The sequence below is a fragment of the Bacillus chungangensis genome (genome assembly GCF_030812995.1).
Taxonomy (GTDB): Bacteria; Bacillota; Bacilli; order Bacillales; family Bacillaceae_C; genus Bacillus_CF; species Bacillus_CF chungangensis.
In genome coordinates, this window is sequence record NZ_JAUSTT010000011.1 from 1 (window position 1) to 57,671 (window position 57,671).

Sequence of the window (57,671 nt, forward strand, 5' to 3'; positions counted from 1 at the left end):
GGCTTACGCCAACCGAAAATTCATCTCCCACTTTCATTGGGCTATGCCCTTCACATTTAGAAGTGGGAGAATTCTTTTCGGAAATCCAGTTAAAATCAGCCTACCCAACAAAACTGGGTAGGCTTGTATTACATCATATAAGCGTAAGGATAAGCAGTAACGACCAATATATGTCCCTCAAGGTCACTTACTCGCTTTATGCACACATCAACAGGTAAATCATACCTGTCGCTTCGTCTGACAGAAAGATAAGAACGTAGGTTACTTTTCTCTTTCTGTCGTAAAATGATCGTCGAAGGTTGATTGTGTTGACTCCATTTCTGGATAGCAATCGTGCTTGGAAGGTCAGATGTTCCTACCTGTCTAACTGTAAGCTGTGTCGTTATACTATCGTGTTCATATATGGCTATTCTACCGACAATTATTGATTCATGATACTGTCTTACAGTGATGTTGGCATCTATTTGGCCACCATCCGTGCTAGAGTCGCCCCATTTCCTGACGGTAATATCCCCAAACAATTCGTTCAACTCGTAAACAGCGATGACACTAGGAAGATCGTCGAAACCGGTCTGTCTAATGTTCAACCTGGCTGGAAGGTTATTCGCATACCATATATCCATACGACCATCTAAATCGTCCTCATCGGTTCTACGAATCGTGATTGTAGAAGATTGGTAGGCTTCGCTCCACACACGTACTGTGAGATTACTTTCTAGCTGACCTCCGTCAGTGAATGGCTCATTCCAACGCCTAACTGACATGTGAGACTCATGGTCATCCAATCCGTTAACGCGAACGCTTAATTCCCCACCTACGTTAGAGAACCAAGAACGCCTTACAGTAATGAAGCTACTGATGCTGTAGTATGACCTTACAAACACATCTGAAGATAAATCATCATCTCCACCTCTTCGTACTATGAGGGAAGAAACTTTATTATCTCCACCAATTCTACGGACAGTGATATGACACGCTAAGTTTTTAGAAACTATGTTGATAGAAGATTCTAGGTCGGATGAGCGCCTAACACTTACTGCAACGTTTGATAAGACATCTCTTTTTCCATCTCTCGGAACTGAGATGCTACTTGCCAAGTTACCTGACAAGACAGTAACAATACCTGGAACATCTTTGTATAGCCGCAGGTTCATGCGCGAAGGTAATAGTGATACATCACCAACAGGGATTTTGATGGTAGAGACTAATGAATCTGTATCACTCTTGCGTACTGTCATCTCACCATCTAGTAAAGACTTTTCCCATACTTCAATAGCAGCCTTTAAGTTAGGGTTCCCGATATTACCAGATGATGATAAGTCATCCCTATAAAGTACGTATACATCTGATGGTTGATCCACATTCCCCCAAACGTTAACCGCAATCGTTCCATCCAACTGCACTTTCTCCATTACCTCTAAACGACAAGGCAATTCAAATCGTCGGGTAATTTCCATTTCAGAGGTTAAATTCAAACGAGGGTCATTACTATCTGACCAACGTCTGACGTCAAGAGAGGATGCTATATCTATTCGATGCTTGACGTAGAGACTACCATTTTTATTGGCTTCAGAAATCGCGAGCGTTGCCGCGATCTGTCCGCCCTCAGTGGCAGGATTCCCCCATCTCCTTATTGAAATATCTGTAGGTAAATTCGAACGATAGAGTACATAAATATCTGAAGGTTTATTTCGCTCATGGATTTTGATGTCAATATCTAAATCATTGGAACCTTTTTGTCTAACAGACACCACACTTGATAGGCTATAAAAGTCTTTCGTCGATACGGTTAATGATGACGCTAATTGCGGCTTATTAATCCAAATCGTTGTATAAAGTTCTTTATGGTTATGCACAAATAGGTTTGCAGGAATGTCGAACGTCCCCTTATTATCCCTAACATACAGCTTCCCTTTTAGGTCACTTTGCCCTCCTGCCTGTACTACTGTTCGACCAAGTAGAGAGGAAGTATCCATTGAATAGATGTGCATGTCATAATAAGTAACTTCTAACTCAGGTCGCCTCTCAATACTTTCCTTCGTCGCGAACCCTTTCGTGATTTCCACACGCTCGTCTACAGCCTGTAGGACAAAACCGAAGTTCGGTTTGCCTTCATGCCAATTCTTAACGAAATGGGAAACATCTATCTCGACAATTCCCGCCTTACCGCCCACCAACTTCGTTGCAATATTGCCATCATAAGATTCGTTAAAGTTAGGTGCAGGTTGTCCAGCCCACGTAATACTCGTCTCTTCCCAATTAGCTGTCGGCTCTAAAATAAAGATATTTAAGTAATCGTTCCCTCTACCATCATAGTAAATTTTAAGGACAGCTTTCCCTATCTCTGTGTTGTCTATCGGTATCCTGCTTAAATCAAAACCTAAGTATGCCCGAAATCTCTCAGGAAATGGTAAATCCGTTCGTCCTACGTACATTTGAGAATCCGTCCCGTAGTTGAGCCTTGGGAAGAACTCTCGAACATAGGCGTCCTTGTTTACAGTAAGTGTCATCGTCGCTTTTTGCCGTTGCATGACACCGTAACTACCGACCATTCGCGTTTCAGGGGTAATACCAATACTAGAAGGTAAATTACTCGTCTCATTGATCGTAAGGGTAGAAGGTAAAAGGTCAAAGTAGAGTGGCTCTACCACATACCGCCCTGACATGTTTGTCTTTAAGTTAATAAAGAAGCTAGAAGGAAGGTCGTAAAACTCTTTGATACCTAGTACGGAACGCATATCAAAGCCAAATATAGGAGACACATCATACTTAGCTGTCATAATCGACCTGATCTCTATGTGTAACATCGATGATAAATCCGCTGTATGAGGAACGATGATGTTTGCAGGGAAGTCATCAATCATAATACCATTCGTCCCGTACTTTGCTGTCATGTTGGATGTAGACGGCACTTTTATGATCGCAAGTAAGTTATTAGTCGATTTTACAGTCACATGTGAAAATAAATCTTCGACTTGTCGTTCATCTATATCATACTTTCCGATCATATAGCTTTTCAAAGCCACCTTGATCCCTGATTGCAAGTCACTAGGTTTCTTTACATGTATACTTCCGTCTAAATCCACTAGCTTCTTGTTATGTGTTTGGTAGGAAGCCCTGAAAAACACTACATCCGGGTAATCAATCACCACTTCTTCGGGAACATAATCTGAAAGAATATGAACCGCTGCTGGTAAGTCCTCTAAATGGAAGTGTTCTATATCATAAGACGCTCTCATCATTATAGAAGGATTTACTTGAGCGCTGCTCCTTAAATCATGTGCATGTTTTACCGCAATAGTAGCTTCCAGATTACTACTTCCTGTGGCTAAAGTGTCATACCTACCTTTTATAAAAGCAATCGAATTGACATCCATACTACTTTCTAAGTCATTGGATGTCGTAATATTAATTTCACTGGATAGGTCGTTACGAGACGTATGCATGATGTCGTACTTAGCGGACATCGTGCCTGAAATACTAATATGAAGACTTGACGCTAAGTCATTCCGCCAAGGCACGATCCCTTTAATAGGCAAGTCGGTAAAATCGTCTTCGATATAAAGGGAAGAATGCTCTACGTTGAAAGCGACTCCATCAAAATCAAGGTGATAGTCGTACAGTCGGACAGTATTGATAAAGCCCCTGAAGCCTTCACCAATTACGAGCTTACTCGTCGGTCTAGAGAAGTTACCTTCCTGTGCTAAAGAAAAGCCTTGCGGTGCTCCGTTTAGAAATCCCCATAACCTGCCACTAGCATGATCATAGGTAACCGTTACATACTGCCACGCATTGGCCGATATCATCCCAAAATGAAAGTCTGCACGTTTGTCACTTGTTCTAATGGAAGCGATCAGTTCAAAATCTTTATTCAAAGAAAGGGAGAAACCTTGTTCGTTCTCCCTTCCGAGCGTTAATATACTTGTTCCACCTATTGGTCTAAACTGCACCTCATACGAGAAGTCAGAATGAGGCCACAAAGAATCCGTATCATCTACCTCTAACCGATTGTTTAATCCGTTAAAATGTAAAGAGTAGGGATCACCCTGAATGTTACTCCCTCTCCAACCTAAATCGGCTTTAAAATCATAGCCGACTAATTTAGCACATCTTCCGTTGTGGGATAGATCGTACCATTTTTCTACGGTAGGGTCGTTGTTCGTGCCATTTGTCTGTCCTTCGTTGGCTAAAGCAGCGTGGAGATGGAAAAGTAAACCTTGTTTCGTATATGCCATCTAATCACGTCCTATCCCATTGTATTGAGATGTAAGCTGCCTTATAACGGGCTAGCTTTTGCTCTCAGGTCAAATGTGCCACCCTCTGTTACATCTACATTTGAACTGAATCTCACGAAGAACTTTCGGGCATCTTTAGCAGGGACAGTGCCAGGGAAGACGATTTCATCCATAGGTACAAATGGGTTATTCGTCAGGCTCAACTCTACCGTAATACCTGGTTTGACACTGGCAAGATCAACCCAAGTCCTCATATTAGTCACTGGGAAATCGGCATTATTCTGTAACCACACAGGGCGAGGGTCTGCTACGCTACCTGCGACCAATGTTCCGTACTCTAAATGCCGCAGCACATTCCCTTGCGCATCCGTGTAGTAGTCTCCAAATTGATTGCGAAATCCTAGTATTGGAGCTGATGTCGGGATACTAAAACGTAACTCGGGATAGCCGTCATTCACTTCCTCGTCCAAAATCCAAACGTTCTCAAAATCCCAAGCGTTATTAACATAAGTACTTTCGTGCTTTAACTCAGCCGTGTATTTAGCGGATCCTCGCCCTCCGCTGGTGGTAGAATTGTGTGACTGCCTATCGAAGTATACTTCTTTCCCTACAACTGCAGAACTGTTGGAAATAGTAAAAATCCCGAAAATACCATTCAAAGATGACATTCCAGTAGTATAGCAAAGCGATATGACATTCTCCATGTCGAGACATAATGAATTAGTTGTGTAGTAAACATAACCAAACACCCCGGCACAGTTGTTTCTTCCTGTCACATCTACCCTTACAAGAACGTCATACAATTTTATGTCACTATTATTCGAAGCTACTTCTCCAACTGCCCCCCCTACATAATCACCTAATCCTTCAGCTTTCCCTTTTACCCTGACACGCCTTAACCAAGTCCCAGTTAAAATCCTTCCAGCAAAACCACCTATATAGTTCGATGAACTAATTACCTCTGCGTCAACAGAACAATCAGTAATCATCACTTGGTACGAGTATCCAATAAATCCGCCTACGTAATTATTACTACCTCTTATCTTCGTCCCATTAAACGATTTAACATGGACATTCGTTATTTCTGATTTACTTCCGTCTATCTTGGAATCACTCCACCCAATAACGGCACCTGAATATGAATTACCCGTTACATCAGCGTCAACGAGATTTAGGTTCTTCAATACACCGCGGAAAATTCGAAACAACCCCTGATAAGAACTTCTAGGTCTATTTTGAAATAACCCCCCTATCGTCATTCCATTACCATCGAATACCCCATAAAATGCTTCTGAGTTAGCCGCCCACCCTACGGCACTACCGAAACCTATACCGACAAACCCTTCACCCGTCCGAGGATAGTCTACCGTAATATCGTTTTCCATTCTAAAGGATGCCCAAGGGAAGTGGCGTACTTGGTTTAGGTCCTCGAAATCGTAGATTAAGAACGGGTCTGCTTCTGTCCCTTTCCCTTTTGCATAACGAATAAATTTCCTATTTTCTGGATACCCTCTATTCAACTTTTTTATCTTCATATAAAAAAAGAGGTCAAAATCCCACCCTGTGTCGGCATAAGTACCTTCTTTCTTGAGGTCATGTGTAGGGAGCCCTTGGGCACTCCCTGCCGATACTTGCATCCCTGTCGTATCAGTATCAAAGAAGTTATCGTTACTACACACACCATAACCTAGGAATCCTCCGAAGCCAGTCCCAGTTTGGGCAATCGAAATGTCTTTAACTTTACCTGTCGCAAGGCACTGGCTAATCTCCCCTTCATTCGATCCGGCATTGCGTCCAACTAACCCACCGACATTGGAACCATTACTGCTTACATCCGCGTGTGAGCAACTTCTATGCAAGTTTTTATTTGCATCCTTGTATCCGACTAAGCCCCCTACATAATATATACGCCCTGTCTCATTTACAGTTCCTGAGGAAACTTGACAATCGTATACATGCCCACTTTGTCTCCCTACTAAAGACCCAACATACCCTCCACCACTACTAGTAATGTTAACGTTCACAAGTCTCACTCGTTGAATGATGCCACCTGTTTGGTATCCAAATAACCCTGTATAAGAGCCACTCTTGTTGATATATAAATTCTTTATCTCAAATCCACGCCCATCGTAGTAGCCTTTAAAGTCGGTAATAGGCGTGAATCCTGCCCCTGTTTGCCACTTTGTCAAGACGATGTCCGCATCTTGGATGTAGTACGCACCTAGGTTATTCCTGACTTTGTTCAGGTCATCTTCATTAGAGACGATGTACGGATCTCTTTGTGTTCCACCACCACCAGAAAAGTGGTTCACATAGATCAAAGTTTTGCCGTCTTCCTTCACATAGTAAGGTCTTTCACCGCCACTATCTGCTTTCGTTGGGATGAATAATAATTGAGGGATTCCCTCGTCGTCAGGATCAGTTACAATATATACTTGAGAGTAGTCGTCATAAGGTAGTTCAATAACGCCGCTAATGTCAGAAGCGCCATCTACCCAAGTAAATTCCCTCGGATAGTTGACACTGTTTTCCGCAAACCGTTCAGACAGTTGTCTGACGCGGTCACGCCCTCTAATTGACAGCCCATCCATGTTGTCCGTATCTAATACGATACGCCCTTCTAGGTGCACTTCTGAGAACATCTCTCTAATAAATAGTAGGTCCTCTTCTGCTAAAGCGTCTTCAATATCGACCCAATTTCCGTTCCACTTGATTTCGACAGGTACATTGAAAACATTGATTTCTACCTTACCTTCGTCATTTAGTTTCATTCGATAGTTACGGACAACTTCTGTCCCTTTGACTACACTACCATCAACGTTGTACGAAACACCATTTAGTAAATGAAGTAATGCTTCTCTCGTTATTTTTACCGAATGATCCAATTCAACTCACCTCCGATATTCGGTTCTAGTGGAGCTTGAGCTTTAAATACTGTCTGTCCGTTACTCCTAATCATTAACTGACCGTCCAACTTTTCGTCAGCCACTAGCCTCATTGATAGCATCATAGGTTGATTCAATGGAATCTTTATGATCGGCTTAAAATGAAAGTGAATGCCGTCGTGTTGGAGATTTACTTTATAGCCAATGTTATATTGAACGATGGTACTAGACATTCCACCTCTAGTCTCGTATCCTGATACCAACCCAGCAGCGTGAGCATCTTTATACGTAATCAGGTCATTATCTTTCACGTTGAATTTGAAACTACCATTCAAAGGAAGCTCTTTCCCATCGTGAAGATAAGAAATGAATAATCGGCGACCTGCAACGTTCAGCACACCATCTCTTTCGAAGTAGATGTTAACCCCATGTCCGATCAAGCCAAATCGGAATACTTGGTTTCTCTTAATTTCGTAAAAACTATTTTCCTGCTTCGTCTCAAAATCAAACTCTGAGAGGTAAGTACCGTCAGGGTACTCAGCAACCCAGATGAAATCTTGTGCGACAGGAGAGTGAACTTTTCCACGAATGAATTCGCCCATGTTACTTCCCCCTCATTGTATGGAGTTGTGAATATCTAGAATCATCAAACATATTGGTAAGCTACCCGAGTGAGAAAGGCTACGTTACCTGCTGTCGCATTACCAGGAACATCCGCCCGTAACATTAACTCTGCAAAGTTGCCTTGTGATTTTGATTTACTACCGTCATTTTTAACCCCTAAGATCTCTTGTGCAGACGGTGAGAATGAACCTGCTCCATTTACTGTCGTTCCGTTCGCTTCGATTGGGTGTGTAGTGTTCCCACCAATATTAGTGCGTCCTGTTTCAGAACCACCTTGTTTACTTACTACCAATACTTGAATCCAAGTATTCGTAACAAGTTCTCCTGTATTCTGTCCAGCGCTATCCTTTGTCGTAATCGTACAGTTTGTCATTGTAGATAAATCGGTAGTACCGGCAAAGTTATTCCAGATCAATACGCCAAAATCTTCGGATGGCGTACCTGCATCAATCGTTCCAATATTCCAAGAAGGAACTGCTCCTGAGTTATCGTTTTTTCTCCAGTTGACTTGTGGTGCTGCCATAGTCAATCTACCTCCTGTATAAAGTGTTTGGTTGCACACTCTAGTAATCGTTTTAGTCTGCGATAAAGTTGCGTGGACTTCTATGTTTCTTCAATTTCCAGCTTAACTACTAACTCAACAGTTATGTCTTTCACATTTGCGCCAACCTCTTTAATATTGAGCCGAAAATGGTCATCTTCATGAACCTTTACGTACTTTGCCTTAATGGCGTAAGGATGTAAAGAAGTTCTATTAGATTTATGGTTACCGTCCACAATTAACTTATTGGTAAAAATACTCTCCCATACAGGGTTTGAGTCGTAATCGGTTTGACTACATTTTTCAATATCTACAACCGTTCTTGTCGCTCCTGTCGTACCACATGTAACATAAGCATCGAAAATTGTGCCTCTATATGGGAAACGTAATTCTGTTCGTACGACTCCGACTTGGACAATAGAAGGGACAATAAAAATCATTATTTTATCGTCCACATGATGGATTCTTCTATTGTTGAGGTGTGCTCTATTATACGATAGATAATCCATTTACTATTCCCCCTCATTCAACTACACCTATTATAAGAATGAACCTAACGAAATTAACGTTGACATAAAAAGCCCTCCTAATCGGAGGGGCATTTTTATTGTACTTTTCGGTATTGGACGAACAGCACATCAGGAACATCATCAATCACTTCTAAAACGTCAGGGGCAAAATTAAATCCAATGATGTTACCGTCATTATCTTTAATGTACTCATAGTTAATTCCAGGTGCTTGTATTTGACCATTTAGCGCTAACATGACAGACTTAGGTTTTGCTTTTCCGTTCTGCAATAGGTATTGACTTTCACCACCTACAGATTCGAATACTTCCTCTTCGTATTCATTATCTAACTCAGTAAGTTTACTGTCAAAATGTCTATAAAATTCAGTTAATTTATTAGCCAACTCAGTGAGAACTTCTTGTACTGTTGTGCCAACATAGTTCCCGTTAGAGTCGACCTCAACCCCAACCAAATTAGCGCCTTTCTGTTCAGTTTGCGAAGCAAAGTTATCTAAAAGGTCCTGGTCAGCTTGAGTACGGGCGTTTATTTCGTCAGCAATTTGTTCAACTAAACTAGTAGCAAGATTAGCGTTACCATCATTATCAAGCGTACCTGTATTACCGTAGATGTCCTTCATTAGCTGGATGAGGTTCATATATGCATTCGCATCCGTAGCTCCCTCTACAAAACCTGCGCCACCTTTAATAATAGAGTCGACAGGAATTACCGACATGTTCGTACGTAAAATATAGCGGAAATCCATATTTGGCGCGTCATCTGCAAATGTATAGCGTGTCTCTACACCATCTTCAATAGAAAAGAAGTGCAGTTTGAAGGCATCAGGAGTCACTCCACCGTCAGGAGACGCTTCGAACTCAATACGTCCATACACTCTGTCTCCATCTGAATCAATGAATGGGAAGTCCTCTGTCCCACTTACACGTATGTCAACCCGTTCCCCTGTTACAACTCCCTCCGTTTCCGCAGTGGCAACCTTTTTCCCTACTAACACTTCAGTAATATCTAATTGATTTAGTCCTGCGATGACTTTATTATTCACTTGGGAAAATACATCTATCTTTGTATTTTCAAGAATTTCCCTATGTGCACTAAAATCAATGTCAATAAACTTCTCATTGATCTTGTGCTCAGCGTCAAAGTGCCTATCTCGCATGATCTGATTATTTAACTGCCTTCCTCGTAACATCGCAATTCCTCTTGTACCTGCCATTTTTTACTACCTCCTTGATGAAATAAGTGCAATGGACTTATTGGCCCATTGCACTATTCATTATAGGTTTTTACATATCTCCACGAACCGCAGTCTGTAAGAGTCTTCTCGTTACAGGATCATAAGAATACTCTTTCGTTACTTGATGAGAGAGGTTACCTTCTTCTCCCGTATAATAAACCGTTTCCGTTTTCATTTCCCCACGTAAGGTAGGTTTCTCATCCTCATAGTAAGTAAACTCTCTGACGATGATGTAATCACCTGTGATCACCTCACGGATGATCTGCCCTCTCACGTTATATTCATATTTAATATCTACGTTCGCATTCCCACCATGCACCACTTCTAGCTGCCGTTGAATTTCATCCAATCTCGCATCAAGCGACTTGTATGGTTTATCTGTCTCTCTAAACTTCCGAGCGTCAACAATCTCTTTCTGTAACTCATAGAACTGAGTCCCACTGATTGTCGATTGCCCTCTACTACAGTATTGATTCTTCCAGACCTTAATGAAGATTTCCTCCCCTTCTTGGAGTTCATAGGGGTTTCCTTCTTCATCCTTACCTAAGTCTAGTTGAATATGATAGTCATCAATCTCTGCATATCCACCACCTGCACTTAACCTCTGACCATTAAGATAAACGTCTAGTGAACCTTTATCAGGTTCATACACATAGCCTACAGGAACAATGGTGTCTATGCTCCCGTATTTATCCAGAAACTCTTGATCGATGACGTATTCAGTCTCGTCCCAATCCATCGTAACAGGACTATACCGATGCAACATCATTTTAGTGCCCATTCGTACACCTCCCTAGTCATTGGTTAGATCTAAGTAAAAATGGGTAGGACGCATAAACAATTTCCTGTTATCTAGATCATTAGCAACCATCTTGACAACACGTACCCAAAAATCCTTTGACTCTCCTGGATGGAGCGTACCTATTTTGATAGACTTGTCAGTAAAAGTAGCGGGAACACCTTCATGATCATTTGCAAGACTACACCACTCCCAGCCAAATTCTTCATTGTACATTGCGATTTTAATTCCAATGTTCTCGGCAACATTTCCTGTCGTCGCATTAACGGCAGTCATTTTTTGGGATATACCATCTTGCTTTAATGCCCCTAAATGTGTCGGTGTCACTTCACTTAGTTCTTTCCCATTCCAAACCACTGTCAGGTCAGTTCCCCGCATAAACAGGTCTCCACCATACATATCGGTCATCTCTTTTTGCTCATCTATGAGTACGTATGATCCATCGTCATGACGGTCATATAACTCTAGCTTTCCTTTAAACGGAATACTTGGCAACTCTACATCTATTCCCGAATAACCAGCGGGAACAATCTGTTCACTAACTACCTTTCCGTCTTCACTAAGTAACCTTATCTTGTAGTGGCTGTTAACATTCCCAACACTAATGGATGACCCTCTACAGAGGATCACTCTTTCTACATCAATGGGTACATACCCATCTCTATTTACACCCTTTAGAACGATCCCTGCCATAACAGGGTCTATACAAATAGTGGAATCAAATAACTCCCAGGCAAAGTTACGTTTAGCAAAGAATGTCCACAGGTTCTGTTTCTTTACCGCTCTCCATAAACTGTAATCACTATTGTTAGTACTGTCCTCACTCTCTAAAAACTCTACTTTTTCCAAGGCGTTCTTCCATATGACAATACCACCCTCGTCACCTAAGCGAGTAGGTGTATAGTTCGCCTGTACCTGTAATAGCAGTTCCTCCTCGTCCTGAGGTAATAGAAACAAGGCATTCGTACTACTGTCTGTAGGGTTATGGCTAAGGGATAATGTCTTTTCCTCTTCATTTATATAATAGGAGTCAGAAGGCGACACGACCCAACGTGAGTCGAGCGTGTCAAATCTATCATCAAAGATAAGTCCACTCTGTACCCTATGAATACTCACATCTGTTTCCTCCTATCTAGTTTTCTTAGGATTCCACCCATTCCAGGCAGGGTACGGTTTACCCATAATCAACCAAATCTTTTTCTTACCTGGTGGTGTTGGATCGTCTGGTTCTTCCCAAGGTGGTGTAGGTGGAAGTTGTCCGACGCCGGTATCATCAGCACTCATATTTCCTGTAAAGCCTTTCTTACGCTCGCCTACATCCTCGAAACCAATAGAGATGTTATGCTCCCTGTCGCGAAGTCCATCGTCTTGTTCATCAACAACGATCTCGAAGATGCTGATTCTATCCCCACCATCGTCTTCATCTATTTTAATCACATTACTTGTAACATTTGTCGTAGTTTCGTCTTCCTCTATCGTCATGTATCCTGAACCAATGTTAGCTGACTCTTCTTCATCTATATTCATGTAACGAGTGTTTATCTTTTCAGGTAATGATTCCTCTATTATTTCTAGTTGTCTAGTACCATCCTTTATAGACTGTTCGTCTTCAACTATCTCTATGATAGTTGCACTTTTCGGACTTCCTTTATCCTCATCGAAAATATCTACTTGTCGATTAGAGGTCTTATCTACCTGTTCTTCCTCGATCAATCCTAGGATGCGGGTTCTTCCTCTACCAAATGGTTCGAACACTTCTAATACGATATCTTGGAATGTATTTGACGGTTCCGCATTGTCAATGTCTTCCAGAACTACTTCCGTTTCGCTGCTTGTGTTAACAAAGTCTTGTTCATCTATTTCTACATCAACTTCGTTATCAGAAGTTGCTACCGCTTGCCAATCAATTTCTACGTCTTTTTTATTACCGGAGTTAGCGAAGTCAAAGCCCTCAATTTTTATATCCGTAGTAAAATGACTATCAGCGAAGTCAGGAATCTCAATCATAAGGTCGGTAGTAGACTCACTATCAACCAAATCTTGGCTTTCTATTACTACTTCTATTTCTGGACTGATTGTCACCAAATCCATACCCTCTATGGCTACTTCAAGATTTGAATTAGTTTTAGCTTGGTCAATACCTTCTAACATAACATCAGTAACAGAATCTTTGTCACCCAAGTCAATGCCTTCAATCACAGTTTCTATCTCGTTTCCTGCCTCTGCTAAGTTAGGGACGAAGATCACTATGTCTGAAGTAGATTCTTCCTCAGCTAGGTTTGTATCCTCTAGCACAACATTAGTAGTGGAGTCAGTATTGGCTAAAACGCTATCCTCTACTACAACATCAGTGGTAAAGCTACTTTCAACTAAGTCGATATCTTCTACCGCAATATCAGTAATGCTATCTGTATCAGCAACATGAGGGACTTCTATTGCAACATCAGCAGTGGAGCCACTATCTGCTAACACTTTATCCTCTAACACAACATCGGTAGTATAGCTACTGTCAACCAAGTCGACATCTCCTTCTATCGCTACATCAGTTGTACTATCTGAATCAGCAATATGAGGGACTTCTATTGCAATATCAGCAGTGGAGCCACTATCTGCTAACACTTTATCCTCAAGCACAACATCGGTGGTGGTAAAGCTACTTTCAAATAAATCGCTAGATTCTAACGTTACATCAGTAATGGAGTCACTGTCTGCTAAAACGCCATCCTCTACCACAACATCGGTAGTATAGCTACTGTCAACTAAGTCGACATCTTCTATCGCTACATCAGTTGTACTATCTGAATCAGCAACATGAGGGACTTCTATTGCAATATCAGTAGTGGAGCCACTATCTGCTAACACTTTATCCTCCAGCACAACATCGGTGGTAAAGCTACTTTCAAATAAATCGCTAGATTCTAACGTTACATCAGTAATGCTATCTGTATCAGCAACATGAGGGACCTCTATTACAATATCAGTAGTAGAGTCACTATCTGCTAAAACTTTATCTTCCAGCACAACATCCGTAGTAAAGTTACTATCAACTAAATCAGAATTTTCTACCGATACATCAGTAGTACTATCTCTATCCGCAACGTGAGGGACTTCTATTGCAACATCAGTAGTGGAGTCATTATTAGCAAAGTCGCTGTCCTCAACATGCACGTCCATCTCATTGCCTGTTACTACAAAGTAAGGTACTTCCAATACAGTATCTTGTATAGATATTTGCTCGGCAGTTTTGTCTGCATGTACGTCAGCGTTGACAACATGTTGTCCTTTGTCAGCCATTGTACTAGATGCAATTTCTACATCTTGGTCCTTATGACTATTTGTAACTTCTGTGTCTTCCAACATAACATCAATATCGATACCCCATTCACCAAACTGTGATACATCTAAAGCTACATCCATATTGCTATCAGTACTGCCTATTTTAAGGCGTTTGATTTCAACATCCGTTTCACCATCAATTTCTACCAGTTCGTACTTATCCAATAAAGTATCGGTTTCGTTACTATTTGTAGATGAAGGGGAGGTTGTTATCATTGATATATCAATGGAACTTCCATTCTCTCCAAAATCTGAACCATTGAAGAAGACATCATAGAACGTATTCCTGTTATCAGCTTCGTTATGTTCTTCCATCAATACGTCCTTTTCACCACTTATTTCAGTGACATTTTGACTCTCTAAAGTGATGTCTGTTTCCATTGAGTAATCAGCAGAATCTACCACTCCTAACTCCATGTCAATCTGCCTATCAATCGTGGTCTTATCAGTAGACTCTATCTCCACGTGTTTGTCATCGTTACCTAATACAGCATCGTCAGTAGTTTCTACCGATACGTCTTCTGAATATCCTGCTACCTCAAAGTCAATACTCCATTCGATGACAGCATCGTTTTCTTTATTTAAGTCCATTCCATGTTCAGAAATTTCCAAAAGCGTCTCATAGTCGGTATCTCCGATGATAGCCAAGGATGCACGCTCAAATCCGACATCGTACAAAGTATTCTCCAAATTAGCTTTTCCTTGGTTATCGAAATAAATATTGATCACTTCGTCAAGCTTATGAGAGGTATTAAGTTGTTGTAAGTACGTGTCAATATCATGTATTTCTTTTCTACCGTCTTTCATACCGTCATTCATTGCATCATAAGTAAATGCTTCTAGAACGGCTTTCGTGTAGTTATTTACATCCACTTCGTCATCGTTTTCGATGACATCTACGGATTCTTCTCCTGAAAAAACGACATCGAGGATATTTTCCTCTTTGAATCCGGTAGTATCTAAAACTAAGCTCGTATCTACATGATCAATAAGCCTTACTGCGTCTTCTGTATAATCGTCCACTACTTCGTTATTTTGACTAATGAAGTTGCCTTGATTACCTATATTCACGTCTGTTTCTATTGTAAAGGTCTTCTGTTCACCTGTACTTCCACCATTCATCTCGACATCAGTAGTGGATAGGAGAGTGGTTAAAAGTTGAGGAGAGAAATGTAGTTCTAAATCTTCCTCTTGTTCTACATCATCCACAAATTTAGTAAGTTCAACATGATAGGTAGCATCTTTGAATGTACTTGATAGATGTTCGTGGAGCATTACCTCTTTTTCATCGTTATCGTTATGTTCTACGATGGTAGACCAACTAATCTCACTTTCAGCGAATGGCGAGCTTTCACTATCCAAAATATCGCCAATATTCCCATAGATAGGTTGGTCAACTGCACTTAACATTTCCTGTACGTCCCCATATTTAAATAATTTGTTAGAATAGTGGAGTTCGTTTATTTCAGCGTTCACTTTCCTAGTTAGTGTAGTATCTGCTGCTAGATTTTCCATGAAAAAGTCGGAAATCGTGATACCAGCTGCTGGCGAATCATCCACTGTTGCTTCAAGGCGTGAATAAACATTCGGATTAGGGACTTCTAATATTACTCCTAGGTCAACACCTTCGCCTAAGAATTCTAAATTGACAACATCCGAATAGACAATGTATGATCCTGTCGTTGTATCGAAACCTTCTAATAAACCATCTTTATAAGTTGTGGAAGATATGTTTTCCATTAGATGAGAATTATTATCGTACACAGTTAATCCACTTAAGTAGTCTATATCACCTTGTACGATTGATGTTGTAGTTGAACTCTCCAAGCCATCAAATTCTGCATAAGATGTAAGGTGTTGTTGAGATTGTGCATCTACCTCAGCATCGTATCTTGCCTCTGTATCACTGTTCCCTAATTGAGTCAATTCTCCTTCTGGGAATAGTTTAACTGCAGATTCAGCTAAAGTGTTCTCTACATATGAAATGCGTTCGTTCGATTCCCCAACATACTTTCGACCTGCTTCAGCATTGACAGACCCAGCATCTATCTGACTCTTATACGCTGCCGTTAAGTCATTCCCTTGAATGCGGCTGTAGAGCAGTGTCTCAGGTACGTCCACAAAAGTTACAGGTCTATTACCAGTCATTGTTATATCTACATTCTCGATCTCATCTAAGTAACCAAAACCGACCGACGTAAAGGCTTCGCTCTTAGATGTATCAGCATCAAGGTTAATAACTTCTACTTTCTTACCATTAGTGATATGACCGTTAAATGTTGCTATCAGGGCTTTTAAAAAGGTTGCCTTCGCCATGTCAAGTGTTTTCTCACCGTACATGATAGTCATTAACCTTTCCATTGAATCAGGTTCACTTATACCTTTAAATACTTTTTCTGCTAATTCAGTTGCTTGGTTGTAACCAAATTCCGGTATCAGTTTAAGTGTTTCATGCAACATATCTTGATTGATTCCGTAGTGACTAAGTATGTCAGAAACATCTAATGAGTCCTTGCCACCTAGATTAAACGCTAATGATTGATCTAACCCAATTATTTCTTTACCGTTTTCGAATACTTTAGCATCATCTAACAGGTTTAATTTATTAGTAGTAGTGATCACTTTAGCATTCATATTTTTTAATATTTCACCTAATTCGTCATAAAAGCCAACAATACTTCCCAACTCACTATGTTCAGTGTCTCCTTGCTCTATTAACTTCGCATTCGTAAGAACTTTGTTTAAATTTGACAGGTAAATAAAACTCCCTTTCACCAAATCAAGGGGAGCGTCACCTTCAAACACGGTACTTAAATCAGTAGGTGTCGTTTGCAACACACCTGTGGCATGTTTCACTTTCGTACCCTCACGAACGTCTCGCATGATAAGCGCTCTATACCTATTCCAAGGGTCAAAGGACATTGGAAATTTATCTAAATGCTTTACCTTCTCATGCTGATTGAACATGAGTACATAACCCTTTTTAGAATAAAAAAGGGCAGTGAAACTGAGAAGGTACTTTTTACCATTACTCATTATCCACCACCCAACCTTTCTACAAATAGTGAAACCTTGTACCCTAGTAGTCGGGACAAGGCACTATTTTGTTGCATTTTATTTTTATAGATTCTCTTTCAGGAATCCTAAGCCGATCGGAGCATAAGGGGTCATGTTCGCTAAACGGTATGGAGTTCTAGGTGTGTCAGCTAACGTATAGCGATACGTTTGTGCATAGTTATAGTCTAAAAGCACTTCCACACCAAACCCAGGAACGTCCCCTAAAGTTAATTTTTTATCACTATCTACAGTGAATTGACCTGCACCAGGTTGTGCATCTTCAACAAAGTCGTCCTTCGTGAGTGTCTCACATCCTGTAGGCGTCACTAAACGAATCTCGAAGTCGTCATCAATTAGAGGTGAGTGGAATAGATGGAAGGAGTTACGCTCCCCGTCTCCTGTACCTACATGCTCATTGATTGAATTTTCCTTCACCTCTAATTCATCAAGCTGAGCGATATTTTTAGGATGGATCGCGTAAACTTCATCTAACCGTCCTACATAACCGTCAGCAGGGTGAACAATATACATAGGAGAGATATGATATTTACCTGAGTATACCGATGGATTGAATCTGGATTCATGAGACGGATCTACATCAGCATCATGTGTAATGAACGCTAGGTAGTGTTTTTGGTACATCGCTCCACCGACAGTACGTTGAATCATAACGGAACTATTTCCATTAGATGTATTTACCCCATAATCAAGCACATTTCGTCCGAGCTTCAAACCTGCTTCATAGTCGATTTCATCCTCTTGGCGAGAACCTCCAATTAGTACGTTGTTCATTCGAGGTGTTTTACCAATAGTAGAAAGACGACCTATATACAAAGGAGCAAAGAACGTGCTTTCAGGATCTGGCGCAGGGTCTAGTCGGAAATATGACACAATTCTGTCTTTTGTAATGTTACCCCAATAATAAACTTGTGAGTCACGTCCCCAACCTAATCCAATTTCATCCTGAGGGATATACGAAACAGCAGTTGGAATAGAAGGGTAAATGTAACGTACAGCATCATAAGCTGCCCCCATCAGTTCCTTTGGATTACTAGGATCAAACGGCGGTACGTCAATATCTCCATAACTTCCATTTGCATCCTTTACATACTCAATTTCATAGTCTGCGAAGAGGATTAATGGCTCTGTACCTTCCTGAAACGTAACAGTCCCTGCATCATGATCAACAGTATATTCAGATGGGTCCACAGGGACAGTCCCATCAATAGAGTCATAAAAACGATACGAATTTTCGCGGATACGTTGATTTCCAGGCTGAATGCGAAATTTGAAAACAGCTCCAGGGAGATCATCCAATTCTGCCAATTGTGGCGTTTCACTTCTAAGCACTAGACGTGTTGGAATAAACCCTTCAAAAGTAAAGTACCATAATCGTTTGACAAGGTCAGGTGCATTGTCAGTCAACGCATAAGTGGCTCTGATTTCACCTTCCTGTTCATCGTTAAAAGTGATGGTTCCTTTTTCACCATCTACGACATAAGGAGTATCAACAGGATGAATCAAACTACCATCCTCACGATAGAGTAAAATACTCGAAGGAACTACAGGATATACCATAAATTGGAATACCTTCCCTTTACCAGGTGCTTTTGTAATGTCCTTCATTAAACCGAGGAATGTTTCTTTTGAGATGATCGGCTCTTCACCGTAATCTCGAATTTTCCCACCATACCCTACAGTGTAACCAAAGTATCGAGTTTGATTATCGCTACCTTTTGACTGCATCAAATAAGTTTCTGCAAATGTCTTTCGATATGGATCTTTTGTATTTGTCGCTTTATCAATGACAAGAGGTGCTACAGATCGATACTTACCTAAGGTCTGCCACCCACCCTCATTGTACAACTTCTCTAACTGTTCGGGCAGAAGTTGAATGGACAAATCAACATCGAAGAATCCATCTTTATTTATGTTTTCCATTATTGATTTCACCTCTTAGCATTTTTAGATCACTGTGACTGCCTCAGCAATCACTCCGCTAGACTCATTATCTGCCATATCGACAGTCGTTAATTTGATTTTAGGTGTAAAGCCTATGGTTAACCCTGTAATTCTATAGAAGTTTGTTCGGGTAATCCCTTTGGCATACAGTTCATCATCAACGTACAAATTAACATGCTTTAAGTCTTCGTCGTCTGGTAGTTCCCATTCAACATCAATCGTTTGTGTAAACGGACAGACTACTTTAGTGATGGTTACATCTCCAGGCGGTGTCGTATCGTTCTCCGGATCGTAAGGTTCCTTATTAGGGTCAAAATCATCCGAGTAGATTCCTAATCCTATAGGTCTAAAGGTTGTAGCAGGTTTCTTTGTTAATGGAGAAACTGCTCCAAGACTTTGATACTTGTACATTTCGTAAACAGGTGTTGGACAATCTTGTTTTCTTACGCGCAGGTTAGAAGTGTTCAGACTTTGTGCATTGAATCCAATAGACTTATCTAAATATCCTCTTACCCCTTCCTCCGGATGGATGACAAAAATACGTGAAGAGTGTACTTTGTTCGAATATCTTGAACTATTAAATTGGTATTTATAGTTTTTCGTGTTCTCCATGCTTTCATAAGCCCTAGGGTATTTCTTCCCTTCCTCAGTCATCCGCACTGGAGGCAGTTGGTTAGGAGGTGCTCCCCAAGATAGATAATGCGCTTGGTATCGTGCACCAAATCGGGAGCGAGACACCATCACAGAGTCTACTCCGTTCGACGCATGATGAGGGTATAATTTAAGAAGCGGAAAGATTGTCTCCCCTACAGTAGCACCAGGATCATCAAAATCAAACAATGAAACAACCTTTTCATTATTTACTTCCCTATTGTTCGTAGAAAGTCTAGCAATAGTCGTACCTCTTGAATTACTACTAGATGCCTCTGTCCCTTGTTGCTCACGCTCTACAGTGATTAAATTACCTTCTTTTTCTACTAATTTCACTATCTCGTTCCCACCAATGGTTAACAAAGCAGGTGGTGCAGGAAGATTATCGCCATCAGCAACTAGAAAAGTAGTTGTACCAGCATAAATTTTACTAGCATTATACGTGGATTCCCACCTCGTTGTATCCTTCCGTTTTGAAGGTGGTATCGTTCCTGCAAACAATGCGTATCCGTTGTCACTCTTGCCATCCATCGACTTCACTTTACCAAAATAAAGCGGAATGGTAGGAATTAAGTTGTTCTCCCAAGCAGGAGCATTATCGGCTTGTAGAACGAGGAAGAAACTGGTACTGTCTACGTGCCCTTTGATGTTTACTTCTGAGTCTGACCACCAGTTCGTATGCCAAATTGGATGGTCTTTATGTTCCAAGAACTCTGCTCTTAATGTCGTCTTTACAATCGGTGACTGCATTGCCCTCGGTTCAGTATGCGTAATATTCACTTCTTTGTATTCTTCTGACCACTTTGTTCCTAGTACTTCTACATCTAATACAGATCGTAGCATATGAAATGGCGAAGCACTTAAAATCTTGCCATCGAACTCCATGTCAGGATTATCAGTCTCGAAGATTTCATAGTGGTGGCGATAATAATAGTAATAGTAGCCATACCAATATCTGTACCAATCTTCTCTGTCTCGGTCCCTTTCTAGTTGAAAAGATGTACCACTCATTCCTGGCATTGTCGTAATGGATACGACTCCACCTTCAGGTGCTAAGGCTTCGTTAGGCAGCTTCTCTAACATATAGAAATAGACGTGCGTCTTTGTTCTAGTAGAAGCGAAACGTTGTTTAATCCATTCATCCCATGTCGGCGACATTTGATAGTTTTCATCATTAGGGTCCTGGTCATCGTAAGGTCTGCGTATAATGTCGTTTTTTCGGTAGTATAGTGGGAACTGTCCTACCTCGGCAATCCCTAGCAACTGTCCATCAGCATTTCGATAGATCGTATGTTTTGCCACAGCGTAATTCACTCGATCAGTTAGTTTGTAATATGCTCTCGTATCTACTGCAGCTTTATAGAATTTTCGCGCATAAGTCCAACCATTATCTATTAACATGTTTCCAAAAACATCATGGAAGTTATCTTCCTCAAAGACGATTGGATAATCTTTAGGGGTCGAATCAATATACGGCATTCAATCACCTTCTTCTCTTATTTTTTACTTACACTAGCGGTTTAACAACTACACTTATTATAAGCAGCGATCATTTAGATATAACGTTCTCACGTCATTGTAATGTGAGTTTTACCACTTTCGATTTTTTCCCTGTTTTGCTGACCGCAACAACTTCAATTTCGGTCGGTGTTTCTTTTAACCCTTCTAAACAATAAGCAGATACTTCCCTAACACCGAAAACAAATACCTCGCCATTGAGATAAATAGTAACACTATCAAAATTTTCATCATGAGGATTTTCCCACGTAAGGTTAAACTTATTATCTGATAACTTTGTATAGCTTAAATTTGTGACTGACGCCGGTTCAGTGTCATTCACTGAAGCAGGATTCGTTACTGCTGCAGGGTTCAATTCTTCCTTATATATGCCTAACCCCATTGGATTAAAATGAGTGGATGGCCGCTTTGTTAGCGGGGATACACTACTGACAGGAACACATTGGTATACATCAAAAACCTTCTCTGGGCAGTCTTCCTTACGAATTCTTAACTCACTAGCATTTAAGTTAGCTGAATTTAGCCCTACGGATCGCTTAAGGTATCCCCTATTTCCTTCCTCAGGGTGCAAAAGATAAATTCGCGATGTTTGAACCTTTCCCGAATACCTAGATGGGTTGAATTGGTATTTCTTTATCCCTTCCCATGAACGAGGATACTGTTTGTCTCCATCACCTATCGCTTGGTCATCACTTTTTCGTGCAGGAGGCATTTCTTGTGAAACGGTATTAAAAGACAAGAAGTAATTCTGATAACGAGCACCTAGCTTCGTTCTATTTACCATCACTGAGTCAATTCCATTTGATGGGTAAGCAGGATACTTCTTTAAGATTGGCATTAACTTTCGGCCGCCCTTAGTTGTAATATCACTATAATCAAACGTAGCCACTTTATCAGATGTTTCTCCATTAGGGACGGTACCTGCAAATAATACGATAGCAGGGTCACCTTCATCGAGTGGTACAATGTCACCAAAGTAAAGAGGTACAATCGGTATCGTATTGTTTTCCCACATTGGAGTATTGTCTGTTTGGATCGTAATAAAAATGTTGTTACTGTCAATATGGCCTTTGATAGACACTTCGGAGTCAGCCCACCAATTCGTGTCCATGTAAGGGTAGTCGACATTTTCTAAGAACTTAGCTCGCAAAGAACTTTCCACAATTGGTGACTGCATCACCGTAATATTTGCTACCTTCACAAAGGCTGATGCCGCTGTCGTATCTTTAAAGTCGATAACTGTAACTTCTACATCTAACGCCATCCGTAATCTTTCATCTTCCTTAGATTCATCGGACCATGGAGTCAATATAACTGAACCGTCCTTCATGTTAGGTAGTTTATCTAACATATAGAAGTAAAGCGAGGTATTCGTTTTACGTTTTTCGAATTCTTTTTCGAGATAGTCAAGTAGCGCTTCTTTTTTAGTTTCGTCTGATGTAAACCAGTTATAGAAAGGAAAACCGTTACTATGGTCGGTAAAGTCAGACCATTCTGCGACAACTGCCACTCCCAACAAATCGCCACGAGCATTACGTAAAATTTGATGCTTGGCGACGACAAAATCGTCGTCGTGTCGTGCTGTTTCATCATGCTCAGTAACGAAATGAGTAGATGTGACGGCTTTTTTAAATTCTCGTGCTAATGTCCAACCATTCTTAATCAAGATATCCTTAAATCCACCCTGCAAATCGCCTTCACGAATCTTGTAAGGGGAAAGAGCAGGAGTACTGTCGATATAAGGCATTCACAACACCTCTCTTCTCATTTTTCATGATAACGAAGGACGGGGGTTATTCCCCCGCCTCTTACACATAGTTATCGTTTCATCTGTTCATTTAGTTGCGGTCGGTTTCTTCATCATGTCTTCGTTTACGATCGGTGCATGTTCAATTACTTCTGTTGGTATATCACTACTTGGACAATACATTGTATATCGCCATATAGAATCTATTTTTCCTTCTTCATTCATCACGACTCGCAGCTTGCCAAAAGAAGGCTTGTAATAAAAGGCGAATGGACTGCCGTCCTTATAAACCTTAGATCCTGTGTTGTAAATTAAAGTATCTCCTGCAAACACTCTCATAGTGTCTGGCGCACCATCGAAATCGTATTCAATATAGTAAATCCCTTCCTCAGTAGAAGGATGAAAAAACTCAGCATATCCTTTACTTCCATTCGTTTGGTCTCCACAAGCGACGACATTATCCGGTTCTTTCTCCTTGAACTCCAACGTTACTGTTTTCTCACAAACATGTTCACCATATGTAGCAATCACCTTAACAGAATAGACACCTGCTGTGTTGCTAGTGAATTGGTTATCTCCATTTTGAGTGACTTCTGGAGGAGTATCGACAGTAATGTCTGTCACATGCTCTATATTCATTCCGTGATTGAAGTTCATTTCAATCGTCTCGCCAACTTCCACTGTGGGACCTGTTACCATATCTACCGTCAAATCACACGTAAACTTTCCAACGACCGTTCCTGCCACAACACATTCCTGTCCATCTTGATAAACAACCGTAAATGTAATAGGAAATGTTCCTTCTTTTAAAATGTTGTATGTACCCTCGCCTATTTCTTCCAATGATGCTGCGTCGAAAGAGGACTCGATACTTAATATGCCAGAATTGTTCGCATGTTTAAGAGTAAACGTTACTGACTCACCGATTGACTTTGTAGTACTTTGAGGATGGATCTTTAACGAACATGAGGGAACCGGCGTGTCACCAATAACGACATCATCAGAAGGTTTCCCAATCGGTGGCTGCTTAGGTGTTTCAATCCTTTTGAAACAGGCTGGGTTCATCAACATTCCTACACCCGCCATACGGAAATGGGTGGATGGTCTTTTTGTAAAAGGGGAGTCACCTTCAATAATCGTTACGTAGTATTCATCGACAGTCTCGGTTTTTTCCTCTTCCTCTAAAGGCGGATTTTCTTCCTCAGGGTGTTCCTCGCCTTCAGAGGGTTCTTCCTCAGGATTGGTAGCGATTAAATTAGACCACTGAAAGGGAATCCTTAGATGTAGTTCATTACCTGTGTTTGTTTTTACCTCAATCCAAACCTCATAAATCCCTTCCTCAGCCATGCTCATAAAGTCGTATAGTGGTGTCCCATCGCCTAAGTCTTTTTGGGTAAAGGATATTCCTTTCATGGTCAGTAAAGATTCGTTGTTTGGATCATCTTTTATTGATAAGAGGGTCCCTTTTTCTCCATACTGCAATGGTTCTTCTATAAGAACTGCATCAGTAGCCCTAGAAAAGCGCAAGTAGGCTTTAGCAGACGCAATCCCTATCCCTTTAAGAAAATGAATATCTAAATAGGAAACACTATGTGCTTTAATGTCAATCACGAGTGGATGATGCTGATGGTAGGAAATTACATCGTTAACATCTTTAAACATGTATCTTGAAGGTAAGTGCCTCCATCTAATCGAATGAATAATTGGAGCTGTGTCGTCACCGTCAAATCCAACGTTCTGTTCCATATCCAACTCAGGAATTGGTGTTAACGCCATACTCTTTCACCTCTATTCTTTTATCACTTCTACTTCAAATCCTTGTAGCTTTAAGTCACGAATAAAGTAATCTTTCAAATACAAGTCTTTTGCTTTATTCATTTTTGGCGGCTTTTTCTCGTCTCTTACCACTAACTCTTCGGGAATCCCTTTTAAGAACCCTCTGTACTTGATTTCCGTCGCCTGATTCAATACAAAGGAAATATTTTCGGCAAGTGGTTGATCTCCACTCACCTTCACTTTTCCTAATACTTCTCCCTCATTATCTATAAAAACAACATCATCACCTTTTGCTACCTTTAGAATCATGTCTTTTGCCCCTTTATAATAAGTTGGTAAATCCTAACGCTTCTAATTGTTTATAAATAAAATCATGTTTAGCTTTAAACTTGTCTCTCAGATAACGTCTATTCATAACGTACATTGTAAATGCTTCTGCAAAATCTTCAGAAGGTTTGAAACATCCGTAATCAGAGACAGGTGCCAGTTTTCCATTATCTAGCGTTGTTCCTGGTTTACTCTTTGTTAGTTCAATATACTGACCGTTACTTTTCTTTTTCCATCCACTTATATCTAGCCATTCCGGCATATCGTGTAGTATACTGCCAAACTTGTCAAAACCATAATAAGAAACTGAGTGTCCCAATTCGTGGATAGCTATTTCTGCTGCAACATACGGCAAATAATTTTCTTCATTAAATTCTGGTTTGTAATATTCCATATACTCTCCACCAATCACCCTACTTCCAAAACCTGTACTTGGTTTCATATAATCATATGGTCTATGGGCATTTGCCGATGTGATTGTGTACAGCAACATCTGAGGCTCGAAATTAACGATTGAACTGAGCGCCTTAAAAATGTTTTCTTTACTACCATCTTCTAGTTCTACCAGATGGTTTTGGTCTAGTGCCCACGCCCCTGTGATACCTCCACTATCACTTTCCTCTTCCACATCATTAAAATCGATCCAATCATATACGACGTTAGGGATCATTTTTATAAATGAGGCCATTTTATCTAAAATATCACCTTGTAAAAAACCTTCAGAACTATGATGAAAAAGAACTGGTTTCATTAGTTTAGTTGTCATGAACAGAGATGCTTTTTGTAAATCTGTCAGGCAGTTCAATTCCGTGTCACACCACTTCTTGAATTGACCCCATGTATCCTGTACATTTTCTTTACCACTTTGTACTTCTTGTAAAGACATCCACAAAAATTGATGAAAATCCTCTATTATCACTTTCGATCTTTCTATTTTAAAATTACTTCCATCTGTGAAAAACTCGATCCAATCATTCCGTCCTTCCCAAAATCCTTTATTTAATCTTCTCCCTAATCCTTGTCGATGCTGAATCATAAATTGTTGTGCTAATTCTGTCATTTCCCAATAATCGTCATTAACCGTATTCGCATCTATTGAATAGTCACAATGATATGAGAATCTATCAGGCGAAGGTGGGGTATATGGCTTTTCCTCATCTGGGTTTCCATCATTGTCTCCTGTTCCAGGTGGGAATGGAGTCCATTCATCCTCTGGAATATCTTCTGGTGCTTCAGGATGATATGGTTCTTCATCACATGTTTCACACCAATAAGGGAATCGTAGGTTATCACCTTCCATTACATTTATGGTTGGTAGTAAGACGATATTTGGAATATAGCCAACAGAGCCATCTTCAGGATGTATCACATGTGCTCTTGAAGCATGAACCTTCTCGCTGTATCTAGAAGGATGGAAATCATACTGGTAGTAACCGAACCGTAAATAGTTCCATGCCCGTGGATATTTACGTGCAAACTCCTCTTCTTTCTCTGTACCAATAGCATTCTTCATCAGTCTAATTTCTTCACGAGTCGGGGGCATAAAATTAGAAGGGACATTCCATTTTAAATAATGCGCCTGGTATCTTGCACCATACTTTGTCTTTTTTAACATAATAGAATCTATACCGTTAGAAGGGTGATGGACGTAATTTCTTGTAATCGGTTGTAACGTTTCAACCTTTTCATCGATACTGTCGAAGTCAAAAAATTTACCTACTTGTGTTCCACCTAACAAAGCTATCGGGCCTTCATTCCGTTTAGTAGAGTCCTTCATAACAAGATTTCCGAAAAAAAATGGAACAAGGGTGACATTGTTGTCTTCCCAAGTAGGTGCCGAATCTACTTTTAAAGTAAAAAAACAGCTCGTCTCATCGAACACTCCACGTAATTGAATAAGGGAATCAGCCCACCAATTTGTATTTGTGCGGTAATTTAATTTTCCGATAGATCCTATCATGTCACCTGTATCCGCTTTTAGATTCATCGTAATGATAGGAGATTGTTTCATATCTTCGTAGTATTCATTCTCACTGTAAAACTCTATATCAAGACTAGCCTTTAAAACTCCTTCTCCATTATCGTCGCAAAGAATTGTAATTGGCGTCGCTTTTCCATCGCTCGTCTGGGCGTGTGTGTATCCATCATAACTATCTAACGTATAGCTATAAACCGTTGTATAGTTCAAAAATGCTTTATATATTTCTACGAATCTCTTCATTAGTGCGCCCTTATCAGTAGGTAAATCGATAGTAGAGATTTTAAATGCACCCGTTGATTGTGCAAACGCTAAATATTCATTATCCCAGCGTCTCAAAATAATATGACGAGTAATACATATCATACCTTCCTGAGGTATGCTTGGAAGTCTGTAGCCATTTTCATCTTTCACTAATAGGCCTTTCTCAAAAGTGATTTTATATACATCTACTTTTTTAACCTTGGTATTAAAGTCCTGCCACCAATAGTTATCTTTTTTATCTTTGAATCTCCTAAATACCTTATGAAACAGATCATCTAGGAAACGATCATGTCTAAGTGTTTCTTCAATCCAAGGCATTGTATTCACTCTCCTGCAGTTTCGGATTATTCCTTAAACATTGGAAATTAACCCAAACATATTTTGCTTGTCCACCCCGATTATCAAACCTAAAGGTAATTGGGGTTCCTCTCTCGACCGTTTTTACTGCCATGAGATAAGCACCTTCAGGCAAGTCTTTCGTATAAATTTCGTCAAAAATGTAATTGTTCTGATGATCATCGCCAATAAAGAGACTCCAATTATCTGTTGCATGGTATCTTGAAGCACCTACAGCAACGGAAACGAGCTCTATATCAAACTCAGGAATAAACTGTACATCGAATTTGTCTATCCTACCTAAAACTTCTAACATCTTCCCTTTGATGTAAGGCTCAGTCATGGTCGGCATGAAAGGATAGTCAAGTCTACCACTGTTTAAGCGCCCCACCTGACCAACCCTATCTAACTCACCACCAACAACTACATTTGCACCAAAACTCATGTTGCCACCTCACGATCCCTTTTCCATTATTTATCCCGCCATTGATGGACAGTGCGAGAGCAAAGAAGTTAGTGGAAACCCCACTGATAAAGTGAAACTTCCATGAGTAGGGGTTTTCTCTCATCCCCTACTCATGGTTAGTTGAACCAATCGGACATTTGACTTTCAGTTATCGTTATCTCCCACCTAGACCTCCTCGTTCCTCTTACTCTTGAGGTGGGGGTCTTACTGCCAGTTAGATGTGGGATAAACGTTTCACTGTATCACATAATCTGTAGGGTCTGACGGATTGTAACCATCTGCCCATCCACTCTCAGGTGGTGTAACTTCATCACTCGCAGTATAATGACTGTCTGCATAGTCCTCGGCCTCATCTACCTCTGGATCATGGCCTGAGCTGTAACCACCGCCGTCATAGAAGTCATTAGGATTTTCGTACCCGTCGTCAATAGCTGGAGGTTGTTCATCCACGAACCAATCTGCGTCGTCGTACGTTAGTTCAATTCGTTGGAAGTTACCATATCCATGTTCTTTGAATATTTTGGCAATTACTTCTTGATATTTCCCCATATATTGCGTAGCAATCATCACTTCGACAATCATAAGGTGATTGATGTACTCATGGTCTGGTATATCCGCTCCTACAGGAGGAGTAAGTCCTCTCGTTAGCGTGATTGTGTCAATTGCCCCATTGCGATAAATAATCATCACTTGTTTAATCACATTTGGGTCAATATCGTTTTCATGATCCCTCATCACCTCAAAAGATTCTACTTGCCATTGTGAAGAGTCTAAAGTATTCCCATCATTCAACAGTGGACTCTCAAAGTTGTGAGAAGAACCTCTTTTAATTTGTCCCACTTTACGGTTAATCATATCGAGGATGGGATACACTTCGTTTACGTTCATAAAATTTCGCTGTGTCATAGAATCACCTGCTTTTCTGACTTCATTATAAGAAAAAGAGAGTATTCCTAACGCCATGGCGGAATACTCTCTTCATTACTGTTATGATGTCACTTTGTGTGTAACTGTATCTTCCCAAGTTAATTCTAAGAAATTGACCATCCCTTCTTTACTGCCTACTAATCGATTGCCTTTCACAATAAAGTAACCTGCTGAGGAAGTACTCTTATCATAAATATAACAACCATCAAGCACATCAATCATTGGATTGCCTTTTACCACTACGTTAAAATTACGCGCTTGTCGTTTCATATCGAAGAATAGTTTATTTACTACATCTTCTTTTACTCCTCTAGCTGAAGCACCATTTGATTCGTCAATCCAATCAGCTACAATCTTAGCAGTCCTTATATTCCCCTTTAAGGCTATATATAGTTCTTGGTCAAGAAAGTGTTCAACTTGACCTCGATTTCCTTCAATAATCAAATGATTGCGAACACGTGAATGGTCGATAGATGAAGTAAGGGACTGCAAATTCTCTCCATCAATGAACTCCCATTTATCATTACTTACCGCTAGATTTCTAATATTCTCTAATCGGAAAGTTCCGTACCTGTCACAATAAGCACGATACATAATATCGCCGATTATTTCTTCGATTGCGTCAGATGCTCTCGTCCCTTCTTCAAAGTCGATTGCCTGTACATAAGGGTTTTTATATCCATGGGGATCCTGGACAGTGTCGATACTTTTTTCTATATATTGCTGGCTCTTTGCGTCCCATACAACTGCCCTTTTCCCTCCCCTGTCGATGTCAATGTAGTATGTTTCTTCAATAATAGCATCAGGATATTGGATATCATCCTCATGCAATCGCCAACCAATAAGCCCTGATTCATTCACGATATTGTGAACGATAGCAGATTTAACCCACGCTGTTAAAGGGGTTACTTCATCTCCATGAATCTCATCTCTTCTAGGGAAGGTTAATTCTCTGTCAAACACATGCTCCTCTAAGGTATTGTACATATCTACACAATTAACAGTGATCGTACGTTCCTCTGAGTCCTGTTCAATTTCTCCTTTAATTCTCCCTGTAAATACTCGGACTAAGTTATCTCCATAACCTGCATAGATGCGCACTGGAGTAGCTTCACTAAGTACATGTTGGATAGATCCACCTTCATAATAAGACATCTCGGACTCCTTCAGATTATCAGGAAAAATGGTTGTCCTTTCATAATGCGGGGAGTAGATGCCATATTGGTTGTTTAACGTAAATCGAGCCGTTGCAACTCTCATGTCAAAATGGTGATTCACTTCCCACTGTTTAATATCATCCTCGATGGTAAAAGTTGTATCGTAGACAAATGCCCCCGTTTCCAACCATACATCTCTCTTACGAGTAGTATATTCCTCTGAAACATTTGTTCCGTAAGTTGCCTCCACCTCTGTGACCTTAAAACACTTTAATCCAAACTCTCCTTTTCCACTAACATTTTCAAAAGTAAACGAAAGAATATGAGAGTTAATCCCTGCTTGTCCATCTAAATGAAATTTTCCATGGATTGGCGGTTCAAATGTAGGATGGGTCGTATTATCCTTATTTGTATAAGTTTTGACAATCTCTCCATCATAAGCAACCGTAACTGAATCTCCTTCACCAAGATCTGCATAAAAGGAATATTCAAAGTAACCATCAGTAGAAAAATGATGCTTGTACCCAAATCCTGCAACAGAACCTTTCGGAACATTCCCACTAAAGCCTAAGTACTTCTCTGCTGTTTTTACTGAAGTGAAGTGTTTAAGGTTTGAGCGATCAATCCAATTACCATCAAGCGTTGCATCCTTATCAAAACACTTATTAAATTTTACGTTAGGGATGATTTGAACGGGGCCACCAACAGTATCTCCTGAAACAATGCCTATTTTCTGTTCACCTGTTAAAACAGGGTAAGGGTCTATATGGTTATTTCCTCCATACACCCACTTGCCTTTCCAAAGCTCGAAATGAAGGTGAGCCCCATAAGAGTTCCCTGTATTCCCTACTTTACCTAACCGAGTACCAGCATTAACATATTGTCCACCGCGTACCTGCAAGGAGTCATCTTGCATATGTGCATAAACCGTCATATACCCATTTTCATGTTGAATCATGACACAATTACCGTAAGAAGGACTTTTATAGGCTTTTGTTACGAGTCCTCCATAAGCTGCCACAACCCACATCCCGTTCACCTTTCCTTGTGTCGTGTGGACAAGGTCTATTCCTTTATGATTGCGGCGACCACCTTTATGTTTCATATGATGTGACGAGACTTTCGCACCGTTTTGAAGGTTGATACTCTCTATTGGGAACACGATACTTGACGGAGATGAGTTGGCGCTTATCGCCATCTTTTGTTCTTGGACAGTGTACACTTCTTCCTTGTCACATCCACAGTCATCTTTTACTAAAGTTTGAGAATGCTTGCTGATAAGCCCTAACGCGTCTGTCCCACAATTCCACTTATGAGAGTTTTCCGTGCGTATAGCATCGTAATAACTTTTTACTTTACTTTTCCAATTCGCCCCATCTGCTGACCATACCCATTTGTTATAGCCCTTATCTCCACCTTGATGAAAATAATCAATGTCATTTTCATCCATATAGCCTCTAGCGTTTATTCCATTGTATTTGCTCTTCATTGCATCTGCATATCGTTTGCACGCCCAATGTGCCTGAGTCTCTATCCCCGAATAAGTAAAATCACATTTGTTCGGACAACCATACCCAACAATGAAACTTCCTTTCTCCGGCCTACCTTGTCCTAAAGTCCCAAATCCTGTTTCATGTTTCGCTATAGCTAACATGAAATAGTAGGCTTGTTTCGGAAGGCTAAATTCTTTTACTTTTTTACTAAAAGCACATTTGATATACTCAAACCTTTCTCCTGACTCCCCTCCCGGTGTCATGCCACTCGGCTCTGCACCTAAAGGAGCGTTTATCGATATACTTGGTTTAAGAATCTCTAAGGTAGAGTGCCTAATTCTGTCTACTACATCGAACCGACTTTTCATTCCTGGGACGTAAGATAGTTTGTCTAATTCGATAACAACTCTAGGTTCGTGCCCAAGAGCATTTACTTTACGTAGAATATCTTCCATCAGACTTACAGAAGGAGTTTGATGGTCATATATAAACGTCATGAATACCCGCTCCTATCTAAATTGTTCTAACGCCCACTCTGTAAAACGGTGCAAGTAGACAATCGCCTCAGCCCTTGTTACACAAACGTCCGGCTGGAATGTGTTATCCTCGTAGAGTGGAAAAACGTAACAACCGTCATTGAACTTTTCGTCAAGTATGTTGACTACATCTTCTTCGTACCACTTACCTACGAATTTCTCTCTATCTTTAATATATCTTTCTGTTTTATCGATCACTTTAGGTTGATATCCTCTGTCAGTGTACCTATTGTAAAAATTCTTTCTCATACGCTGTAGTAATGAAAAGAACTCAAATCTTGGTATAGTAATATTCGGAAAAAACCTATCATTGTATATCGCACAAGTTGAAGAGGGTACTACTTTTTCTCTTTGACGATTTTTTATGACCGCACCTGATTTATAATTATAGTTCACAAGTATCGGAAACTGATTTAAATGAAAGGAAACGTAGAGTACTCCATTTATAATAGTAAAACAGTTATGCTTATATCCTATCGTCCTCATCAGAGCAGAGTGTATAGACTCCCCCACTTGAACATCTACATTCACTCGTCTCAGTTTCTGTCCCATACAAACAGCCATCTCATTAAGTCCGTATCGTAAATCAAACTCGTACTTATCAGCCATATCCAGTTTCTTGTTTGGATAGAGAACTTGACATCCGATTGTTTTCGGATAAATATGACAATTTTCAGAGGTTTCATCTCCTTGGTGCATATCGAGAACGCCTGATAAGTAGACACTTACCTCTTTACCACCTGCTATTGGATGACCGATGTAGACAAAATCCGTCTCCAACTTACTTGGTTTTGTCGGAACTCCATCAATATAAACAATAACTATTTCTCTTGAATCAGGTTTGTAACCACTAATGTTAAACCTTGTTTGTCCTTCCGTTGTCGTGAAATTATGTACACTACGTGTTTTACCTGTTACAAATTTATTGTACAATTTACCACTGTACAGTTTTTCCTCCTTCTTGGAATCTAGGAATATTCTTTCTGCTTCTAATACGTTCCTATAGAACCATTGAGTAGTGTTGACGTCTAACCATCTTACAGTCCCCCCCATGTTAATACCCCCTTAACATTTTATCTATATGTTTATACGTCCTTGTCATAAAAGCAGTTGTTTCTGCTCTTGTTATCCATTTCTCAGGATGGAAATACTGTACAGGAGTTCCATCAGCAGCGTAAGTGGAAATGAGACCTCTTTGTTGCATTTCGTCAATGTAAGTTTGAGCCCAATGATTTTCTATGTCGATGAAAGGGTACTGATGCCTAAACTCAAAATCTTGTTTTCTAATCATCAGCAAATTAACTGTAATAAGATACTTTGTCTCAAACTCTACCGCTCGGATATCTAAATCACCGTTTACAACACCAAGAAAAATAGTGCCTTTTTCGTCATAGAACTTATGCTCTGCACCTATAAACTGTAACCAGTCAGCATATTCATTCTTACTTGTGAACAACAATTGTATTGTCACAGAGTAATGAGATGTCCCTTTGCTAATGATTCCTGCTGATGATTGTAAATTAATATTGGCGTGAGTCATTAGGTTTGGAGTAGGTGGTTTATACTCATTCGTCATTCTCCCTCTCACTTGTACGAAACGTATTCCATTGTCATAGAATAATTTACGTTTAAAAACATCATCATTCGTTTTGTTCGGCTTTTGTTGTGCCATCCTTTTCACCCCTAATTATTATAGTAAACCCCACCTAATGATTAGATGGGGTCTTGTAATTAGAATGTTCGGTATCCAAAAGGGTTACCGTTTAGTTGTGTACGCATATTTGCATTTCTGCCTGCTGCAATTCCTTGACCTAATTGAAAACCGATATCAGATAGTTGCTTGCTTCCTGTATCACCATTAATATTAGGTAAAGTAATATTGACGTAAGTGTCGCCTATTCCCGATTGGATCGTCATGTTAGAATGAGTACCCTTACTTACCATGTAGTCGTACTGTGACATTGGATGAACTCCCTCAGGAAGATTAAACGAACCTCCCTGGTTTTTTAATTCTTGATAAATGTTCAACTGAGTAAGTAAAGACTTTTTCGTTAGTTCCCTAATTTCTGCATTAATTTTATCAATATCATCAGCGGTTGCTTTAGGATCTTGTTGGGCTACTTTTAAATCTGCAATATATTTATTTAATTGGGACCTTTCTTTATTCAGTTGATTCATTCGGAACGGTTTCATTATTGGATCTCTTGCGTCCACTCCCCCAAAAGAAAGCCGTTGTCTTAACATAGCGATTTCTTGGTTGTCATCGAACTCTTTTAAATCCTCTCTGTAAGCCAACGCCCTGCTTAATCGAAGGTTCTTTAATTCAATAGTTTGATCAAGAATTGATTTTTCTAGATTTCTAATGATATTTTTTAACTCACCGTCAACATCTAAAGAAGGCTCATTATTTTGGCTTGAAGCTAAGTCTTGGTATGAAACTAGCTCACTCTGTAATGAGGCTAATTCTGTCTGAGCATTACGAATCTTTTCATCGTATTGTTGACGAGAGTTCTCTACAGTCCCCAGTATCGTTTTCATATCAGCAATTTGACGATTATATCTCGTATCCTCTAGCCTATCATCAATCGGTCTTTTGGCGATTTGGAATGCCATTCTACGGTCAGCAACTTTCAAGTTATCATAGTACTCGCTGAATTCCTTCTCGACCTCAAAATCTCTCAACGCTTCTTTTTTAAGTTTGCTCTGCAAACTTTTGTATTTTTTAGATGTTACTTTCCTCCCATTCTTGTCCTTTTCGAACTGTTCACCTGTTCGTTCCATCTCAGCAAGCTGCTCTCGATACGTTTCAATACTTCTCTTAGAAAGTTCCTTTTGGTGTTCATAAACTTTCATTTCTTCTTGAAGTTGTTCCCTTTTTAACGCTAAGAATTCTACGGAATTTGATTTTACCCCACTAAGCAGAGCAGCTGTTTGTTCTTTGACATTTTCGGTTCTTAGTTCTTGTAGTTTGTTTTTCATTGTCCCAAGGGTGTCGGATATGAACTCAATTTCTTCGCCATTCGACCATTTTTTTAAATCTGACTTTGACTTGTCATGATGATATTTACGTTTCATATCATCCTTTTTCCCTTGTTCTACATTCATTTTTTCGTATTCTTTCCGAAATTTTTCGTCATTCAGCGCATCTAATTCTTCATACAATCCTGAGTCTTTCTTGTATTGTTTAGTAACATCTGCTATCGTCCACTCTCTATCGCCCTCTTTGAGGTTAGCGTTGTGTTTTTCTACGATTTTGTTTATATCTGTGGTCTTGTATTTTTCCAAAGCCCATTTATCAAAGTCGCGTTGAAAATTGGCTAAATCATTATATCCTACGTATTGATTACCAGGACTAAATATATCTTGGATTGTGTTATCGCTATGCTGCAAAACCTTATAAATGACTCCGGCCCACTTGCCTTCATTAGTCAACTCTTTCATTTTTGTAAATTCATCCACAACATCTATTTCTGTTGTCTTGTCGCGAATCTTTCGCTCAATGGGACTAAGTTCTGCATCTTTCACGACATCAGAGATCGTATTATCAATTAAATTTTCTCCATATGATAACGCCATTTGCCATCCAAAACGTCCAATGGTTTTACCAAGAGTCTTCCCCTTAGACAAAAGTGTTGCAGGTTTAGCTCCTTTATGCTCCTCACCTGACAAGCCTTGACTAGCCATTCCTTCTTCCGATAAATGAACATTAGATTTATTTAAACAAGATAGAACTGAACCTATAAAAGTATTGTTAATTGCAGCTACTAGTTCGCTCATGACCTCTGAGTTCTTTTCTACCCAATGAGATCCATGACCAATAACATCAGCTAAATGCTTAATTAATGGTGTGATGGACTCAAAGACATTTGTTAATGATACGTTAAAATCAACTTTTGCTCTTTCTATATCTATGATGTTTGAACTTAAAGATTTTGATAATGTCTTAAAGATTACATCTAGCTGAATATTTAGCGCTTTTTTTATCATATCGTGAATATTTTGCCCATTTCCAATTTCCACACCAACGTCATTAAAAGATTGAATATAAGATCGGAATTTATCTATTCGAAATCCGTTAGCAGATAGTTGGAAAATATCATCAAGTGTCTTATCTTCTATTTTATTTCTAGCAACAAGATTTCCAATACCGGTATAAACGTCAAGCCCTTTACGCTTCACGTTTCTACCGGATCCATCCTGTTCATAAACATCTATACCATAGTGTGATAGTTTTTCATGGACTGTCGACATACCAAGACGTGTGTTAATGGTTTTGAACATATTAGCAATGTCCTCTCCACTGAGTCCTAACGATTGTAATGCATTCGTTACCATCATACTCGCCTCAGTAATGCCGATTTTATTTGCAGCGAATGTTGCTCCGGACTCCATCAGTACTTTCATTAGATCTTCTGTCGTTGTCTTAGAAATGTTGGTAGCCAACCCGAAAGATTTTACAACTTCATCCATGTGCCAAATCGAGAGCCCAAATTGTTTCATTAATGACTCTAGTCCAAGTGCGATTGTATTGACTAAGTCTCCTTCGTTATCCAACCTATGAATCATAGAGGCAAAGTCCATAAAGGTAAGTGCTTCTTCTTTATTCTCGGCTACACGAGATGCAATAGAAGAAACCTTAGACATGTCGGCATAATCAATAGCATACAAGCCTGCTTTCTGTTTGACACCAAGCATCACTTCTCCAACTTCTTTTTCTACTTTTTCAATATCAGGAGTCATATTTCCTTGACTATCTTTCATCTGATAGCCGTCCTTTTGCATAAAGTTTTGAAAGACCTTTAACTTTTCTGGTTGAGACGCCTTAAAAGTTTTCATTGCTTGAAGAATTGCCGTTATTGGTATTTCAGACCTACCACTTGATCGAAGCAGCATGTCCATTACTGCTTCTTCTATCCCTAAACTCTTAAATTGATGATCACGTTTAGTATTGAAAACGAGAGGATCTTTTTTGTTATGATGAGAAGATAGTGGAGAGTCGACTTCGGCTTTTATATGTGTAAATTGGTTGTTAATTTGTTCTATCACTTTTCTAACGATGTCATGATTCAGTTTACTAATCTCGTCAATTAAATAATGTTTAAAGGTAGAGTCTGGCTCTACCTTCACTTCTTGTACTAAATTTTTAAGTTCAGTCATCATTTCTCTAGTACCTAAGAATAGTTTATTATTCATAACATATTCCAAACTAGAGAAATCCTTTTTTATTCCGTTTCCATTAAAAGACCCATTATACATACTGCCAAAAGTCTTTTCTAAATGATCTTCCGTGACTCTTAAACCCTTTGTAATGTTTTGTTGCAACCTCTTTGTCAAATCTTTAATAGGTACGTCGTTGCCTCTACTCTTGGTAGTTTGTGAAGTCAAATTAAATAAAGAACTCTTTATAGCAATAATACGTTGCTCTAGCTTACCGAATCTTCCGTCAATTAGTTCCAGCTGTTCCCCTAATGCTAGTATATTCCTTATAGACTTCTCAAATATGTTAGTAGTTGTTCCAGCTGATTGTCTTAGAACATCTCTTGACATTACCCTCACCAACCTTAAAATACTCAATCCTGCACCTAACAAATAAAGTGAAACTTCCATCAGTGGGGGTTTTCTCTCATCCCCCACTGATGGTTAGTTGAACCAATCGGACATTTGACTTTCAGTTATCCCCCACCTAGACTTCTTCGATCCCTCTTACTCTTAAGGTGGGGGTCTTACTGCCAGTTAGATGTGGGATAAATAGGAACGGGCAGGATCATTATTACAAGATACCTGCTAACCATTCCATATCATCAGAATCAGCTACCTCATATCCATCAATTACTTCTTTACCATCTCCGTTGATAGATACATCTCCCTGAGATTCGCTAAATGATGCCCCACTTCCAAACAATCCGGAAAACGCCATTGAATGAACCTTTACCGTAAACTCTATGTGCTTATGACACTTTTTTAAATAGTAGTTTAACTGAGGTAAAGTTAGTTCCCATATATCCTGTTTCTTCATTCCAAGGTAATGACCCAAATTAAAGAAGATATCAGCCCAATCTATAAAGGCATTTTCATCGTACTTTTTCTCTTCTTCCTTTGAGTCTATAAAGACTTTTTTATACCATTTAATCCAATCATAATATCGATAATTTGTTTAGCTGTATGAATGTCCACATAATTCGCTAAATAATCAGCCGTGATCTCTTTGTAATATGGTTTAAAAGCCATTAATAAAACTTCTAATAACTCCTCAAAATGATCCTCACCTGATTCGTCAGCAATCAGGTTGGAAATAATAATACCTGTATCAATCGTGTTTAGTTTCTTCATTAAATTCTTCCCATCTAGTAAACCTAGAGGAGGTATTTTATAAGTAATCCCGTCACGAAGTCGAACAGTGTCATCTTCCTCGAAAAAGACTTTCTCCATGTAATCCGATTCTTCTTTCGTCAACGGTCTCTTCTCTTTATTCTGTTCTTGCTTTATTTCTCTCGTTTCTGCCTCATCTTCAACCTTCATATTAGACATATCATTTTCTTGCCCTATATGAGGAATTTTCAATTCTCTTTCACTCATATTCGTTTCCCCCTATTACTCGATATTCCCCCATGAAAAATTAATCTGAGAACAAAAAGGTTGGGGATTCCTTTAGCCCTCATGAACAATATAAGAAGGTAGCATACAAAACTAACAAAATCATGGAAAAGAGGTATGCCCCAAAAGCCCCTTTAAAGTTAAAAAAACCCACAGTGATTATTTATCCTTCGTGGGTTCTATATAAGTTCGCTTTTTTCTTATGAAGCAGGAGATTTTTCTATTCATGAGATTGTAATCGGTAGAAATTACGTTAATCAAAAGAAGTTTTTGTTATTCTATTCAAGTGAAATCATTTAAGCGCGAGAGTACGTACAAGCGTCGCTTATGAAATAGTAATATAAGAAATGAGGGGGATAGTTCTCATTACCACTTTAAAAATAAAAAGTCAATACATAAAAATAAAAAAGGTTGATTTAAAAAAATACATACTGTATAATGTAATTTGTGGTTGATAGTACAATTAGTAGTAATCGTTCCATACATCATAAAAGTTGCGATAATTTTTAACTTTTTTCATGACATTGATTTACAGGGAATATGAAAAGATGTATAATCAATGAAAAGGGTATGGTTTCTATTAGTAGGGATAGATGTACAGTCAAGTGCTGCACACCTCACGAAGTTTTTTAAACGCTCGTGTTGTATGAGACTTATTGACTTGTAGTTCTTTTGCAATCTCAGATAAGTTCTTGTCAAGCCCCTCTTTGTGATACAACATGAACACTAATACGTCTTGCTCTATAGGTGTAAATCTAGTACGATTCATTTCAAATTCTACTCGAATATCTGAAATGTCGTATCCATAATCTTTAGTAGCATGAGTGTATGTAGCTATACCGTTTGTATCATTAAAACCTTCTTCATCGCCAAAACCATCACAAAAGAAGACAGATATTGAGTTTTGTTCTATCTTTCTATTATTTTGACGGTAGTAATCTACTACAGTACGCTTAATAATTGTTTGACAAAAAGAAGGTATCTTATCCTCAGGGACTTCTAGAGTTTTTAGAGCCTTAAGAATACGAATAATGCAATCTTGCTTAACATCTTCCTTATCTTGTGGCTTTACTTTAAATAGTTCAAAATTAAAGATTTTCTTAAGAGATTGAGAATTTAAAATTTCCATAGTTAAGCTAGTAGAATTAGTAACCGTTGTCATTTGCCATTTCCCCTTATATCATGTTGAAATATTGTAGTCGATTGAAATTTGAGATATTTAATCTTCTAAGATTAGTAGACTTACTGTTTAGATTCATCAATACTGATTCAATCAACTCAATAGATTGTTAAAATTAACTTATGAGACATGACTAAACTGAGGTAGATAATAGTGTGATTGACTATAAATCCTACCTTGATTAACTTCTTAGTAGCGTCTCTTCCAATGTCAATCAATATTGAAGTAGAAGTCGTTCAACTTATGTATTCTTTAAATAAAATGATTCAAGGTTTTAAGTTTGTTAATAAAGTACAGCCCAAATATAGCGACCTTGAGAATTGAGAAGTCTTTATTGATAAACTTAGCATCTTGTTAATTGCTACCATTCTACGTTTTCTTTATCTAAGATGATGGTATTTTTTGAAAATTGACTAAATAAGCCATAACAACTCCTTGTATTCATTCTTCTCATTAAAAGATGAATCGAACTGAGTTAAGTCATCATCGCTTGGCATAATTTATTATGTTTCTCTCCCTTTATTGATCCCCTCATCATCGTCGGAACTAAATGAACCTCCTAGTAATTAGTCTTTATTACCTATATAATGCACATAAAAATAATTGTTTTTTACAATTAAATAGTGGTTTCTTTAGTTATATAAGAACATCTCCACTCCTGTGATTTTTATCCTACTAAGAGTAGTAGGGTTTATACCATAGTTAAAAAAATCTTAGTACTCAAAGTGGAGGTCAACGTATACCTTCCAAACATAATTAAGAAATGTTTACATTATATGGAATTTATAATTATTGTTGGTCATTCATTTCACCTCCTGAAAATAACCTTCGCCTATTTCATCACGGAATAATTAACACGCCCCCTTTTAAAGTTGTAACGAACTAAGAGGTTCTTGACCTCAAGTGTTACTACAATTCTTGAAAACATGTATCTGGATAGAGTGAATACTAGAAGTAATCGCTTTCTTGTTTATCTACCGCTTAAAAAAGTAGTGGTGTTTAATTCAATTAGTTAGATATTGTAGTAACCATAAAATGTTACTTTTCCTACATTGTATTTACTTTTCTTTTAGCAACAGTATTTCTACTATCCTATTTAAGAATGGTTTACTGTCTGTACAGCATGTCTCTTTCATAATCGACTTGGAATTCCGGATTTACAGATAGAATTCTTTTTTAAACTTGTTCTTGAAAGTATCTAGAAATTCCCCCTATTATTTTTTGACTTTTGAATATAAAATAATCTTTATAAACTAGAAAGTATTCATCATTGATACATTTGCACCAACAAAGCCCCATTCTTTTTCATTAATTACGTAATTCAGTTACTATAGTTCTTTAGTACTGTACTTCAAGTTCTAAATAACCTATTTATACATTGACCACTTTAGTAATCGTAACAAGTACTGGAATTGTTGCGATTTATTTTTAAATTATTTCTAAAAACCTTTTTTAAAACAATTATAGTGAACGTATGTTCTGTAAATAGGCATAAATATAGGAAGATCAAGTAAAAAAGATATCTTAATATTTTCAAATTCTACCATCATTAAACAATAATAGCAATAATTCATGTCTAAATAACTAATAATTTCGAGTGATGTTTATAGGGAAAAAGTATTATTAACTTTTGAGTTAAAATCATGATCTTAGTTATTCATTGAAGTAGGTCACCTAAGCATTGTACTGCTCCAATTAGAAAATTGTTATGTTGGTAAATCATTGAGATAAGGTTGTAAATTTCTCACTGCCCTGGTAGTTTTAATAACCACTACGTGTTGAATAGGTTCGATCAAGATCCATCATTATTGTAGAAAAATAGACAAGCCTTTTGAGAGAGGAAGTATCTTTAACATCCAGTGCTCACTAGTTTTAGTTAGAAAAAGTAATGCTTTAAAGAGATTAACTATATTTTGTGAAGGAATTTATTCACTACACTGGCACAATCCTTGCTAAGTAAGCCGTTGATTATGAATGAAAATATCTAAAATTTCTCACATACTACTAAAAATAGACAAGTTTAAAGATCTACATTTTTTACTGAAGGATTTCATTTACACTCCTTTAGATGTGAAAGTCGATCGCCTACCTATAATGAATGCATGTAGTAACGAATGGAGTAGATAACATTATTTGTTCCTAACCTGATAGCTAAAAAAAATGGTTCTTATCAATAATTAACATTGCTAAAAAGGAGTACTTTACATTGAACGAAGCGACTCTGATAACCCTATAGATTTTAGGATAAAGTGAAACTTCCATGAGAGGGGGTTTTCTCTCATCCCCCACTGGTGGGAAGTAGAACAAAGGCTAAGGACGCAACGTCCTGTTGCAACGCCTTTGTGACCGACATCCTGTCGGTCCGAACCAATCGGACATTTGACTTTCAGTTATCCCCCACCTAGACTTCTTCGATTCTCTTAACCTTGAGGTGGGGGTCTTACTGCCAGTTAGATGTGGGATAAATAATGGTCAATCAAAGTGGTCGCAGCCGTAATTATGAGTGGTCCTGAAAGATTATTATAGTAATTACAATAAATACACAGAAGGTGGAATAAGACATGATTCATATGCTAGTTTGAAAGAAAGTCACGAAGATTTAATTCTCCTATTTGACGGGAAAAATCTAGGTTGTGGCTTTTGCTTAGATAAGTTGTAGACTGTGCTGGGATTAAAGTAATAACCATATCAATTATGGACGTATTAGCTGAAATGATAACAAAGATTTCTTCGTTTACTTACGTCACTATCAGTGTATAGGGAAAATGACGAACATTTGGGAGGTAGATAACATGAATATTACTTGGAGTCCTCGTCCACTTAGTGATTTAGGAGATTTAATCGGTTACACTATTATGATTATTTGCGAAGAAGGTGCTTATACCGGAGGACTTAAAAATATTACTGAAATGGATATTGATATAGAAGTTGGTGAGGGTGAGGTACTGTCTATTGGACGTAAGATGTTAGAGAGTGATCTCACGGAGTTATATATAGCGGAGGTATTAATATGATTGTATTAGACCAAACGACTAAAGATAGGATATCACCATTCTTTGCTCCATCACCACCACCTTCACCTAATGACCCAAACATAGGAAAAAGAGCATCTATGAAATCAGGGACTTATCAAGGTTTAAAAGGAATAATTTATCCAAAGCGAAGAGAAGTACTTTACGAAGTAATGAAGGATGAATCTGCTTATGGTCATTATGATGGAGAAGACAAGATGTACCTTTTACTATTCTTCTTTGAAGATGGTACATTCTTTTGTGGAGTTCCGGCGGATCCTGGGGATATGGAAGTAGAAGGAGGATATGAAAACCCTATTCCAGGATCTGGCACAATTGTAGACCCTTATCCTTGCGGTGATTACGACATCTCTAGCGGATTCGGTTCTCAAGAGATATTTCATATTCTCCCTCCAGTCACAGGTAACGTGAAAATCATCTTTGATATGTACGGATACCCTGATAAAATGGATGTTATTTACGTGAATGACCCTACAACTATTGTAGCGACTACAACCAAGGCAGTATCACATAACGGTGTATTGCAGTTTTACTATGATCCTTTAATTAATGGGAAAAAAGTGAAGGTTACAATTACGTCAAGTCGAGGGGATAGCTCTGCATGGGAATACGTACTTAAGTGTCCTAAACAGTAAAACTATATTATGTTGGAATGAAGTACTTCTACAAACAGTAATCAATATACTGACTTTACTGCAGGTTTCTTGATCCAAAACAGCACCATACGAGCAAATTTAATAAAGTAAGAATACTTGATTTCAACAATAAAAATATAAATAGACATCTTATTTTGTAGAGAAAAAAACCTCTTTCACTACAAATGCACCCTTTAAGGGTGCTTGTTATTTACTTTTTCTTCCCAGTATTGAATTCCAGCTTTATTAAACACTTTTTTTATTGAGTTGATGTTAAGTTGAATTTCTTTTTGAGCATCTTTTGTAATACTAAGGTTAAGGAAGTGTTTCCATTGTCGAAGTGGTCGGCAGTTTATTAACTTAGTTATGATGGCGTTTGGGAAAATGCATCCTTTTTCTACATATGGTTGAGGCAGTTCACTCCCCCCTACCATGCCAACTTGTCTATACATTTGAATTACTGTTGTTCTATCTATCTTTAAGTTCATGGTAATTGTGGCATGGACATCTAATTCATAGTTTGTTAAGCCTCTCTCTTTTAGTACCGTATAATCCTCCGATAAGATGATAGGCGAATATAATTCAGGCTCTTCTATTGCGGTATCTGAGTTTTCTTTGAATTTTAAATCAGTATTACCCATCTCTACAGAAATCCATCTTAGCTCTGGGACACGATGAACCAAACGTTTAATAGATTTCCAAAGTGCTGTATTGACATCGTAATCTTTAATATTCTTGTCGATGTCTATGAATGTCGACATATTCATCGAAACAATTAATCCGATTTTGGAATCAGGATTCTTCTTAGCATCAGGAAATGTCCAACGAATAAAGTTATTAATTTCCTTAAACGTCATTAAGTCTGTCATAACTCCTGAGTATTCCTCAAGCCCTGTGAAAGCAGTTACTCCTAACACTATATTACCTACACTTGTAACAGAATTGGGACTCATTTCAATCGTATCTCGAATAAATGTATGAAATTGTTCTTCTCGTTTTGGATAAGATTGATAATATTCCCAGGCCATCCTCTCTATGAGCTTGTGATAATCTTCTGTGTGATAAATGAATCCTACTTTCATTATTAAACATCTCCTTGTTTCAAAAGTATTTAAAAAACCAATGGTACGTAGATTATGTCATTTTAATTTATTTTTAGGCTGTAGTACTTCTTGTATACCTTTTAACCGTTACTCTATATAGCCTTCCTTCAAAACTATACAATCTTGTAGATTATTTTTACTGCGAAGAGAGCGATGGCAGCATTCATCTTAACTTTGTTAATAGTTTAATATGTGATCGAACTTTCCCTTCATAAGTCGTTTTAGTTAGTATTTCATAGGTTACTCTCTCATCAAACTTATCAGCCATGAATGTAACTCCAATTGCGATATATTTAAGAATATACGCTATTGGATACATCCATAACTTCTGATAACAAGGTAACTTTTTTACTCTATACTCACTTGTTAAAAATACCATTACGTCCACTATATTTTAGCCTTTGTTTTTTAAATTGTTTGTAAAGAGTGTAAAATAGTAGGCTGAAGAACCTACCAATATCGCAAAAGGTATCATGACTAAGTCAATTCCATAGGTAATCAAGTAACCGAAAAGACCTGTCCAAAACCCATTACAAAAAGGGCAATCTAAAAAAATCTCAAACATTTCGTGTTTATCTTTTAATATTTTACGAATGTATTGAAATTTTATCTCAAATAAGAAAGCACGAACAGCTAAGGAAATCATCAAAAGAACTAGAATACCTAATCCAAGGTCCACGTCTCTCACCTCCCTCGTATACCAATCGTTCTATCTCTCAAAATAGTTGCGAAGTGAGTGACCTCTTTTGATTTATATAAATACCGTTATGGTAACACTTAACGGAATACATTTTCGGTAAAATAACGAAGAAAAAAAATAAACGTTTCACCGCTCATCACAATTCCTTTTACCTGTTTGAGAATCCATTCGCTCCTCTTTGTTAAAGCAACGAAAAAATATCTTATCCTCTCTTGATTCTAGGTAATTTAACAGAGTAATATCTCCTACCTAAAGCTATCTACCTTATTGTAAATTTCGAGAATTCTACCTAACACTTTTAAATTTCGTCTGTTGTTATTTCAATAAATCACTAACTTATAATGTTGGTACAGGGAAATACATGGATAATTTTTACTAGTATTTATCATTTTCTTGTTTATACATTGCATTCGAATTAGAAAGGCGGTGAATAATATGAGTTTTTCTCATTAGTTAACTTGCCTAAAAATGAAAGTATAGTGATTATCATAAACGATGTGATCAGTAAACAAATTTGCACACATGAAATGAATGAATTTATTAATAAAAGTTGATTAAAAACTTAATCAGAAACCAGATTAACACAAAGATGGGTATAAAAAATTAAGATTCTCAATCCAATGCTCGACTTAGCACCGGTTAGTCGGATCGTTATCGTTAACTTACCGAGTAGGTTACATCGAATCTTATTGTAGGTAGCTTTTTGGAGGTACTAACTTTGGTGAGAAAGAAGAAGGTTATTCTTGCATTGATTGAGTCGATGAATGATAGCAGAGGTATTTAGCATAAGAATCTAAAAACGATAAACTCCTTTCAGTATCGTTTTAGGATCTACATTAATTGTTTTACAAAGCTACCTGGTCAAAGGAATATAATCACATGCTACGAGATTCCATTTATCGTATAATCAGCTATTTGTTAATGACAAGTTTTTAAACTTACCAAAAGGAAATTTATTAAAAGGTCAGTACCATAAATCAGCAGAGAAGTATTCTGATCCTAGTTAATAATCACTATATATACAGTAATTCTAAAGGGGAGAAAGTTATGTCAAAATTTGATAAGTTTTCTACGAAAAACAAAAAAATGATTATCAAGGGTGCCGGTAAGTTTATGGCTAAAATCCCAGGGTGTGATGAATTAATCACTCTTGGTCACATGACCAATATGCGACTAGATATTCAGTTGGAAATGGTTGACATCGAAGGTGGAGATACAGCAGCACCGATTGATACACTATTACGTAAAAAAGTAATTGATATTACAGCGGAAGACGCTAAATTCGATTTGAACCTAGTTCGATTAGTACTTGGTTCAAAACTACGTGAAGGTGTTTCAGGTCTACCATATGAGTTAAAGAACCAATCTTTAACTGCTGTAGACAATGGTGGATCAATTGAAGTTAGTGTAACAAACAATATCCTTACAGGACATAGTGCACCTAAAGTACAGGCCTTTAACCAGTCAATAGGAGCATTTGTTGCTGCAAGTGATATTATGGTTAATGGGAAAAATATTACATTTGCTAGTGGAGTTTCTCAGGGTGACGAGGTAATCATTTACTACCCTGTCTCAGCCTCTGCCATTGACCCTGACGGATTCGTTTGGGTACTAGAAGAGAAACATGACATCAAGGGTGGATTAATCACTCTAAACTATCCACTATTTGGAGGAACTTTAGGTTCTTCAAGTAGTAAGACTGAACACGTATCCGTACGTCTTACTAAAGAGAACAAGCTGTTAAAGAAAGTCTCAGGAACTCCTGCTAAAGATGAGTATAGTGTAGATCCTACTACAGGCGAAATCACGTTTAATTCTTACATTGAAGGTGACCAAGTTTATGTTAACTATAAACGCCCTGAGGTTGTTGATGTGATGGCTATCGGTTCAAAAGACTTCCCTCTTACTGTCCATGTCGTACATGACGGACAGTTCGAACAAAAAGATGGAACTGTCCAAGGATACCAAACAGAATTATACGCTTGTCGTGTAAAATCTAACTTTACATTAGATGCCGCACGTCAGACAGCAGCAACACATTCTGTAACACTTACAGTTATTGACCCTGAACGTAGTGACGAGCGACTTGGTTCAATTAAGCGTTACCAGATCACCACAGAAGGCGAAAACTGTTAATAACTGAAAGAGTGAATGAACTCCCCCCCTGTCAAATAGACAGCCTGACTAAGGAAACGGACTCGTTTCCTTTACGTTGTATAGTACTAAAACTCGAGCAAGGAGAGCAGTAAATTCAATATTTCGTTTCTTAACCCTCCAGGTCTTCCTGAGGGTTTTTTATTTTTAGTTATGCTATTTGAACCGATATAGGAATTTCATTGTAAACGTTGCCATCCTTTTCATGAACCTTCCCCTATAAAAGATATGGCATATTTGACATGCAAAGACGAATCACAATGGTTCAGAATACTTGCCCTTCTATGTTCGAAGGAGGCAGCCGAATGCCCCCTTCCCTATTAATCTGTGTATGATTAGATTAAACTATGATTCCTTTATTGAAGAATTTTATCCTATATGCGACCGATTTGCTCAGGCTGGATACAACGTACTCATATTTGAAGGTGAAGGACAAGGGGGTACACTCTTTCCAAAATGTTAGTCTCAAAGCTTGAAATGTAGTGTTCCAAGACTCTAAATAGCTAATACCATATTGGACTAGCCTTACAATTACATACCAAATATTACTATTATTAGGTACTCTTACCGTTTAAAATTATAAACATTCAAAAGTCTAAACGTTTACCTTGACATTTAAAGCTTTTTTAAATTGGATGTCAGTTAATCTTTTTAATGTTTGAAGAGTATACTTCCAATTTTATTAATAAGTATTTTTCTTTAAAAAAGAGTAAATTGTTTTATGTGCTTTGATTTGATTTGATTTTTTTGAAAATCCATGACCTTCATTTTCTAAAAAAAGAAAATCTATATCTATATTTTTGTTTTTTAAGGAATGGATTAAATTTTCAGATTCTTCTACATCTACTCTAGGGTCATTTACACCTTGAATAACTAGCAATGGCTTATTTATTTGATCAATATATGTAATAGGGGATTGTTCTATAAGACTATCACGGTTTGTAATGGGATCTCCTATTAATTCTATCAGGGCATTTTTCCATACTCTCGGACTTCTTTCTATAAATGAAATTAGGTTGACCGGTCCAAATAAGTCAACTCCTGCTTTGAAATAATTAGGATGCTTGCCTAACAACAATAATGCCATATATCCACCATAGCTACCACCTAGCGTGAAAATTTTTTCTTTATCTACAATTTTGTTTTTTATTAAATAATCTAATCCTGAAATTATGTCTAGTCTTGGACCATTCCCCCAATTTTTTTCAACTAATTTAGTGAAATTCAGACCGTATCCAGTAGACCCTCTATAATTAGGTGCAAATAGACTATATCCTTTGCTAAGTAGAAATTGAAATAAAGGAATAAAAAGTTTTTGTTCACATGATTGTGGACCTCCGTGAATCCACACAATAGTATGGTTGTTAGTATTTTTAGGATTAGCCATATAAAATAATGATTCAATCTCTAAACCATCAAAAGATTCATATGTTATTATTTCTGGATCCACTAACTCCTTTTTATTTATTCCCATTACTTTATTGTTCGTTATATAATCCCATTTTCCAGTTGCATAGTCTCTATAATATATGTTTTGAGGTGTAACAGCTGATCTACCTAATATGTATAAGTTACCCTTCTTAGTTATAAATGTTTGTTCTATTACATCAACTGGTATGTCAATCTCATAAAGTGCTTTTTTTATTAAAGAGTACTCGTATAATTTATCTACTACTCCCTTTGTAGTAACTATGAAAAGCGATTCACTTACTTTATTATATTGAAATGATTGCATATCTTCTCCATGAATAATTAATTCGCATGAAAATTCATTCAATAAAACGGAGTATTTAGATAAAAATGCGAAATCAGAGCAATAGTTTGTTACTAGATAAATGTCATCGTTATTTATAAAATCTATATCGTTAATAATGTAATCTTTAGATTCTTCAGGAACAATAGAGATTAAATGATCATTATATAATAAATGACCAGTAATATGAGTATTACTGACTTGCTTAGTAATTACTATCTTATCTTCACTTGAACTTACTGCTGCTATAGTTATAGGGTAATCTCTCCCTTCATATATTTTTTTATTTGTCATGTTCTTTAAATCATAGACATATGCATCTAAAAATAGGTCATTACCTTTAGTGGTAGTATAATACAGCTTTTCTCCATTATTAGATAAATAGTTTAAGTAAAAACATTCATTTTCTTCACCAAATAGAATAGACGATTTACCACCTTCTATTGGAAGTGTATGAATCTCAATGTTTTCATTTCCATGTGAATCAAAGCTAGCAATTATGCTTTTTTTATTTTCGTTTAGAACAATTCCATAATTATTTTGATCAATAAATGTTAGTGGATATGGAAACTTGTTAGGCATATCTAGAGCCCATAGATTGAAGCTCCCAGTTAAATTTGTACTAAAAATAATTTTTTCTTCTTTATCACTTACATAAAAATTTTCAATTTCATAAGTATTATAAAATTGTGTAATATCCATGATCTCACCCTTTTTTTTATTAAACTGAAACAAAATAACATATTAATAAATATGGTGCTTTATTTAAAATTAGAATCTAAAAGAATAGATCTGAGTCAATATTTTGACACAAAAAAGTTAAGTAGATAGATATTCTTTCAGCAATTTTATGTAGGTGTTGTTATTTGCTTTTATGAACTGATTTTACTTGATGTCCTAATTCGGTTGAACAGGGATCGGGTCTATAGGTACAACGATGGTTAGCGTTCTTTTCTTCAGGAACCCGATTCCTATAGAGTTTGGTTTATGTTGCGGGCATTGTTGAAATAATCATTGGTTAATGATTAACTATGTGAATAGCGAATTGGCTCGATAAAAGAGATTAGAATAGCTATGCTCGGTGAATTACCATGGGATTTACATATCGTTGCTATCAGTCCAAAAATCCATGATTACATCTCCTATATAGAATCAGATAATAATATTTAAGGAATAACTTTAAATTATTCAAAATTGTAATTATTGCATATTTTAAAAGGTTTTTCAGTTCTTCTAAATAAGAAATAAAATTATAGTTTACTCATTACTTTATAATTCTTTGTTTTGTTCCAAATATCTTTAGCAATAGATATTTCACTGTGAAGTTCTTCTTTATTCGTAGAATTGTTATCACGTTCAATGATTAATACATTACCAGATGTCTTCCTTAAGGAGTATTCAACCAATTTCCAAACTTCTGGATCTACATTTTTATCATGACTATCTACTAAAATATCTCCTTCTTTGTCAAACCCGCTTACATGGTAGTAACCAACAAAATCTTTAGGTAAATGATCAATAAAATTATACGGACAATATTTGTTATTTTCAGAATTGATATACAGATTACTGATATCAAGCAAAATTCCACAGTCAGCTTTTTTAACTAGCTTCGATATAAATTCGATCTCACTATAATCATTTTGGGGCCAAGATAAGAAATAAACAATATTTTCAAATAAGAATTTTTTTTCTGTTTTATTTTGTACATATTGAATGTTCTGACAAACAATATCTAACATTTCCTCTGTAAAAGGGAGGTTAATAAAATTATTAATCTGTATATCTTCTATCTCACTAAAGCTAAGATGATCGCTGATACTATCTAAATTGCATTTTTTAATTAATTTATTAAATTTATCTAATTTTTTGTCTTTAGGTAAAGTTGTTGAACCGATGGATAATGAAACAGAATGAGCCAGTAAAGGTTTTAGTTTTAGTAGTATGTCCAGTTCTTCAGACTCAATATCATTTAAGTAGTTTTCACTTATTATTTCAAAAGCATCAACCCAGCTTGATAGTTCTGTTAAATAACTTTCAAACTCAGGCCTATAAGCTACTCCAACTCCTTCATTCAATATAGACCACCTACTGTAATTTTAATTTTTTAAAACGTAACATCCAATTTTTTATCTTTTTGCTGTGTAAAAGTTTTAATACCTATTAATGTTCTTATAAACACTAATGGTAATCCAACCAAAATAATTAAAGGCATAGGAAGTATATCTGCATAAAAATTGAACAAGAACAAAACACTAATAGTAACTAAATCTGTTATTGTAAACTCTGCGGCTGTTATTCTTCCTTGATATGCTTTATCCATACGTCTATATAGCTCAGAAATAACTAGGTTGTTTATGATAGGATTAGTTACTGTATATAGAGCAAAAAAAGCAATAAAACTAAGGGGAGTTGATGAAACGGACATACTAAAAAGACCAACAGCCATAATTAAATTAGATAATATAAAAAGGGTTCTTTTCGATATATATATAAAAATTCTTTTGGCTAACATTAAGTTACCTATCAAAGAACCTGTACTCCCCACAAACCAAAACACAGAGATTAAATAATCAGAAGACGAAAATTCTGTTTTTAATGTATATAATGATATATTAATCAGCGGAAATGTAAAAATACCTGTGATAATTGAAATAACTAAAAGGTTATGAAATTTTTTTTGTGTAATAATCTGTACAAAACCTTCCCCAACCTCTTTAATAAGGTTTTTATTATTCTTAGAGAAAAGGATAGAAGGGTTTCTAACAAAAATAAGAATTACTACCGCTAGTAGATAAGCTATTGCATTGTAGATTATAGCTTTTTCTTCAAATATTAAAAATAATGTAGGTCCCAGACTCATGCCGATCAGCTTAGCTCCTGAAGAAATAAAGCCCTTTTTTCCAATATTCGATTCAAGATCGTTGAGTTTATCTGCAATCCCATTAAACCATGTACCTAATGAAATTAACCCTAGAGCGTTAATACAAGATTCAAAAATAGCGATAGTATATATTAATTCTATATTCCCAGGAGATATAATATACCAAAGATAAAATAATAAAATCGCATTCATTGCAAAACAAGATATCGATATATATTTTTTTGAAAACCTATCCGCAAAATATCCACCTATTAAAGTCAATAACAAACTGCCAATAGTTTGTGCTATAAATAACATGCCGGTATGAGTGTAATTATCAGTAATTTTTGAAACATACACCGGCAGACCAGTCCAAATTATAGAGCTACCTAATGTTAATGCTGCACTAGAAGAAATTAATAGTTTAAGGTCGGTTTTATTTCTAGAATTCATTTTATTACCCACATTCTTTTAATAAGTTATTATCAAATAACTCTTGTAATACTTCTTCTATATCCTCTAAATCTTTTTTGAGATTAATGGCTATTAATTCTTTAGTAGTAGGGATAGAACATTCTTTTAAAATGTTAAATACATAATTTTCAATTTCAAAAATATCAATTTCATCGTCTTGATTTTTCAATAATACATAGTAGGATTCTCTCTCTAGTAAATCCCTGTCTTTATTTTTTGTCTTTTCTAATAAATCATCTAAATTATAATCTAAATTCATCAACTTAGCATTATGAGAGATAACAAATTTATTTTTTTCATTAGATGATGGGTTTTTTTGAGAATTAACCCTATTATATGAATATAAAATATATTCATACAAACCTATGTTTGCGATGAATGACTTAGGGTAGAAAGTTTTTAAATAATTAATAAAAGTTTTTAAATCATTATCGTTTTTAGATGAATTTATTATAGTGTTTTTATGAAAATCATGAATCAATGAAGACCACTCGTTGTCCATGGAATTTGCCAATAAAGGAAATAGCTCTTTGAATCTATATTCTCTTGTTCCATTTACAACTTCTCTAAATACATTGAGATCTTCTATGTTTAAATTTTTGAGATATTCAGTCTCTTCTTTGGCGAATTCCCACTTTCTTAATAATGATTCTGAGTTATCTTTAAATTCCTCGAACAGTTTATAATCAATTGTTAATTTCGCTATAAAATACTGTATTTTTCCAACATCCATTTTAAAAGTCTCCTTATTTTATTTTACAATTATTTCTTTTGTACTTTTAAAAATTTCTTTTGCTATAGCTAATTCATTTTTCAAAGAATCAGTAGTGTTCCGAGGAAACCTTCTTTGAATAAGAACAGAATTTGCTGGAGAATTTTTAAATACATATTCAAGCATTGACCACATCAATTGATCTATGTTTGTACCATAAAATTTTCTTAACATGGGATTCATGCAAGATTCGGGTACTACAGTTATACTAATTACACGGTGTAATGGATAACTATTTAGTAATTCAACTGAATCTATTTTATAAGTATGAGAGCTTATAGCAATACTATCTAAGTTCAATATAATTCCTGAATCAGATGCTTCACAAACTTTTGAAACATACTCTCCCTCAGTCATATCTGCTTCTAATGTATAATTAACCAATGAAGCAACATTTTCTATATGGAAATCTAACCCAAGTTCATTTTTAACATGTTTAATATTTTTAATAACATTTTCCACAGAGGCTTCGTTAAAAATTGGTGGCATGTATAAATCTAAGTCTATTTCTTTTTCAGTGGTATATGATAAATGCTCACTGTAAAAAGGAGAATCGAACCAGTTTGCTATTTCCTTTACACCTCTAAGTAACTCATTTTTTTTTTCAAAATTCCTCGAACTTGCTAGAGATAAATTAATTCCGTGTAAACTAATTGGCAATTGCCCCCTAATTTCGTTAGCTTTTAAATTGTCTTTTAAGGAGTTCATACCTATGAAATTTTCTGGAGCAACTTCTATAAAGTCATACTTAGATAGATTCGCCATAGTATCCTCATGTAGATCTGGTTGATATCCAATCCCTATTCCACAAATTTGTTGGCTCATTGAATTCAGCTCCCATAAAAATTTTATAGGAAGATTAAGTTTAATAATACTTAATCTTCCTTTTCTGTTAATTATAGAGTAGTTGATTTTCTGCAAAAACATGTTAATGCAACTGGTTTAGTTACAGCAGCTTTCTTTACCTTTTTTAACATATTTAACACCCCTTTCCCTTTTAACCATTATTTTAAATCAATGGATTATCTTTGTCAATAAGAAAAATTGAAATAATGAGAAAAATTAAATTAGTTTTACCTATTAAAATATTACATCTATTAAAATATTCATTTGGTGAAAAAATAAAAAAGAGAAATCATTAAAAATAGGACAAGAATTAAAGTTATTTACTTCTCTTTTTTTAATTATCTGAATGATACTGAGTAAGGTTTGAAAGAGTATGGAGAAAAAGTCATGAAAAACGCTGGATATATTAAAAAAAATATTACTATTATAATATAGACGGTAAATATTAAGAGAGTACTTGACCACCCCTAATATCAATGACAAAAGTTATTATATATATTACGATAGACCTAGAATAGGATATAAATGTCCACATATGTACATTTTTGCTTATTATTCTTCTTTCCACACAGTGACATGGAGCCTCTGCAGGCATGACTATACAGCCAAGAAGCCAGCTATATCAAGGATTGGCTAGCCAATAGAGGCTATCATGCCCGCCACTCCACGTAAAGTCGTAATAACAGAAGAAATCAAAAATGTACATGTTTAAACGAGCGTTTTTGTACATCGTTAAAAGCGCATTTGCAATAGGATTATGCTTAGCTGAATATGATGTATTTTTGCATCTGTAGTATCTCTAATATGCTGTCTAGATTCTTAAATTAAGTTTGGTTTTAAATATTAATTTTCTTATACTTGATAATTGATTGATAGTAATGTATTTACAGTGAACATCTCGTAAGCTAAGCATGAAGGAGTTGAGATGATGGCGTTTGAAACAGTTTTTGAAGATGTTCATTTTAACTTTCAGGTGAATCGATTATTGTCCTACGGTGATATCGCATGCAAGAAAGAGGAAGTATATGACGCAGCTGCAAAAATATACGATTTTGAGACGTGGTATCAGGAATGGCGAAATATTGCACAGATTGCTGAACAGGAAGGCAGATATCTGCACAGCATGTACTATTACCGAATGGCAGAGTTCATGCTAGCAGACATCGATATAGAGAAGGATGTCATGTATCACAAATGCGTGGAGATGTTCAAGAAAGCGATCCCCTCAGTCGCTAAGCATCGAGTGCCCTATAACGGAGGCTATTTGACCTGTTTATCTATTGAATCAGCAACTTCAGACAAGACGGTGCTCATTCATGGCGGCTATGATTCCTTTATTGAAGAATTTTATCCTATATGCGACCGATTTGCTCAGGCTGGATACAACGTACTCATATTTGAAGGTGAAGGACAAGGGGGTACACTAAGACAAGGGATGAAATTCAATGAGAAATGGGAGAACTCAGTTGGAGCAATTTTAGATTATTTCAAACTTGACCAAGTTGCATCAATCGGGATATCTTGGGGCGGTTTTTTTGCTTTAAGAGCGGCTGCTTTGGAAAAACGAATCGCACATGTCGTCTGTTTCGGTGTTTGCTATGACGGGCTAGATGTGCAGCTAAACTTAATGAAGAAGGCAGTGAGAACCTTATTTTACCTGCTATATCGTATGAAAGCCAAGGGAATCATCAATGCCCTTGTTCAAACAAAAATGAAAAAAGATACGTTAGCCAATTGGGGCATTTCCCATGGCATGTATATTACGGGAACCGAATCTCCTTATGATTTCTACCGTTCCATTGAGAAGCATACACTAAAAGGTTTGCTTAACAGTATTGATCAAAATGTGCTGTTACTCGCAGGCGAAAAAGATCACTATATTCCAAGATGGCAATTAGATTTGTTAAACCCCACCTGCCAATTTAAACTTGACCATGTAAAACCCTACGTTCAAATCGGCCTCCTGCCATCTTTTAAACTTTCTCAAGAGATGGCAGAATGTCGATACTTGAAGGGCTCAGCCTATCATTCGATAAAATCAAGTTTTCGCCTCTATGAAATATCTATACTAAATCTTTCTTAAAGTAGTAGTGCTTAAATCCTCTTGGTGCACCATCGATTACAGCTATTTCTTTATACCCTTGCTTTACATAAAAATCTGGCGCTTGAAAACTGAAGGTATTCAACTGAATAAAAGTACATCCCTTTTGTTTCGCAATGTCTTCCACTTCTGAAAGCAATTGAGCACCTAATCCCATCCCTCTACAATCTTTATCAACCCATAGAATATCAACCTCTAGCCAGTTCCAACAAACAACACTTAATAATCCTGCGATGACTTTTCCTGCCTCATCTTTTACCGTAAGATTGACTTCTTCATAGATTGATTTAAGATCATCCGACACATGCTCATTATTATATTCAATTAACTTTTTTCTTATATACTTGCTTTCGTTTTCGTCGCTTTTTGTAATTTTGACATCTAATGTCATAAAAGACCCTCCGTTAAATGTTGATGGACTTCATTTATTTCTTAAAATATTATCTCATAAAATGGTTGGATGCACGAATTAGAAAAACGGACTGAATAAATTGTTTCATATGAAACATTTCCTCTAACTTCTTAAAGATACCGTGACCCTAAAATCTTTACAAATCTGTATTGCTATATGCTTAAAAGTAACTTCTCACTGTAATAAAAATGTCTAGTGAAGTAATGAAGCTCCCTTTTAAGGTTTAAATAAGTCAAGTTTCGAGGATGTTTCTAAAGACGGACTTTAACGCCATTTTTCATGTGAAGAAATGAACTGGTAACTTGTATGATCGTGATTCTTTTTCTTTATTCATTTACCAAATAATCCAGTATTTCCGTTCTTAATTTAAAATACTGTTTCTATCATATCCTCCAACCGCCTTAGCTTTTTATTCAAAACGAATGTAAGTCTATAATAAGACTTCCTTTTTATCAATTTTAAAACTTTTTCAAAAGACTTGAGGTTCAGTACATTGGTATAATAAAGTAAGATAGGAAATAAAGATCATTTATGGGAGGAATGATAATGATACTTCATACACACATTTCTGGTGAAGGGGAACCGATCATGCTGATTCATTCTGGAGGCATGACTGGGCTAACTGAATATACGGAACAAGCTGAATTTTTTTCTTCACACAACTTTAAAGTTATA

The 57,671-nt window shown here is 37.2% G+C and carries 37 protein-coding genes (1 of these 37 running past the window's edge); 5 read left to right on the forward strand and 32 right to left on the reverse strand.

Translation table 11 applies throughout. The annotated features are described in order from the left end of the window. Positions 1–128: 128 nt before the first annotated feature. The 24 genes from J2S08_RS10215 to J2S08_RS10330 all read right to left on the reverse strand — a co-directional run bounded on the left by J2S08_RS10215 (position 129) and on the right by J2S08_RS10330 (position 40,133). On the reverse strand, positions 129–4,235 hold the full coding sequence (locus tag J2S08_RS10215; protein ID WP_307229199.1) for a DNRLRE domain-containing protein: 4,107 nt from the start codon (positions 4,233–4,235) through the stop codon (positions 129–131). 41 nt (positions 4,236–4,276) lie between these two features. Then, positions 4,277–7,120 (reverse strand): GLUG motif-containing protein, encoded by a 2,844-nt coding sequence (locus J2S08_RS10220; protein WP_307229201.1) that lies wholly within the window; start codon positions 7,118–7,120, stop codon positions 4,277–4,279. After that, positions 7,105–7,722, reverse strand: coding sequence for a hypothetical protein (locus J2S08_RS10225; protein ID WP_307229203.1), 618 nt, complete (start codon positions 7,720–7,722; stop codon positions 7,105–7,107). Before J2S08_RS10225 ends, J2S08_RS10220 begins: the two co-directional genes overlap by 16 nt. A gap of 44 nt (positions 7,723–7,766) precedes the next feature. After that, entirely contained in the window at positions 7,767–8,267 is a 501-nt protein-coding gene (locus tag J2S08_RS10230; RefSeq protein WP_307229205.1) for a hypothetical protein, read from the reverse strand. Between the two features lie 80 nt (positions 8,268–8,347). Next, positions 8,348–8,794 (reverse strand): hypothetical protein, encoded by a 447-nt coding sequence (locus J2S08_RS10235; RefSeq protein WP_307229207.1) that lies wholly within the window; start codon positions 8,792–8,794, stop codon positions 8,348–8,350. Between the two features lie 95 nt (positions 8,795–8,889). Beyond that, positions 8,890–10,026 (reverse strand): hypothetical protein, encoded by a 1,137-nt coding sequence (locus J2S08_RS10240; protein WP_307229209.1) that lies wholly within the window; start codon positions 10,024–10,026, stop codon positions 8,890–8,892. 70 nt (positions 10,027–10,096) lie between these two features. Then, complete coding sequence (locus tag J2S08_RS10245) at positions 10,097–10,813, reverse strand: hypothetical protein (protein ID WP_307229211.1); 717 nt, start codon at positions 10,811–10,813, stop codon at positions 10,097–10,099. Between the two features lie 27 nt (positions 10,814–10,840). Continuing rightward, positions 10,841–11,962 (reverse strand): hypothetical protein, encoded by a 1,122-nt coding sequence (locus J2S08_RS10250; RefSeq protein ID WP_307229213.1) that lies wholly within the window; start codon positions 11,960–11,962, stop codon positions 10,841–10,843. A 12-nt stretch (positions 11,963–11,974) separates the two neighbouring features. After that, positions 11,975–17,218 (reverse strand): hypothetical protein, encoded by a 5,244-nt coding sequence (locus J2S08_RS10255; protein WP_307229215.1) that lies wholly within the window; start codon positions 17,216–17,218, stop codon positions 11,975–11,977. Between the two features lie 84 nt (positions 17,219–17,302). After that, the gene (locus J2S08_RS10260; RefSeq protein ID WP_307229217.1) at positions 17,303–19,180 is read right to left on the reverse strand and encodes a hypothetical protein; all 1,878 of its coding nucleotides are present in this window, start codon (positions 19,178–19,180) and stop codon (positions 17,303–17,305) included. 24 nt (positions 19,181–19,204) lie between these two features. Beyond that, on the reverse strand, positions 19,205–21,331 hold the full coding sequence (locus J2S08_RS10265) for a hypothetical protein (protein WP_307229219.1): 2,127 nt from the start codon (positions 21,329–21,331) through the stop codon (positions 19,205–19,207). 94 nt (positions 21,332–21,425) lie between these two features. Continuing rightward, complete coding sequence (locus tag J2S08_RS10270; protein ID WP_307229221.1) at positions 21,426–23,117, reverse strand: hypothetical protein; 1,692 nt, start codon at positions 23,115–23,117, stop codon at positions 21,426–21,428. Between the two features lie 87 nt (positions 23,118–23,204). Next, positions 23,205–24,893: a hypothetical protein gene (locus tag J2S08_RS10275; RefSeq protein ID WP_307229223.1), complete on the reverse strand. Its 1,689-nt coding sequence runs from the start codon at positions 24,891–24,893 to the stop codon at positions 23,205–23,207. 12 nt (positions 24,894–24,905) lie between these two features. Further along, a complete protein-coding gene (locus J2S08_RS10280; RefSeq protein WP_307229225.1) occupies positions 24,906–25,202 on the reverse strand; it encodes a hypothetical protein in 297 nt (98 codons plus the stop codon). Between the two features lie 13 nt (positions 25,203–25,215). Further along, the gene (locus J2S08_RS10285; RefSeq protein ID WP_307229226.1) at positions 25,216–27,780 is read right to left on the reverse strand and encodes a hypothetical protein; all 2,565 of its coding nucleotides are present in this window, start codon (positions 27,778–27,780) and stop codon (positions 25,216–25,218) included. Beyond that, positions 27,767–28,243: a hypothetical protein gene (locus J2S08_RS10290; protein ID WP_307229229.1), complete on the reverse strand. Its 477-nt coding sequence runs from the start codon at positions 28,241–28,243 to the stop codon at positions 27,767–27,769. The genes J2S08_RS10285 and J2S08_RS10290 overlap by 14 nt, the downstream gene beginning before the upstream one ends. A gap of 255 nt (positions 28,244–28,498) precedes the next feature. Beyond that, entirely contained in the window at positions 28,499–29,170 is a 672-nt protein-coding gene (locus J2S08_RS10295; protein WP_307229231.1) for a hypothetical protein, read from the reverse strand. A gap of 81 nt (positions 29,171–29,251) precedes the next feature. After that, positions 29,252–32,338, reverse strand: a complete 3,087-nt coding sequence (locus tag J2S08_RS10300) for a M23 family metallopeptidase (RefSeq protein ID WP_307229232.1) — start codon at positions 32,336–32,338, stop codon at positions 29,252–29,254. A 12-nt stretch (positions 32,339–32,350) separates the two neighbouring features. Next, a complete protein-coding gene (locus tag J2S08_RS10305) occupies positions 32,351–33,430 on the reverse strand; it encodes a hypothetical protein (RefSeq protein WP_307229234.1) in 1,080 nt (359 codons plus the stop codon). A 1-nt stretch (position 33,431) separates the two neighbouring features. After that, the gene (locus J2S08_RS10310; protein ID WP_307229236.1) at positions 33,432–34,049 is read right to left on the reverse strand and encodes an S-layer homology domain-containing protein; all 618 of its coding nucleotides are present in this window, start codon (positions 34,047–34,049) and stop codon (positions 33,432–33,434) included. Between the two features lie 59 nt (positions 34,050–34,108). Next, on the reverse strand, positions 34,109–37,924 hold the full coding sequence (locus tag J2S08_RS10315) for a phage tail tape measure protein (protein ID WP_307229237.1): 3,816 nt from the start codon (positions 37,922–37,924) through the stop codon (positions 34,109–34,111). A gap of 223 nt (positions 37,925–38,147) precedes the next feature. Further along, positions 38,148–38,294 (reverse strand): hypothetical protein, encoded by a 147-nt coding sequence (locus J2S08_RS10320; RefSeq protein ID WP_307229239.1) that lies wholly within the window; start codon positions 38,292–38,294, stop codon positions 38,148–38,150. Positions 38,295–38,479: 185 nt separating this feature from the next. Then, positions 38,480–38,905: a DNA polymerase III subunit gamma/tau gene (locus J2S08_RS10325; RefSeq protein ID WP_370875667.1), complete on the reverse strand. Its 426-nt coding sequence runs from the start codon at positions 38,903–38,905 to the stop codon at positions 38,480–38,482. Between the two features lie 667 nt (positions 38,906–39,572). Next, complete coding sequence (locus J2S08_RS10330) at positions 39,573–40,133, reverse strand: RNA polymerase sigma factor (RefSeq protein WP_307229243.1); 561 nt, start codon at positions 40,131–40,133, stop codon at positions 39,573–39,575. Between the two features lie 2,810 nt (positions 40,134–42,943). On the opposite strand from J2S08_RS10330, the gene J2S08_RS10335 reads away from it, so the two are divergent. Together J2S08_RS10335 and J2S08_RS10340 are read left to right on the forward strand one after the other, a co-directional pair. Beyond that, a complete protein-coding gene (locus tag J2S08_RS10335; RefSeq protein ID WP_307229245.1) occupies positions 42,944–43,165 on the forward strand; it encodes a hypothetical protein in 222 nt (73 codons plus the stop codon). Then, entirely contained in the window at positions 43,162–43,818 is a 657-nt protein-coding gene (locus J2S08_RS10340; protein ID WP_307229247.1) for a hypothetical protein, read from the forward strand. Before J2S08_RS10335 ends, J2S08_RS10340 begins: the two co-directional genes overlap by 4 nt. Before the next feature lie 194 nt (positions 43,819–44,012). On the opposite strand, the gene J2S08_RS10345 is transcribed toward J2S08_RS10340, so the two are convergent. After that, entirely contained in the window at positions 44,013–44,900 is an 888-nt protein-coding gene (locus tag J2S08_RS10345) for a hypothetical protein (RefSeq protein ID WP_307229249.1), read from the reverse strand. 415 nt (positions 44,901–45,315) lie between these two features. Beyond that, positions 45,316–45,600: a hypothetical protein gene (locus tag J2S08_RS10350; RefSeq protein WP_307229250.1), complete on the reverse strand. Its 285-nt coding sequence runs from the start codon at positions 45,598–45,600 to the stop codon at positions 45,316–45,318. 1,068 nt (positions 45,601–46,668) lie between these two features. Between J2S08_RS10350 and J2S08_RS10355 the strand changes: the two genes are divergently transcribed. Next, a complete protein-coding gene (locus J2S08_RS10355; protein ID WP_307229252.1) occupies positions 46,669–47,757 on the forward strand; it encodes a hypothetical protein in 1,089 nt (362 codons plus the stop codon). A gap of 700 nt (positions 47,758–48,457) precedes the next feature. Here the strand turns inward: J2S08_RS10355 and J2S08_RS10360 are convergent. The 5 genes from J2S08_RS10360 to J2S08_RS10380 form a co-directional block, all read right to left on the reverse strand. Beyond that, positions 48,458–50,230: a S9 family peptidase gene (locus tag J2S08_RS10360; protein WP_307229254.1), complete on the reverse strand. Its 1,773-nt coding sequence runs from the start codon at positions 50,228–50,230 to the stop codon at positions 48,458–48,460. A 548-nt stretch (positions 50,231–50,778) separates the two neighbouring features. Next, on the reverse strand, positions 50,779–51,606 hold the full coding sequence (locus J2S08_RS10365; protein ID WP_307229255.1) for an MbnB/TglH/ChrH family RiPP precursor modification enzyme: 828 nt from the start codon (positions 51,604–51,606) through the stop codon (positions 50,779–50,781). Between the two features lie 29 nt (positions 51,607–51,635). Then, positions 51,636–52,844 (reverse strand): MFS transporter, encoded by a 1,209-nt coding sequence (locus J2S08_RS10370; protein ID WP_307229257.1) that lies wholly within the window; start codon positions 52,842–52,844, stop codon positions 51,636–51,638. 4 nt (positions 52,845–52,848) lie between these two features. Beyond that, positions 52,849–53,598, reverse strand: a complete 750-nt coding sequence (locus J2S08_RS10375) for a hypothetical protein (protein WP_307229259.1) — start codon at positions 53,596–53,598, stop codon at positions 52,849–52,851. 18 nt (positions 53,599–53,616) lie between these two features. Beyond that, positions 53,617–54,462, reverse strand: coding sequence for an MbnB/TglH/ChrH family RiPP precursor modification enzyme (locus J2S08_RS10380; protein WP_307229260.1), 846 nt, complete (start codon positions 54,460–54,462; stop codon positions 53,617–53,619). A 949-nt stretch (positions 54,463–55,411) separates the two neighbouring features. On the opposite strand from J2S08_RS10380, the gene J2S08_RS10385 reads away from it, so the two are divergent. Beyond that, positions 55,412–56,566: an alpha/beta fold hydrolase gene (locus J2S08_RS10385; RefSeq protein WP_307229262.1), complete on the forward strand. Its 1,155-nt coding sequence runs from the start codon at positions 55,412–55,414 to the stop codon at positions 56,564–56,566. Here the strand turns inward: J2S08_RS10385 and J2S08_RS10390 are convergent. Continuing rightward, the gene (locus J2S08_RS10390) at positions 56,547–56,975 is read right to left on the reverse strand and encodes a GNAT family N-acetyltransferase (protein ID WP_307229264.1); all 429 of its coding nucleotides are present in this window, start codon (positions 56,973–56,975) and stop codon (positions 56,547–56,549) included. The genes J2S08_RS10385 and J2S08_RS10390 overlap by 20 nt on opposite strands. A gap of 567 nt (positions 56,976–57,542) precedes the next feature. Between J2S08_RS10390 and J2S08_RS10395 the strand changes: the two genes are divergently transcribed. Further along, on the forward strand, positions 57,543–57,671 hold the 5' portion of the coding sequence (locus tag J2S08_RS10395) for an alpha/beta fold hydrolase (protein WP_307229266.1). 597 nt of this gene lie beyond the right edge of the window; only the first 129 of its 726 coding nucleotides appear in the window; the start codon lies at positions 57,543–57,545; its stop codon lies beyond the right edge, outside the window.

Bases quoted from the DNA above. Each gene is read 5' to 3' on its own strand.
- J2S08_RS10305 (WP_307229234.1), bottom strand. From the start codon at position 33,430: ATGGGGGGGACTGTAAGATGGTTAGACGTCAACACTACTCAATGGTTC.
- J2S08_RS10275 (WP_307229223.1), bottom strand. From the start codon at position 24,893: ATGGCGTTAACACCAATTCCTGAGTTGGATATGGAACAGAACGTTGGA.
- J2S08_RS10230 (WP_307229205.1), bottom strand. From the start codon at position 8,267: ATGGCAGCACCACAAGTCAACTGGAGAAAAAACGATAACTCAGGAGCA.
- J2S08_RS10235 (WP_307229207.1), bottom strand. From the start codon at position 8,794: ATGGATTATCTATCGTATAATAGAGCACACCTCAACAATAGAAGAATC.
- J2S08_RS10260 (WP_307229217.1), bottom strand. From the start codon at position 19,180: ATGGAAAACATAAATAAAGATGGATTCTTCGATGTTGATTTGTCCATT.
- J2S08_RS10375 (WP_307229259.1), bottom strand. From the start codon at position 53,598: ATGGATGTTGGAAAAATACAGTATTTTATAGCGAAATTAACAATTGAT.
- J2S08_RS10340 (WP_307229247.1), top strand. From the start codon at position 43,162: ATGATTGTATTAGACCAAACGACTAAAGATAGGATATCACCATTCTTT.
- J2S08_RS10345 (WP_307229249.1), bottom strand. From the start codon at position 44,900: ATGAAAGTAGGATTCATTTATCACACAGAAGATTATCACAAGCTCATA.
- J2S08_RS10360 (WP_307229254.1), bottom strand. From the start codon at position 50,230: ATGGATATTACACAATTTTATAATACTTATGAAATTGAAAATTTTTAT.
- J2S08_RS10270 (WP_307229221.1), bottom strand. From the start codon at position 23,117: ATGCCTTATATCGACAGTACTCCTGCTCTTTCCCCTTACAAGATTCGT.
- J2S08_RS10325 (WP_370875667.1), bottom strand. From the start codon at position 38,905: ATGTCTAATATGAAGGTTGAAGATGAGGCAGAAACGAGAGAAATAAAG.
- J2S08_RS10295 (WP_307229231.1), bottom strand. From the start codon at position 29,170: ATGACACAGCGAAATTTTATGAACGTAAACGAAGTGTATCCCATCCTC.
- J2S08_RS10355 (WP_307229252.1), top strand. From the start codon at position 46,669: ATGTCAAAATTTGATAAGTTTTCTACGAAAAACAAAAAAATGATTATC.
- J2S08_RS10285 (WP_307229226.1), bottom strand. From the start codon at position 27,780: ATGCCTTGGATTGAAGAAACACTTAGACATGATCGTTTCCTAGATGAT.
- J2S08_RS10280 (WP_307229225.1), bottom strand. From the start codon at position 25,202: ATGATTCTAAAGGTAGCAAAAGGTGATGATGTTGTTTTTATAGATAAT.
- J2S08_RS10370 (WP_307229257.1), bottom strand. From the start codon at position 52,844: ATGAATTCTAGAAATAAAACCGACCTTAAACTATTAATTTCTTCTAGT.
- J2S08_RS10330 (WP_307229243.1), bottom strand. From the start codon at position 40,133: ATGACAACGGTTACTAATTCTACTAGCTTAACTATGGAAATTTTAAAT.
- J2S08_RS10265 (WP_307229219.1), bottom strand. From the start codon at position 21,331: ATGCCGTATATTGATTCGACCCCTAAAGATTATCCAATCGTCTTTGAG.
- J2S08_RS10320 (WP_307229239.1), bottom strand. From the start codon at position 38,294: ATGGCGTTTTCCGGATTGTTTGGAAGTGGGGCATCATTTAGCGAATCT.
- J2S08_RS10245 (WP_307229211.1), bottom strand. From the start codon at position 10,813: ATGTTGCATCGGTATAGTCCTGTTACGATGGATTGGGACGAGACTGAA.
- J2S08_RS10240 (WP_307229209.1), bottom strand. From the start codon at position 10,026: ATGGCAGGTACAAGAGGAATTGCGATGTTACGAGGAAGGCAGTTAAAT.
- J2S08_RS10215 (WP_307229199.1), bottom strand. From the start codon at position 4,235: ATGGCATATACGAAACAAGGTTTACTTTTCCATCTCCACGCTGCTTTA.
- J2S08_RS10315 (WP_307229237.1), bottom strand. From the start codon at position 37,924: ATGTCAAGAGATGTTCTAAGACAATCAGCTGGAACAACTACTAACATA.
- J2S08_RS10300 (WP_307229232.1), bottom strand. From the start codon at position 32,338: ATGACGTTTATATATGACCATCAAACTCCTTCTGTAAGTCTGATGGAA.
- J2S08_RS10290 (WP_307229229.1), bottom strand. From the start codon at position 28,243: ATGAGTTTTGGTGCAAATGTAGTTGTTGGTGGTGAGTTAGATAGGGTT.
- J2S08_RS10225 (WP_307229203.1), bottom strand. From the start codon at position 7,722: ATGGGCGAATTCATTCGTGGAAAAGTTCACTCTCCTGTCGCACAAGAT.
- J2S08_RS10335 (WP_307229245.1), top strand. From the start codon at position 42,944: ATGAATATTACTTGGAGTCCTCGTCCACTTAGTGATTTAGGAGATTTA.
- J2S08_RS10390 (WP_307229264.1), bottom strand. From the start codon at position 56,975: ATGACATTAGATGTCAAAATTACAAAAAGCGACGAAAACGAAAGCAAG.
- J2S08_RS10385 (WP_307229262.1), top strand. From the start codon at position 55,412: ATGGCGTTTGAAACAGTTTTTGAAGATGTTCATTTTAACTTTCAGGTG.
- J2S08_RS10380 (WP_307229260.1), bottom strand. From the start codon at position 54,462: ATGAGCCAACAAATTTGTGGAATAGGGATTGGATATCAACCAGATCTA.
- J2S08_RS10310 (WP_307229236.1), bottom strand. From the start codon at position 34,049: ATGGCACAACAAAAGCCGAACAAAACGAATGATGATGTTTTTAAACGT.
- J2S08_RS10255 (WP_307229215.1), bottom strand. From the start codon at position 17,218: ATGAGTAATGGTAAAAAGTACCTTCTCAGTTTCACTGCCCTTTTTTAT.